General features: G+C 40.2%; 55 protein-coding genes and 2 other RNA genes (1 of these 57 running past the window's edge). 31 read left to right on the plus strand and 26 right to left on the minus strand.

Annotation, left to right across the window (positions count from 1 at the left end; genetic code table 11):
• Positions 1–1,851, minus strand: a 1,851-nt coding sequence (locus DWA30_RS07005; protein ID WP_114491825.1) for a hypothetical protein, incomplete at its 3' end; no start/stop codon positions are given.
• A 178-nt stretch (positions 1,852–2,029) separates the two neighbouring features.
• On the opposite strand from DWA30_RS07005, the gene DWA30_RS07010 reads away from it, so the two are divergent.
• On the plus strand, positions 2,030–2,578 hold the full coding sequence (locus tag DWA30_RS07010) for a DUF8465 domain-containing protein (protein WP_114491826.1): 549 nt from the start codon (positions 2,030–2,032) through the stop codon (positions 2,576–2,578).
• On the opposite strand, the gene DWA30_RS07015 is transcribed toward DWA30_RS07010, so the two are convergent.
• On the minus strand, positions 2,575–3,444 hold the full coding sequence (locus tag DWA30_RS07015; RefSeq protein WP_114491827.1) for a hypothetical protein: 870 nt from the start codon (positions 3,442–3,444) through the stop codon (positions 2,575–2,577). The two genes, DWA30_RS07010 and DWA30_RS07015, sit on opposite strands and share 4 nt — an antisense overlap.
• A 94-nt stretch (positions 3,445–3,538) precedes the next feature.
• Between DWA30_RS07015 and DWA30_RS07020 the strand changes: the two genes are divergently transcribed.
• Positions 3,539–4,687: a cysteine desulfurase family protein gene (locus tag DWA30_RS07020; RefSeq protein ID WP_114491828.1), complete on the plus strand. Its 1,149-nt coding sequence runs from the start codon at positions 3,539–3,541 to the stop codon at positions 4,685–4,687.
• Between the two features lie 8 nt (positions 4,688–4,695).
• Here DWA30_RS07020 and DWA30_RS07025 read toward each other — a convergent pair whose 3' ends face one another.
• Both DWA30_RS07025 and DWA30_RS07030 read right to left on the minus strand, forming a co-directional pair.
• Positions 4,696–7,158 carry a TonB-dependent receptor gene (locus DWA30_RS07025; protein WP_114491829.1) on the minus strand — a complete coding sequence of 821 codons (2,463 nt, stop codon included), beginning with the start codon at positions 7,156–7,158 and terminating at the stop codon, positions 4,696–4,698.
• Positions 7,159–7,172: 14 nt separating this feature from the next.
• On the minus strand, positions 7,173–8,855 hold the full coding sequence (locus DWA30_RS07030) for a M23 family metallopeptidase (protein WP_114491830.1): 1,683 nt from the start codon (positions 8,853–8,855) through the stop codon (positions 7,173–7,175).
• A gap of 151 nt (positions 8,856–9,006) precedes the next feature.
• Here DWA30_RS07030 and DWA30_RS07035 point away from each other — a divergent pair, with 151 nt between their 5' ends.
• The 4 genes from DWA30_RS07035 (at position 9,007) to rny (ending at position 11,376) form a co-directional block, all read left to right on the plus strand.
• Complete coding sequence (locus tag DWA30_RS07035; RefSeq protein ID WP_114491831.1) at positions 9,007–9,297, plus strand: coiled-coil domain-containing protein; 291 nt, start codon at positions 9,007–9,009, stop codon at positions 9,295–9,297.
• Between the two features lie 6 nt (positions 9,298–9,303).
• On the plus strand, positions 9,304–9,594 hold the full coding sequence (locus tag DWA30_RS07040) for a cell division protein ZapA (protein WP_114491832.1): 291 nt from the start codon (positions 9,304–9,306) through the stop codon (positions 9,592–9,594).
• Between the two features lie 54 nt (positions 9,595–9,648).
• Positions 9,649–9,756, plus strand: a non-coding RNA gene (gene ssrS / locus DWA30_RS07045) — 6S RNA.
• Positions 9,757–9,810: 54 nt separating this feature from the next.
• The gene (gene rny / locus DWA30_RS07050; RefSeq protein ID WP_114491833.1) at positions 9,811–11,376 is read left to right on the plus strand and encodes a ribonuclease Y; all 1,566 of its coding nucleotides are present in this window, start codon (positions 9,811–9,813) and stop codon (positions 11,374–11,376) included.
• 100 nt (positions 11,377–11,476) lie between these two features.
• Here rny and DWA30_RS07055 read toward each other — a convergent pair whose 3' ends face one another.
• Both DWA30_RS07055 and xerD read right to left on the minus strand, forming a co-directional pair.
• On the minus strand, positions 11,477–12,424 hold the full coding sequence (locus DWA30_RS07055; protein WP_114491834.1) for an aldo/keto reductase: 948 nt from the start codon (positions 12,422–12,424) through the stop codon (positions 11,477–11,479).
• 102 nt (positions 12,425–12,526) lie between these two features.
• Positions 12,527–13,423 (minus strand): site-specific tyrosine recombinase XerD, encoded by an 897-nt coding sequence (gene xerD, locus DWA30_RS07060; protein ID WP_114491835.1) that lies wholly within the window; start codon positions 13,421–13,423, stop codon positions 12,527–12,529.
• Between the two features lie 127 nt (positions 13,424–13,550).
• On the opposite strand from xerD, the gene DWA30_RS07065 reads away from it, so the two are divergent.
• The 3 genes from DWA30_RS07065 (at position 13,551) to aroQ (ending at position 15,362) form a co-directional block, all read left to right on the plus strand.
• A complete protein-coding gene (locus DWA30_RS07065; protein WP_114491836.1) occupies positions 13,551–14,087 on the plus strand; it encodes a porin family protein in 537 nt (178 codons plus the stop codon).
• A 231-nt stretch (positions 14,088–14,318) separates the two neighbouring features.
• On the plus strand, positions 14,319–14,873 hold the full coding sequence (locus tag DWA30_RS07070; RefSeq protein ID WP_114491837.1) for a porin family protein: 555 nt from the start codon (positions 14,319–14,321) through the stop codon (positions 14,871–14,873).
• Positions 14,874–14,942: 69 nt separating this feature from the next.
• Positions 14,943–15,362, plus strand: a complete 420-nt coding sequence (gene aroQ, locus DWA30_RS07075) for a type II 3-dehydroquinate dehydratase (RefSeq protein WP_114491838.1) — start codon at positions 14,943–14,945, stop codon at positions 15,360–15,362.
• 107 nt (positions 15,363–15,469) lie between these two features.
• Here the strand turns inward: aroQ and lpdA are convergent, their stop codons facing one another.
• From lpdA to DWA30_RS07095, 4 genes are all read right to left on the minus strand, one after another.
• Positions 15,470–16,846 carry a dihydrolipoyl dehydrogenase gene (gene lpdA / locus DWA30_RS07080; protein ID WP_114491839.1) on the minus strand — a complete coding sequence of 459 codons (1,377 nt, stop codon included), beginning with the start codon at positions 16,844–16,846 and terminating at the stop codon, positions 15,470–15,472.
• 136 nt (positions 16,847–16,982) lie between these two features.
• Positions 16,983–17,384 (minus strand): peptide-methionine (R)-S-oxide reductase MsrB, encoded by a 402-nt coding sequence (gene msrB / locus DWA30_RS07085; RefSeq protein WP_114491840.1) that lies wholly within the window; start codon positions 17,382–17,384, stop codon positions 16,983–16,985.
• Entirely contained in the window at positions 17,377–17,868 is a 492-nt protein-coding gene (gene msrB / locus DWA30_RS07090; protein ID WP_114491841.1) for a peptide-methionine (R)-S-oxide reductase MsrB, read from the minus strand. The genes msrB (DWA30_RS07085) and msrB (DWA30_RS07090) overlap by 8 nt, the downstream gene beginning before the upstream one ends.
• 22 nt (positions 17,869–17,890) lie before the next feature.
• Positions 17,891–18,385: a collagen-like protein gene (locus tag DWA30_RS07095; protein WP_114491842.1), complete on the minus strand. Its 495-nt coding sequence runs from the start codon at positions 18,383–18,385 to the stop codon at positions 17,891–17,893.
• Positions 18,386–18,599: 214 nt separating this feature from the next.
• On the opposite strand from DWA30_RS07095, the gene DWA30_RS07100 reads away from it, so the two are divergent.
• From DWA30_RS07100 to DWA30_RS07110, 3 genes are all read left to right on the plus strand, one after another.
• Entirely contained in the window at positions 18,600–19,421 is an 822-nt protein-coding gene (locus DWA30_RS07100) for a M48 family metallopeptidase (RefSeq protein WP_114491843.1), read from the plus strand.
• Positions 19,422–19,494: 73 nt separating this feature from the next.
• Positions 19,495–20,814 carry an MFS transporter gene (locus DWA30_RS07105; RefSeq protein WP_114491844.1) on the plus strand — a complete coding sequence of 440 codons (1,320 nt, stop codon included), beginning with the start codon at positions 19,495–19,497 and terminating at the stop codon, positions 20,812–20,814.
• Positions 20,815–20,863: 49 nt separating this feature from the next.
• Complete coding sequence (locus DWA30_RS07110; RefSeq protein WP_136073173.1) at positions 20,864–22,264, plus strand: DUF6252 domain-containing protein; 1,401 nt, start codon at positions 20,864–20,866, stop codon at positions 22,262–22,264.
• A gap of 64 nt (positions 22,265–22,328) precedes the next feature.
• Here DWA30_RS07110 and DWA30_RS07115 read toward each other — a convergent pair whose 3' ends face one another.
• The 4 genes from DWA30_RS07115 to DWA30_RS07130 are packed head-to-tail and all read right to left on the minus strand — an operon-like array spanning position 22,329 to position 25,261.
• Entirely contained in the window at positions 22,329–23,060 is a 732-nt protein-coding gene (locus DWA30_RS07115) for a head GIN domain-containing protein (RefSeq protein ID WP_114491846.1), read from the minus strand.
• Between the two features lie 15 nt (positions 23,061–23,075).
• Entirely contained in the window at positions 23,076–24,161 is a 1,086-nt protein-coding gene (locus DWA30_RS07120) for a hypothetical protein (protein WP_114491847.1), read from the minus strand.
• Positions 24,145–24,690, minus strand: a complete 546-nt coding sequence (locus DWA30_RS07125; protein ID WP_114491848.1) for a hypothetical protein — start codon at positions 24,688–24,690, stop codon at positions 24,145–24,147. Before DWA30_RS07125 ends, DWA30_RS07120 begins: the two co-directional genes overlap by 17 nt.
• 19 nt (positions 24,691–24,709) lie before the next feature.
• Positions 24,710–25,261, minus strand: coding sequence for an RNA polymerase sigma factor (locus DWA30_RS07130; protein WP_114491849.1), 552 nt, complete (start codon positions 25,259–25,261; stop codon positions 24,710–24,712).
• A gap of 272 nt (positions 25,262–25,533) precedes the next feature.
• Here DWA30_RS07130 and lon point away from each other — a divergent pair, with 272 nt between their 5' ends.
• From lon to DWA30_RS07190, 12 genes are all read left to right on the plus strand, one after another.
• Complete coding sequence (gene lon / locus DWA30_RS07135; protein ID WP_114491850.1) at positions 25,534–27,984, plus strand: endopeptidase La; 2,451 nt, start codon at positions 25,534–25,536, stop codon at positions 27,982–27,984.
• Between the two features lie 127 nt (positions 27,985–28,111).
• The gene (porQ, locus tag DWA30_RS07140; RefSeq protein ID WP_114491851.1) at positions 28,112–29,131 is read left to right on the plus strand and encodes a type IX secretion system protein PorQ; all 1,020 of its coding nucleotides are present in this window, start codon (positions 28,112–28,114) and stop codon (positions 29,129–29,131) included.
• Positions 29,131–29,826, plus strand: coding sequence for a (d)CMP kinase (gene cmk / locus DWA30_RS07145; RefSeq protein WP_114491852.1), 696 nt, complete (start codon positions 29,131–29,133; stop codon positions 29,824–29,826). The genes porQ and cmk overlap by 1 nt, the downstream gene beginning before the upstream one ends.
• 325 nt (positions 29,827–30,151) lie before the next feature.
• Positions 30,152–32,104: a 30S ribosomal protein S1 gene (rpsA, locus tag DWA30_RS07150; RefSeq protein ID WP_245933876.1), complete on the plus strand. Its 1,953-nt coding sequence runs from the start codon at positions 30,152–30,154 to the stop codon at positions 32,102–32,104.
• A gap of 522 nt (positions 32,105–32,626) precedes the next feature.
• Positions 32,627–33,166 (plus strand): bifunctional pyr operon transcriptional regulator/uracil phosphoribosyltransferase PyrR, encoded by a 540-nt coding sequence (pyrR, locus tag DWA30_RS07155; RefSeq protein ID WP_114491853.1) that lies wholly within the window; start codon positions 32,627–32,629, stop codon positions 33,164–33,166.
• Between the two features lie 67 nt (positions 33,167–33,233).
• Entirely contained in the window at positions 33,234–34,172 is a 939-nt protein-coding gene (locus DWA30_RS07160) for an aspartate carbamoyltransferase catalytic subunit (RefSeq protein WP_114491854.1), read from the plus strand.
• Positions 34,162–34,497, plus strand: coding sequence for a ribonuclease Z (locus DWA30_RS07165; protein ID WP_114491855.1), 336 nt, complete (start codon positions 34,162–34,164; stop codon positions 34,495–34,497). Before DWA30_RS07160 ends, DWA30_RS07165 begins: the two co-directional genes overlap by 11 nt.
• Before the next feature lie 69 nt (positions 34,498–34,566).
• A complete protein-coding gene (locus tag DWA30_RS07170) occupies positions 34,567–35,472 on the plus strand; it encodes a ribonuclease Z (RefSeq protein ID WP_114491856.1) in 906 nt (301 codons plus the stop codon).
• A gap of 79 nt (positions 35,473–35,551) precedes the next feature.
• Positions 35,552–36,196: a pyridoxamine 5'-phosphate oxidase gene (gene pdxH / locus DWA30_RS07175; RefSeq protein WP_114491887.1), complete on the plus strand. Its 645-nt coding sequence runs from the start codon at positions 35,552–35,554 to the stop codon at positions 36,194–36,196.
• 3 nt (positions 36,197–36,199) lie between these two features.
• On the plus strand, positions 36,200–36,688 hold the full coding sequence (locus tag DWA30_RS07180) for a SixA phosphatase family protein (protein WP_114491857.1): 489 nt from the start codon (positions 36,200–36,202) through the stop codon (positions 36,686–36,688).
• On the plus strand, positions 36,685–38,781 hold the full coding sequence (gene ppk1, locus DWA30_RS07185) for a polyphosphate kinase 1 (RefSeq protein ID WP_114491858.1): 2,097 nt from the start codon (positions 36,685–36,687) through the stop codon (positions 38,779–38,781). The genes DWA30_RS07180 and ppk1 overlap by 4 nt, the downstream gene beginning before the upstream one ends.
• A 1-nt stretch (position 38,782) precedes the next feature.
• A complete protein-coding gene (locus DWA30_RS07190) occupies positions 38,783–39,694 on the plus strand; it encodes a Ppx/GppA phosphatase family protein (protein WP_114491859.1) in 912 nt (303 codons plus the stop codon).
• A 17-nt stretch (positions 39,695–39,711) separates the two neighbouring features.
• Here the strand turns inward: DWA30_RS07190 and DWA30_RS07195 are convergent, their stop codons facing one another.
• The gene (locus DWA30_RS07195) at positions 39,712–40,293 is read right to left on the minus strand and encodes a MiaE family protein (RefSeq protein WP_114491888.1); all 582 of its coding nucleotides are present in this window, start codon (positions 40,291–40,293) and stop codon (positions 39,712–39,714) included.
• Positions 40,294–40,304: 11 nt separating this feature from the next.
• On the minus strand, positions 40,305–42,110 hold the full coding sequence (locus tag DWA30_RS07200) for a DNA polymerase III subunit gamma/tau (RefSeq protein ID WP_114491860.1): 1,806 nt from the start codon (positions 42,108–42,110) through the stop codon (positions 40,305–40,307).
• Positions 42,111–42,231: 121 nt separating this feature from the next.
• Between DWA30_RS07200 and rnpB the strand changes: the two genes are divergently transcribed.
• Positions 42,232–42,546: RNase P RNA component class A (gene rnpB / locus DWA30_RS07205), an RNA gene on the plus strand.
• A 394-nt stretch (positions 42,547–42,940) separates the two neighbouring features.
• Here the strand turns inward: rnpB and DWA30_RS07210 are convergent.
• The 3 genes from DWA30_RS07210 to DWA30_RS07220 are packed head-to-tail and all read right to left on the minus strand — an operon-like array spanning position 42,941 to position 44,914.
• Positions 42,941–43,474 (minus strand): RsmD family RNA methyltransferase, encoded by a 534-nt coding sequence (locus DWA30_RS07210; RefSeq protein WP_114491861.1) that lies wholly within the window; start codon positions 43,472–43,474, stop codon positions 42,941–42,943.
• Positions 43,474–44,298 carry a DUF3822 family protein gene (locus DWA30_RS07215; RefSeq protein WP_168421752.1) on the minus strand — a complete coding sequence of 275 codons (825 nt, stop codon included), beginning with the start codon at positions 44,296–44,298 and terminating at the stop codon, positions 43,474–43,476. The genes DWA30_RS07210 and DWA30_RS07215 overlap by 1 nt, the downstream gene beginning before the upstream one ends.
• A complete protein-coding gene (locus tag DWA30_RS07220; RefSeq protein WP_245933877.1) occupies positions 44,273–44,914 on the minus strand; it encodes a hypothetical protein in 642 nt (213 codons plus the stop codon). The genes DWA30_RS07215 and DWA30_RS07220 overlap by 26 nt, the downstream gene beginning before the upstream one ends.
• 226 nt (positions 44,915–45,140) lie before the next feature.
• Between DWA30_RS07220 and DWA30_RS07225 the strand changes: the two genes are divergently transcribed.
• From DWA30_RS07225 to DWA30_RS07250, 6 genes are all read left to right on the plus strand, one after another.
• Positions 45,141–46,568: an ATP-dependent DNA helicase gene (locus tag DWA30_RS07225; RefSeq protein ID WP_114491863.1), complete on the plus strand. Its 1,428-nt coding sequence runs from the start codon at positions 45,141–45,143 to the stop codon at positions 46,566–46,568.
• 11 nt (positions 46,569–46,579) lie between these two features.
• Positions 46,580–47,149: a DUF4126 domain-containing protein gene (locus DWA30_RS07230; protein WP_114491890.1), complete on the plus strand. Its 570-nt coding sequence runs from the start codon at positions 46,580–46,582 to the stop codon at positions 47,147–47,149.
• A 58-nt stretch (positions 47,150–47,207) separates the two neighbouring features.
• Positions 47,208–49,022 carry a 3-deoxy-manno-octulosonate cytidylyltransferase gene (gene kdsB, locus DWA30_RS13640; RefSeq protein WP_114491864.1) on the plus strand — a complete coding sequence of 605 codons (1,815 nt, stop codon included), beginning with the start codon at positions 47,208–47,210 and terminating at the stop codon, positions 49,020–49,022.
• Positions 49,023–49,036: 14 nt separating this feature from the next.
• Entirely contained in the window at positions 49,037–49,573 is a 537-nt protein-coding gene (locus tag DWA30_RS07240; RefSeq protein ID WP_114491865.1) for a 1-acyl-sn-glycerol-3-phosphate acyltransferase, read from the plus strand.
• 147 nt (positions 49,574–49,720) lie between these two features.
• Positions 49,721–50,755: a hypothetical protein gene (locus tag DWA30_RS07245; protein ID WP_114491866.1), complete on the plus strand. Its 1,035-nt coding sequence runs from the start codon at positions 49,721–49,723 to the stop codon at positions 50,753–50,755.
• Positions 50,756–51,000: 245 nt separating this feature from the next.
• Entirely contained in the window at positions 51,001–52,035 is a 1,035-nt protein-coding gene (locus DWA30_RS07250) for a hypothetical protein (protein WP_114491891.1), read from the plus strand.
• 63 nt (positions 52,036–52,098) lie between these two features.
• On the opposite strand, the gene DWA30_RS07255 is transcribed toward DWA30_RS07250, so the two are convergent.
• The 7 genes in view from DWA30_RS07255 to DWA30_RS07285 are tightly spaced (at most 49 nt apart) and all read right to left on the minus strand, a layout consistent with a single transcriptional unit that may run on beyond the window.
• Positions 52,099–52,821 carry a YebC/PmpR family DNA-binding transcriptional regulator gene (locus DWA30_RS07255; RefSeq protein ID WP_114491867.1) on the minus strand — a complete coding sequence of 241 codons (723 nt, stop codon included), beginning with the start codon at positions 52,819–52,821 and terminating at the stop codon, positions 52,099–52,101.
• Between the two features lie 49 nt (positions 52,822–52,870).
• Complete coding sequence (locus DWA30_RS07260; protein WP_114491868.1) at positions 52,871–53,152, minus strand: 4a-hydroxytetrahydrobiopterin dehydratase; 282 nt, start codon at positions 53,150–53,152, stop codon at positions 52,871–52,873.
• Between the two features lie 45 nt (positions 53,153–53,197).
• Positions 53,198–54,058 carry a sugar nucleotide-binding protein gene (locus DWA30_RS07265; protein ID WP_114491869.1) on the minus strand — a complete coding sequence of 287 codons (861 nt, stop codon included), beginning with the start codon at positions 54,056–54,058 and terminating at the stop codon, positions 53,198–53,200.
• A gap of 26 nt (positions 54,059–54,084) precedes the next feature.
• Positions 54,085–54,999 carry a glutaminase gene (locus tag DWA30_RS07270; RefSeq protein WP_114491870.1) on the minus strand — a complete coding sequence of 305 codons (915 nt, stop codon included), beginning with the start codon at positions 54,997–54,999 and terminating at the stop codon, positions 54,085–54,087.
• A 2-nt stretch (positions 55,000–55,001) separates the two neighbouring features.
• On the minus strand, positions 55,002–56,084 hold the full coding sequence (gene gcvT, locus DWA30_RS07275; RefSeq protein ID WP_114491871.1) for a glycine cleavage system aminomethyltransferase GcvT: 1,083 nt from the start codon (positions 56,082–56,084) through the stop codon (positions 55,002–55,004).
• Between the two features lie 45 nt (positions 56,085–56,129).
• A complete protein-coding gene (gene thrC, locus DWA30_RS07280) occupies positions 56,130–57,431 on the minus strand; it encodes a threonine synthase (protein ID WP_114491872.1) in 1,302 nt (433 codons plus the stop codon).
• A protein-coding gene (locus tag DWA30_RS07285; RefSeq protein ID WP_114491873.1) for a homoserine kinase crosses the window boundary here: on the minus strand, positions 57,428–57,671 show its end. Its footprint extends 683 nt past the window's final position; the window shows 244 of its 927 coding nt (coding positions 684–927); the start codon falls outside the window, past its right edge; its stop codon occupies positions 57,428–57,430. The genes thrC and DWA30_RS07285 overlap by 4 nt, the downstream gene beginning before the upstream one ends.

Here is a 57,671-nt window from a genome sequence, read left to right on the forward strand (position 1 = left end):
TCCGTCACTTAAGGTCGCAGTAGGGAATGTAAATCGTGTGCTATTTCCTAAGTTATTTTCACTAATAACTAATTTTCCGCTCATGTCGAAAACGTTAGCCGAAGATAGTTCGTAACCTTCCGGATTACCAACTTCTAGCTGTCCAACACGATTGTTCTGGAAAAAGTCTAATGAAGCTTTTGTTTCTTCAACAGTTTCTTCTCCTAATAATTCTGGAGTTCTGTCTAATGGTGCTCTAAATACAATATAAAAACGATCGTCGTAGTCTCCTGGAGACAGAACAAACTCTGCAGCTTCACCACCGGTAATCTTTGAGTAAGTGTTCATTTCGCTATCGAATAGGTAAGCATCCTCGGTCGGCATATTAATCTCTTCTACTGCTTCAACTCTAATTTTTTGCGTAGAATTTACTTTTAGTCCGTAAGGAATTTGCTTTTCGAAAGCATATGGCAATGATTGAATCACGAAGGCCTTATATTCATCTTCAACAGGAATAGGCCAATAGGCATCTCCTAAGGCTACACCCATTGGATGATAAGCATCATATCCCCAATCAAAATAATCAGTCGCTTGATCGCTAAATACCAATAACATATCGCGAACGTGCGATTCTCCAATAGAAGAATAAATACGTATTTGAGGTAAAATACCTTCATTTGGATTAGGATCCGGGTTTGGATCTGCATCTACAATAACAGCACCCGAACTAGGATTGGTTGTGTTTGATGCACTTCGGAATTGTGAATTGTTCGCAACACCTTCTTTTACGTAAACGCGATGTTTGTTCTTAAAAGTAATGGTCCCTGTAGCATTTGTTTTAATCACGAATCCTTGGCCAATAGGCGCATATCTTCTTTCTACACTTTCACCCATATTCCCGGACGAATTTCCTTGGCTTCCGTCCCCATAATAATTAAAGAACGTGGCCTGCGTATAGGCTCCAGGATTCGCGGAATTTGGATTACTTCCCAATGGCACCCATGTTCCATAACCTCCTTGATTGTCGATATATAGGTGAGAGTTAATACTTCGATCTTCGTCCCAATATCTAATTTCAGTAATTTCTTGGTTCGTTGTATTTATAGTACCATCTGGGTCACTAGCTCCGGTATCGTAAAAAACTCGGTTTAAGTCTAATGCCGAGGGATATGGATTTCCCGATAGTACAGAAGAGCCTGCGACTACAGATACGTCGATATTTCCGTTGTTTGGGCGTCCTCTAAAATCATACCGTTGATTGTTAGGATCTACATACATATTTGTGTGAGTAGTCACGTTTGTACCTTTCATTGTAAATCCAAACCCTGCAGGGACAACATCTGCCGTGTTAATTCTTACCCACGAGGAACCTGAGGGTAACATATATAACCATCTTCGAGAAATCTCTAATGGAATTGCTGATCCAGAACCAGATCCATAACTGTTTACAAACGGATTCGTATTGGTTACCACAGAACGGGTGTTGGTAATAGAATCGAAAACACGTGTAAACCCAAAATTTTGATTTCCGCTGGCACCAAGTGTTGGGTTTCCAATAGGTGATGCCCAATAGTTATAATCGTAAGAGTCTGAATGACTATCTTGATATACAGAAATATATCCATCACCGCTGTTTGGAGTGGAAGAGGTTCCCTGTACTAATTGTGATTCGTTTCTTAAATAAATACTGGCTTCAGTATCGGGGTCGAAAGCGTTTTCGTTAAGATCAATTCCTTGTTCTACAAAAACGACTTGGTCGTTAACATAAATGTATGAATCTGTACTAGTGGTAGTGTTGGGGGCAACATACAACTGTGCAAATGCAAGTGTTGTAGTAAGCAGCAAAGCTGAACTGAGTAGTAGGTTTTTCATATTTTTGTTTTTAAATTTGAAGTGCTATTTGGGGTAACACTCCAATGTTCACGGGGTAAAATTAAAAATATTTTTCAATTAAGGCTTATTTTTCATCTTAAAACATAATATTTTAAGCCTTAGATTGTTACGCAATATATAGTAGAAAGTTATAATTTGCAAGAAAATTCTTATTAAAATGAAAGTAGGGGATCAGGTATCGGTGCTAGATGAGGCAATTTCGGGGGTGATAAAATCGATGGAATCTGAGACGGTTTACATAGAGACCAATGATGGTTTCGATATGGAATTTGAGGCAGACGAACTTGTAGTTATAGATAACGTACTTGCAAAATCAGATTTTTTACCTGCCGATATTAACGAAGTACTTTCAGAAAAAGAGACAAAAAAGCGAAAAAAAGCACCACATATCAAACCCAAAGAACGAAGTCGGCCTCCTATGGTGATCGATCTACATATACAACAGTTAGTGCCTAAAACAAAAGGACTTAGCAATCACGAAATGTTAACCATTCAGGTAGATACAGCTAAACGACAACTAGATTTTGCCATTAAGAAAAAAATGCAACGCGTTGTTTTTGTTCACGGTGTGGGAGAAGGAGTCCTTCGTGCGGAACTGGAATATCTCTTCCGTCGCTATGATAATGTGAAATATTACGATGCCGATTATAAAAAGTACGGCCGAGGAGCCACCGAAGTCTATATTTTTCAGAATAAAACGCCTTAGTTAGGGAAATTTGGCGTTACTGGGATTTCATCAGACAGTACATCTATAATTTCGCCGAGATCGAGACTTTCTTGTGTAATTGTTTCCCCTTCGCCTTCTAATACCAAATCGGTTATAAATACTTGTACATCACTGTTTATCGTATATCGATGTTCACGGAACATGGCGATTATGGTTTCTTCGGTTATACTATCATCTAAATAATCCGGCAACCCTTGCGTACCGTTCACATCATTCGTAGGATCAAGGTCCATGTTTGCATCTTCATTTCTCGTTAGCACCCCGTCGTTATCATCATCAATATCTAAATAATCAGGTGTGCCATCACCATCTGAGTCTTGTGGCTCATCCGGGTTCGGTCCTAATTCTATTGCTGTTGGTACATTATCGCCATCATCGTCGAAATCATAATAATTTGGTAACCCATCATTATCGCTGTCTAATTCTTGATTTTCGGCTTCTTCCAAATTGTCATTATCGTCTAGAACGGCTGTGGTAATAAGTGTGGCAGTTCCCGATGAACTAAGATAATTAACGGTCACTTCCGGACTGGTGGGGGGAATGCTGCTACAAAAATAATTGGCAGTGATCGATTCTGAATATTTTCGATAATTTACACGGTTTGTCGAATTGCTTATTTGATACGTTGTAGTTCCAGTTGCTAAAAACAAGGTTTGCGAAGTGTTGATCGCTAGAGAAATACTTTCAGCAGCCAATGTATTGATCTTAAAGAACACGTAGATGTCATCACCTTGACAATTTTCTAATGAGGCGTCTTCAAAATCAAATGAGGTTACAATTATATCTCCATCATCGCAGGAAATTAACAACAAACCAATAAGTAAACTACAAACAATATTTTTCATAAGGAGTATAGAAAATTCAGCTTGCTTACAAAATAACGCAATTCTTTACAACTGAAACGTTTTAAAATTTATTTTAATACGTATTTTTGCGACTATGAGAAAAGTATATTTTGATAGCGCAGCGACTACCGAATTACGCAGTGAAGTAATTCGATGTATATCTGAAGTATTAAAAACAGAATACGGAAACCCTTCATCTACACATTCTTACGGACGATCATCTAAATCTTTACTTGAAAATGCTAGAAAAGAGATCGCTAGTTATCTAAACGTGTCTGCTTCTGAAATAATTTTCACTTCCGGCGGAACAGAGGCGGATAATCTCATCTTAAATAGTTGTGTGCGTGACCTAGGCGTAAAGCGAATTATTACGAGTAAGATAGAGCATCATGCGGTGCTTTATACCGTCAATTCGTTAAAGGAAAAATTTGGAATCACGGTCGATTATGTTGCGTTGGACGAATGTGGCCACGTAGATCATGATGATCTTAAACGATTATTAGAGCAAGGTGACGAAAAGACCTTAGTAAGTCTTATGCACGTAAACAATGAAATTGGAAACATACTCGATATTAAATCGGTAGCCAAGCTGTGCAAGGAGCACAATGCCTTGTTTCATAGCGATACAGTACAGTCTGTTGGGCATTTCGAAGTGGATTTTGCTGAAATTCCTATTGATTTTGCCGCAGTAGCAGCGCATAAATTTCACGGACCAAAAGGCGCCGGCTTTGCTTTTATTCGGAAGAATACTGGTTTGAAGCCATTGATCTTTGGTGGGGAACAAGAGCGCGGGCTGCGTGCCGGAACCGAAGCTGTTTATGCCATTGCAGGTATGTCTGAAGCTCTTAAACTAGCCTACACCAACCTCGAAAAAGAAAGAGCTCATGTAATGGAGTTGAAAAATTATTTTAAGAAACGTCTTCTGGCCGAAATTCCCGGAGTGAAATTCAATGGTGGATGTGACGATAACGATAGAAGTACGTACACCTTATTAAATGTATGTTTACCTATTTCTGCGGAAAAGTCTATGTTGCTGTTGTTTCAATTAGACCTAAAAGGTATTGCCTGCTCTAAAGGGAGCGCATGCCAAAGTGGTAGCTCGAACGGATCGCACGTTCTTAACGCAATTCTTTCCGAAGAAGACCTTAAGAAACCTTCACTTAGATTCTCCTTTTCAAGTTTTAACACCACAGACGAAGTAGATTACGTCATCGATGTGTTAAAGGAATTCATAGACGAATAGACCTGTTTTTAAAACTTCATTGTTGCTCGAACGTTGAAAACTCGAGGCGTAAGGAAGTTTGGGATCGAATATTGTGTTTTTGTGTATACGTCTCTTACAAATGTATTGGTAATAGAATTCTGCACATCGAATATATTAAAGATTTCGGCGCCCAAAGTAAGCTCCTTGAACGGTTTTAGCCATCCGCTGTCTCGTAATTTATCCTCATTTACAATTACATACGACACCCCGACATCAGCGCGCTTATAATCGCGAAGTCGTGTTTGAAAATCGTATGGATCGGCGTAACTAGGCGAACCACCTGGCAATCCGGTGTTGTAAGTTAGGTTCAAATACATTTTTAGGTCGGGAAAGATCTTAACATAATCCTGAAATAGCACCGAAAACTTTAAGCGCTGATCGGTAGGTCTAAATATATACCCACGATCATTTATATTTTCCTCTGTCTTTAGATAACCAAAGCTCACCCAGCTTTCTGTTCCAGGAACAAACTCACCGGTTAATCGGAGATCTAGACCATAAGCATAGGCAACGGCATTGTTACGTGCACGGTAACGAATACGAACGTTCTCTATGGTATAAGGGTTTACATCGGTTAAATTCTTGTAGTATATTTCAGAATTTAAGGTAAAAGGTCTATCCCAAAGATCGAAGCTATAATCATTTCCTAAAACGATATGGACGGCCTGTTGTGCTTTAACACCCGGACGCACGGTTCCGGTAGAGTCTCGTAATTCTCGATAAAACGGTGGTTGGTGATACACTCCTCCGGATAGTTTGAACAACATATCCATATCCCAATCAGGCTTTAAAGCGATTTGTCCTCTCGGGCTAAAGACGGTTTGTGTGGTATTTTTAATGTTTTCTCCACTTACAGTCCAGTTATGGGCTCTTACGCCGGCATTAAGCCAGATCTCATTCGTTCCCCAGGACGTTCGGCGGCTCCATTGCGCATAGCCGGAAAAGCGATTGATCTGTACATCGTTAAATGCACGAATGTCGGTAAATGGCACGATTTCAGCATCAAATGGTTCGTAAGGCTGATTGTTTACAAAATCTTGAATTGGAGGCCGAATCGAAAAACCGGCCGAATCTATAATTTCATATTCTTGTACTCGGTCTCGAATATCCTCCATGGTATATTTGATTCCATATTCGAAACTATTGTCGTTTATTTCTATATTTCCTTTATGCTCAAGATTTACGATCAATGCGTCTAGGTCATTTCTGGCATGTGTTAATTGTGAACCAATTCCTTCGCTAAATTCAACTTCACCAAGGTCCTCGCCACCAATATCGGTATTTACCTCTCCCAAACGGTACTGGGCTAAAATATCGTAATATTCCTGTTCGGTCGTTTGGTAGACCGATCCAATAAGTTTTGCCGTATAGTTGTCTGAAATTACATAGGTTCCTTTTAGTGCGCCAAAATACGTGTCGTATCGATCTTCTTCCTGCCCTTCATAGAATACCAACAAAGCGATCGGGTTGGCAATCGTTCCAAAGTTAGTTTGGCGTGTCAAGGGTTCGTAGCTATAGTTGTTTACAGATAAGTTTCCGAGGAAACCCAACTCAAATTTATTATTGAACTTGTAGGTTAAATACGTTTGCGCATCGGCGAAAGTAGGTCGATAGTTGGTTTCAGTTTGTTTTGCATCTACAAACAAACTGTTATCCCTATAACGTAATCCAACAATACCAGTAAGTCGTCCGTTCTTGGAAATCCCTTCTACGGAAGCACTGGCCCCTAACAAACTAAGATCGAGTGAAGCTCCAAAGTTGGTAGGCCGTCTATAGGTAATATCTAATACGGAAGAAAGCTTATCTCCATACTTTGCTTGAAATCCACCGGCAGAAAAATCTACATTAGCCGTTAGATCGCTATTTACAAAACTCAAACCTTCTTGTTGACCGCTTCTAATAAGGAAAGGTCGATATACTTCAACTTCATTTACATACACCAGGTTTTCATCAAAATTTCCTCCACGTACTGTGTACTGCGTACTCAACTCGTTGGTTCCACTAACCCCTGGCAATGTTTTTAACAGGTTTTCTACACCGGCATTGGCACCTGGAATTTTCCGAATGGTCTCCGGACTTATACTTATAATAGTTTGTGCGCTGCGATTGTCTCGACCTGTAAGTACAACCGTTTCTATTTGTTCTACATCGGTTTTTAATACAGGGTTGAACTCGAAATCTTCGTTGGTCTCTAAATTAAAAGTTACTTTCACACTTTTCTGTCCTACATGCGAAAAAGTTACGGTTACCTCTTGATTTGCAGGTATTTCCAATAAGTAAAATCCATTGAGGTTGGTTAGTGTTCCGCCGCCATCAATAATCACATTAGCACCACCTAAAGATATATTGTTCTCGTCTAACACTATGCCACGCAGGGTTGCTTGTTGCGCAAATAGGAGGGTAGTAGATAATAAGAATAGCAGGAAAATCGGTAAAGATGAAGTTTTCAAAAGCCTAAGTTGAGTTATTTTCTGAAAAATGTTGCTTCAAATGTAGTACTATTTCCCACATTATCAACAACGATTACTTTCAAATTATTTTCAGTTTCGGTAACAACATTGTCATCAAAATCATAAGTTAGAACGTCGGTTTTATAATTATATTCCGTCAATATGAACTTTCCGTTTATGGTAGCTCGGTAGGTACTCACGCCACTTAGGTCATCTTCTATCTTTATTTTGAGGGTCTTATTGCTACTAATCCATTTGCCATCGTCGAAGTTTACGGGTGAGATCGTGGGACCGGTCGTGTCTGAAACCAGAACGTAAGAGCCCATAGTTCTTGTTCTGGCCGATAATTTATTTCCTTTTTTATAAGTAGTATTGTAATAAGGGTCGCCACGGTAATTCAATCGGCCAATATACAATTTGCTCATATCTGAAGCTGAATAATTGGAGGCGTCAACACTTATTGTGACATTGCGATGCAAAGGAACCACATCATCATGAAAGTGAAGTGTATCACCCCGAACTTCAATATCTAAATAGGTGTCTTCATATAAGCTATTGGCAGGTATATATAGACTAAACTTTCCTTTGGTGATAGAAGTCGCCTGATTTGCATAAATGTAGTCATCGGTGCGATTCACGGTTTTTGGTTTTACATCCGGTAGATCGGCTCCTTCTATAGGAATTACGATCTGGACCTCATTGCCTTTATAATCGGTAATTGAAATATTGTAATTTGAGGTAAAACCATCTTTTACAGTGACGTATCCGTTGTCGGTTTCTTCTTTAATAATACTTAGTGGGTTATTCGTTTCTCTAAATAATTTCTGTACGCGTGTACGATTGTTTTGGTAATAGCCATAATCGATATAGCGGTTTAAATATCTAGTTTCGTCAAAAGAGAACTTCTCGAAACGAACGTTAAACACATTAGCTCCATTGTAAGTGCTGCTAATAGTATAAACACCATTTTTATTAGAGGCCCCGTCTAATTGGTCGTTGGTGGAAACACCAAATCCAATTTTGCCGAGCGCAGTGATCTTTTCGGCCTTATACGATCCGTCTTGTTGTAATATAAGCCGTAATTTAATTGGGTCTTGCTGTTGGTTAATATGCGCATTTTCACCAATGGGGTAGGCCATTACAGCATTGACAAGGGGTTTTTTGTGGTCGGGTACTTCTATTCCGAAGAGCATCGGATTCATTGGACGAGAAGCGGCATCACGAATTTCATAATGTAGATGTGGTCCACCGCTGCTACCGCTGTTACCGGTATATCCAATAATGTCTCCTTTTTTAACCGGCAACCGATCTGCACTAGGATACAGCTCTATCTCGAACGATTCTTTTTTATATTGTTGCTCTTTTATATAAGCTTGAATATCACCTGCATATTGTTGTAAATGGGCATATACGGTGCTGTATCCATTAGGATGTTTAATATACAATGCCTTTCCGTAACCGTAATGTGCCACCTTGATTCTACTTACATACCCATCGGCAGGGGCATAAATAGGAATGCCTTCCCGTTGTTGTGTCTTAATATCAAGACCGCTGTGAAAGTGATTACTTCTCAATTCTCCAAAACTTCCGGAGAGTATGAGCGGGATTTCTAATGGATTTTCAAAATAATCGGTAGGAATGTGTTGTCCATGGGCTGTTACCACCAATAACAATAGCCCGAGCCATAGCTTTTTCATGTGCCTAAAATAATAATATACGTTAAATAAAATGGGAGTGAGGTGAAATTATTGTGACGATACTTCAATATTACAAAAAATAATAGAAAACAGTTGCCTTATTTGGATTGGTATGTTAACTTTGTGTAACAAGTATTGAAAGAAACCCTTAATGAGCAAACTTTCGGAAATTGTTGATACGCTTGAAAATAGAATTAGTACCTTGCTTCAACAACACGTGATTTTGAAGCAAGAAAACGCAAAACTCGAGGCCGAATTAACAGTTTTACAATCGCAACAGCGCCAGGCGCAGGATGAAATTGACGAATGGCGTGACACCTGCAACTCATTAAAGTTAGCTAATTCAATGCTTGGCAGTGACCAATACAAACGAGATACAAAGCTCAAGATAAATGCTTTAGTTCGGGAAATTGACCAATGTATTACCCAACTTTCCGAATAAAAAAATATGTCGAACCAATTAAAAATAAAATTATCTATAGCAGACAGGGTGTACCCATTAACCATTGATCCCGCTCAAGAAGAGGGATTGCGGTTGGCCGCTAAAAAGATAGAGGAAATGATTAAAAGGTTTGAAAAAAGTTATGCCGTTCGCGATAAGCAGGATGTATTAGCCATGAGTGCCCTACAATTTGCGGCGCAGGTAGAACAAAAACAACTAAATACGACACAGGATACAGAACATACAGAGAATAGGCTGCAAGCCTTAAATCAGTTGTTAGAAGATCATATGTCATAACGTTCTTTAAAATACAAATAGGTTACTGCCTACATTAATATTATTTTTTGGTAAACTCAACACGAATTCTTTAAAAAGGGTGAGTTGAAGTTGTAAAAGCGAGCCGTCTTTGAGCGGATACTTGACCAGCTTGTTAGCCCTAAACTTGTTTTTAAGGAGTTTATTCAAAATGCATCTATTAATGTAGGCTTTTTTTATATATAAACACAACCCAAAATGGATAACATAGTTACATTTATAATTATTGGAATTGTAGGTCTGGCAGTAGGTTTTTTAATCGCCAAGCTCATAGAAAAGAACAATGCGTCCCAGCTTGTTAAGAATGCAAAGAAAAGTGCCGCTTCCATTATTAAAGAAGCAAAATCAGACGGTGAAAGCATAAAGAAAGAAAAAATACTGCAAGCCAAAGAAAAATTTATTGAGCTTAAGACCGAACATGAGAAGGTCATATTAAATCGAGAGAAGAAGATGAGTGAGGCCGAAAAGCGTACTCGCGATAAAGAATCTAAAGTATCAAGTGAACTTAGTAAAACAAAAAAGCTCAACAACGAGATAGAAGCAAAAAAGAACGATTTTAACGAACGTCTTTCCTTCTTAGAGAAGAAACAAAACGAAGTCGACAAATTGCATCGAAGTCAGATAGAACAGCTGGAAGTCATTTCAAGTCTCTCGGCCGAAGACGCCAAAACGCAATTAATGGAGAGCCTGAAAGAAGAGGCCAAAACCGATGCGATGGCGTATATTCAATCTACCGTCGAAGAAGCTAAAATGACAGCACAACAAGAGGCGAAAAAGATCATTATTAATACCATACAGCGTATTGGTACCGAAGAAGCCATAGAAAATTGTGTGTCTGTTTTTAATTTAGAAAGCGATGATGTAAAAGGTAGGATCATTGGACGAGAAGGTCGAAACATTCGTGCCATCGAAGCTGCAACTGGCGTAGAGATCATAGTTGATGATACCCCTGAAGCCATTATTCTTTCTTGTTTCGATAGTGTACGTAGAGAAGTTGCTCGCCTTTCTTTACACAAATTGGTTACCGATGGCCGTATACATCCCGCTCGAATTGAAGAAGTGGTTCGTAAGACAAGCAAACAGATAGAAGAAGAGATCATCGAGGTTGGTAAACGAACTGTGATCGATCTAGGAATTCACGGATTGAACCCTGAATTGATAAAAGCGGTCGGTAGAATGAAATACAGATCGTCTTATGGACAAAACTTACTACATCACTCGCGCGAAGTGGCAAAATTATGTGGTGTAATGGCATCCGAGCTAGGATTAAACCCAAAACTCGCAAAACGTGCCGGATTGTTACATGATATCGGGAAAGTCCCTGAAACCGAAACTGAAGTACCACACGCAATTCTCGGTATGCAGTGGGCCGAAAAATATGGAGAGAAACCTGAAGTGTGTAACGCTATTGGGGCACATCATGATGAGATCGAAATGACCAACTTATTATCACCAATCGTACAGGTTTGTGATGCGATAAGCGGTGCCAGACCGGGTGCGAGACGACAAGTGTTAGATTCGTATATCCAACGTTTAAAGGACCTTGAAGATATTGCTTTTGGATTTAATGGCGTAAACAAAGCCTATGCTATCCAAGCAGGAAGAGAATTACGTGTAATGGTCGAGAGCGATAAAGTAAGTGATGATAAAGCAGCGCAGTTATCTTTTGAGATCTCCCAAAAGATCCAAACCGATATGACCTATCCGGGCCAAGTTAAGGTAACCGTAATTCGAGAAACGAGAGCAGTTAACGTGGCTAAATAAGAAGCAATAGCAATAACTAAAAGAAAAGCGAAGTATCTTTTAAGACACTTCGCTTTTTTTGTTTACAGATTGTTATTAGTATCGTTGACCTTATGACAGTTTATTCATCATAGATATTCTCGTAGCCCTTTTCGGGTGCTTCAAAGAATTTTCCGGTAATAAATCTATAATTGCGATCCAGTTTCGAAATGGTTTTCATATCGTCTGCATCCAACGTGACATTTGCAGCTTTAAAGTTAGATTTGATATGTTCTTTTGTGGTTGACTTCGGAATAACTGCCGTTCCACGGTGAGCTTGCCAGCTTACGAGAACTTGAGGTGCCGTCGCATTGTGTTTTTTAGCAATATCTTTTATTTCTGAAAGTTCCATTAAATTGGGTTCATCTTCACCTTTCATTTCTTTCGATCTATCGCCGGAGCCTAACGGAGAATATCCGGTCACATGTATGTTGTGTTCTTTACAAAACTCTAAAAGATCGTCCTGCTGAAGCAGTGGATGTAATTCTACCTGATTCATTTCCGGTTTGATCTTAGCCTTTTCAAGCAATGTCTTTAATTTCTTCTTACTAAAATTAGAAACACCAATATGACGCGTATAACCGCTTTCTTTGGCAGTCTCCATTTGTTTCCAAGTTTCTATAAGTGGTACTTCGTCTAACGAGTAATAATCGGATGGAGAAGAAGGGAAGTCTGTATTTGGCTTAAAAGCAACCGGCCAATGAACCAAGTACAGGTCTAAATAATCTAACTGAAGTTTCTTCAAGGAATCTTGTAATGCAGGTATTACATAACCTTCTTTATGTGCATCATTCCATAATTTGGAGGTGACGAATACATCTTCTCGTAATATTTTGCCTTCTGCAAAAACTTCGGCAAGCGCTTCACCAATTTCAGATTCGTTTCCATAAACTGCAGCTGTGTCAATATGTCTAACACCACTGTGTAACGCATCTTTCACCGCCTGTTTTACTTCGTTACCTTTTGCTTTCCAAGTTCCTAGACCAATAGCATGCATGCTATCGCCGTTATCAAATTCTAATGTTTTCATAGTCTATTCTTTTTATAATTTTTCTCTTATTAAAATACAAAAGCTTTGCTGTCAATTCAAGAATAGTGTACACTTTAGCGTTTTTTTAACCTGGGACGGATGTTATTTTCTAGGATGATACGTGTTCATTACTTGAGTGAGGTGCGTTTTATCTATATGCGTATAGATTTCTGTGGTTGTAATACTCTCGTGACCCAGCATTTGCTGAATAGCTCTTAAGTTTGCCCCATTTTCTAATAAATGAGTAGCGAACGAATGGCGAAAGGTGTGAGGACTCACTGTTTTTCGAATACCTGCTTTTTCTGTTAAGTTTTTAACGATTGTAAAGATCATGGCACGACTTAATCCCTTGCCACGCCTATTTAAAAACAAGGTGTCTTTAGCCGAGGAATGAATTTCTTGATGTACTCTAATCTCTTTGCGGTATACGTTGATATACTTGATTGTTAAGTTGCCAATAGGGATTAATCGTTGTTTGTTTCCTTTTCCGGTCACTTTTATAAAGCCTTCTTCAAAGTAGAGATCCGATAATTTCAATTCAATAAGTTCAGAAACTCGTAGTCCGCAACCATATAGGGTTTCCAAGATAGCCCTATTGCGTTCGCCTTGTGGTGTACTCAAGTCGATAGCACCAATGATAGCGTCTATCTCACTCACCGAAAGCGTGTCTGGTAGTTTTCTCCCCATCTTAGGGCTTTCCATAAGCTGCATCGGATTGGTTGTTCGGTATTCTTCAAATAAGAGATAAGCAAAAAAGCCCTTTAACCCCGAAATTAGTCTACTTTGAGAACTGGGGTTTAGTTCTTTTGCCATGGCATAGATGAATTGTTGCAGGATTTCTTCGGAAATAGAAATAGGGGAATCCGCCATTTCTTGATCATCTAACCATTGCATCAACTTCTGAATATCAAAACTGTAATTTTTAATGGTATTTTCTGAAAGTCCGCGTTCTATCCGAAGGTAATCGGTATACGATTTTAAGGCTATATCCCATTTCATGGTTTAAATGTACTAAAACCGAATAAAGGACCTAATCAACCTTTAAAATATATTTTCACAGTATTTTCACATACTGTATCTTTCATTTCAAGTATCTTTAATTCTTTAACTTAAAAATATAACCTTTATGAAAAAGCTAATTTTAGTTGCGATCGTAGTCTTATTTTCCACAACAACTTTCGCCCAGAGTCTCGATCTGGGGTTAAAAGCAGGGGTTAACTTTGCTAATATAAACGATGTTTCGGGTGACCTCGATGGTCGTACCGGTTTCGTGGTAGGTGCCTTTGTAGGAGGGAAGTTCAATGATAAGATAGGAATGCAAGCAGATTTATTATACTCTCAACAAGGGGCCGATTTCGACATAGACAAGATCGATCTTAACTATGTAAACGTGCCGGTAGTAATTAAATATTTTTTGGTGAAAGGATTACACATACACGCCGGACCTCAATTTGGTTTTGTAGTAGATGACAATTTTGACGATATCTTTGGAGATATTGCAGAGGCTGAATCTTTTGACCTCTCCGGAGTGGCCGGAGTAGGTTATGACCTACCGTTAGGATTGCGAATCGATGCACGATATAATTTCGGTCTTTCCGATATAACAGACGATGGAGGAAAGAACAGCGTGGTTACCTTGTCGCTTGGATATTCATTTCTCTAAGACATAGGGCTATAAAGAATTGCGCGTAAAGCGCAAAGTAATAGAAAAGGCGAGAATGATCATTTCTCGCTTTTTCTTTTATAATAATTCTAAATAGAACAACATGATAGAGCTATAAAATACTGATAAATAGACTGTTAATAACTATGTTCATAATTGTGTGCACCTACCCCTAAGGAGGAAGCCGATTTATTTAGTAGCTTTACACTATTAACTAATAAAAACACAATTATGAAAAAATTATTTTTATGTGCTGCCATTGCAGTATTTGGAATCACCGCTATGAATGCCCAGGGTATAAGCTTTGGAGCTAAGGCAGGTGCTAACTTTGCATCTTTAAATGGTGACGGTGCCGATGACCTTGATGGTCGTACCAGTTTCCATGTTGGTGCAGTCGCTAACATTGGAATTACTGAACTTTTTGCAGTACAGCCTGAATTGATCTACTCTTCTCAAGGAGCTTCTTTTGATGATGTAGATATCAACTTAGACTACATTAACATTCCAATCATGGCAGACTTCACTATCGCAGACGGTTTAAGCCTGCAAGGAGGGCCTCAAGTAGGAATAAACGTAAGTGGAAAAGTTAAGGATGATGACGATGAGGCAGATATCGACGACGTTGAAACACTTGATCTTGGAGTTGGAGCCGGTGCACAATACCGTTTACCAGACTTAGGCTTGTTCTTTCAAGCACGTTACGTAATTGGTTTCACCGATTTCGTTGAAGATGCAGACGCTACTAACTCTGTTGTCAGCTTATCTGTTGGATGGTTCTTTAACTAAGAATAAATTTAAATACATTAAGACGGAAGCTTAACAGCTTCCGTTTTTTTATTTGATTATCTTTAAACTATTAAACTGATAATTATAAATGGGCCCAACCTAAACCTGTTGGGAAAGCGAGAAAATGACATCTATGGCGATGAAACCTTTCAAGATTTCTTTTCAAAGCTTCAATTCAAATTTAAAACAATAGAACTTTCTCACTTCCAATCTAATATTGAAGGTGAATTAATAGACAAACTGCAGGAAGTTGGGTATGAGTTCGACGGAATTATACTAAATGCCGCCGCCTATACCCATACCTCTGTTGGTATTGGCGATGCGGTAAAAGCAATCAACACCCCGGTAGTAGAAGTTCATATTTCCAATACGTTCTCCCGAGAAGAGTTTAGGCATCAATCCTTTATTGCGCCCAACGCAAAAGGGATCATTCTTGGCTTTGGATTACAAAGCTACGAATTGGCTGTCCAAAGTTTTATAAACGATTAATCGTAAGCCATACGATCTTTTATGCCGTTTACATCTTGGAAATAATTCATAAAAAAAAGTGGATCTGATAAATCAAATCCACTTTTCAACTTTTTAAGCAGTCGTTCTTACAGATGAATTACTTCACCGTAGGCATCGGCTGTAGCTTCCATCACGGCCTCACTCATGGTAGGGTGTGGATGTACAGCTTTTAATACTTCATGTCCTGTGGTCTCTAATTTTCGACCAAGAACAGCTTCAGCAATCATATCGGTTACTCCGGCGCCAATCATATGGCAGCCAAGCCACTCACCATACTTAGCATCATAAATTACTTTTACAAATCCGTCTTTGGTTCCTGCGGCACTCGCTTTACCGCTGGCTGAAAATGGAAATTTACCAACTTTCAATTCGTATCCGGCTTCTTTTGCCTGCTTTTCGGTCATCCCTACACTGGCAATTTCCGGTGTGGCGTAAGTACAGCCCGGTATGTTGCCATAATCTAATGCCTCTACGTGTTCTCCCGCGATCTTCTCTACGCAAATTATACCTTCGGCAGATGCTACATGTGCTAAAGCAGGACCCGGAACCACATCACCAATGGCATAATAACCGGGGATATTGGTTTGGTACCAATCGTTTACGATGATCTTGTCCTTATCGACAACGATTCCGACATCTTCTATGCCTATATTTTCTAAATTTGAGGTAATACCAACCGCAGAAAGCACGATATCTGCTTCTAGTGTTTCTTCTCCTTTTTTCGTTTTAACTGTCGCTTTAACGCCTTTTCCTGAAGTATCGAGTTTTTCTACGGAAGCGTTTGTCATCACTTTGATCCCTGCCTTTTTAAAGGAGCGTTCAAATTGCTTTGACACTTCTTCATCTTCTAGCGGTACTAAGGTTGGAAGGTATTCTACGATGGTCACTTCGGTACCCATACTGTTATAGAAATGAGCAAATTCTACGCCTATGGCACCACTTCCTACCACGATCATGCTTTTTGGTTGCTTATCGAGCGACATAGCTTCTCTATATCCAATCACTTTTTTACCGTCCTGCTTCAAATTAGGTAATTCTCTAGAACGCGCTCCGGTGGCAATAATTATATGATCGGCACTGTATTCTTTACCGTCTACTTCCACCTTCTTACCGGGTTTGAGCTTTCCGAAGCCATCAATAACATCGATCTTATTTTTCTTCATTAGGAATTGAACTCCTTTACTCATTCCATCTGCAACACCACGACTGCGCTCTATAACCTTTCCGAAGTCTTTATCAGCTTCCTTAACGGAAAGACCATAATCTTCGGCATGCTTTAAATAATCGAATACTTGAGCACTTTTAAGTAAGGCTTTTGTTGGGATACAACCCCAATTAAGACAGACACCACCTAGATTTTCCTTTTCTATAACTGCAGTTTTAAATCCTAATTGTGACGCTCTAATCGCGGTAACATACCCGCCCGGGCCACTTCCTAACACTATAATATCGTATTTACTCATATTCTTGTTTTAAGTCACTAATTTGTGGACACGAAATTACAAAATGTCTGCGTAATGAAATAGAAAAGGCGTAAAAAACAAAATTCCGACATTCAGATTTGTTGAATGCCGGAATTTAATTTGATGGTATCCCTATTTATTCGTTGTCAAAATCGACCGATAGTGAATTCACACAATAGCGTCGGCCGGTATTCGTAGGACCGTCGTTAAACACATGTCCTAAATGACTTCCACAATTTGAACACAAAATTTCGGTTCGAATCATGCCGTGTGTCGTATCCCGAACATATTCTATGGCACCTTCTATCGCGTCGTCAAAAGATGGCCAACCACAACTGCTTTCAAATTTACTGTCACTCTCAAATAGTGGGGTATTACACGCACCACATTTGTATGTTCCATCCTCAAAATGAAGGTTGTATTTACCGGTATGCGGCCGTTCCGTACCTTTCATTCGCAGTATACGATAGCGTTCATCACCCAATTCCTCACGCCACTCGGCTTCTGTTTTTTCTATGGGATATTTCTTTTTACTCATTATTATTCGGGATAAAATCTAATGCGGCGCCATTAACACAGTGACGTTTGCCGGTGGTTTCCGGCGGACCATCATCAAAGACATGTCCTAGGTGACCCCCACAGGTGGCACAATGTTCTTCGACCCGCGTGTAGCCAATTTTATTATCGGTAGAGTACGCCACATTACCTTCTATAGCACGATCAAAACTGGGCCAGCCGGTACCGCTATCAAATTTGTGTTCTCCTTCAAATAGGGGAGTTTCACAAGCTGCACACACATAGGTGCCCGGTTCGTACTTTTTGTTTAGCTCACTTGAAAAGGGAGGTTCGGTACCTGCTTCTCTAAGAATATGAAATTCCTCTTCGGAAAGTTCTGCCCTCCATTCGGCTTCGGTCTTTTGAACTTTAAATGCGGTATCTTCCTTATCATCAGTGTTGTCCTGTGCGGGCGATTTACAACTGAATAAGGCCAATGCAAGCCCAAATAATATTAACTTTTTCATCTTTTTTTAGTTGGTTAAAAATTTATAAATGCAAATTGAATGTTTCGATCGCTTCGTCCATTGTTAGATTTGCATCTGCAAATTCTGAAGGAACTACGACAATTCTAAAGACTTGGTCGTCGGTAAACTCAGTTCCTAACGCGACGGGATCGTAATCACCGTCGATAAGTACTTCAACATCAAAGAATGTGTGATTAAATACATATTGAATGATGTCACCATTTTGTAAAAAGAAGTTTTGAGGAAGTTGAGACCAGGCATCTGCTCCTGAACCATCGGGTGCTTGCACCGTTTTTTCAAGGCGGTATACCAAAATAGCATCCGATTCAAATACTTCAATATTACCAGGTATGGTGATCAATGTTTCGTATAAATTCGCGTTCGGATTAAAACTGAAGTCGGTCGTAACTTCAAAGGTTTGTCCTAGATAAAAGTTTTCTTCAATGATGGTCTCATCGGTACAGGACGTAAATAAAAGCGTAGTTGCTACTGCGAAAAAAAGAAAGAATTGTTTCATGATGTTATGTTTTTTCAGAATACAATCAAAAGCTATTCCATTATTTTCTAAGGATGCTATTTGTGTTTAAAATAACTAATGATTTATTGCAATCGTTTTAATTTTTGAATAGTTTAACTAAAATTGATACTTCCCGAGGTCTTTTATATTTTTTTTATAACTCTATACTGTTTTATATCCTTATTTTAGAGGAGCAAAATATAAACACATAACCATGAGATTTAAAAAGACCCTTTCCATTATAGCAATGCTAGTATTTGCAATTGCCTGTACAACCACAAATCCGTTCACCGGAAAGCAAACGTTGGCTCTTGTTCCCAATTCGCAAATTCTACCAATGGCATTTCAGCAATACAATCAATTTCTGTCTGAGAATAAAGTTGTTAGAGGAACTTCGGATGCACGTATGATTCAAAACGTAGGTCAGAAGATCGCAGCGGCCTCCGAACGTTATTTAACTGCTAATGGATACCCGGGTTATTTAAACGACTATCGTTGGGAATATAACCTTATAGAAGACCCGGCGGTAAATGCATGGGCTATGCCGGGAGGTAAGATTGTTTTCTATACCGGAATTATGCCAGTCACACAAAATGAAGCAGGTGTTGCCGCGGTCATGGGACATGAGGTTGCTCACGCGCTAGCAAATCACGGACAACAACGAATGAGCGCTGCCCAACTACAATCATTAGGCGCCGTAGCCGGAAATCTAGCCTTAGGAAACGATCCTAAAAATCAGCAAATTTTTAATACAGCGTATGGAATAGGAACTCAAGTTGGTGTATTACTGCCTTTTAGTAGAAAACACGAAACAGAAGCCGATCGCATTGGGTTAACACTTATGGCAATTGCAGGGTACGACCCCATAGTTGCTGCCAATCTATGGCAACGCATGAAACAGCAGGGAGGCGGATCACCACCAGAGTTTTTAAGTACACACCCATCAAGTGATACCCGAATTCGCAACATTCAAGCTTGGGCGCCCGAAGCGAAAGCAGAGGCACGTAAGTTTGGTGTAACAAATTTTAAGAAATAAGTAAAAGACAAGATATTTGTTTACTTTAGAATCCCGCTTTTGGCGGGATTTTTTAATAACCAATTTAAAAAACATGGTCAACCTTCCTAAAGGCAGTAAGAAATTACTGCATGCTTGGGCTTTTTACGACTGGGCGAATTCGGTGTATAGTCTCGTTATTGCATCTGCAATATTCCCTATTTTCTACGGAGCACTAACACTTACCAAAGAGAATGGAAAGATAATAGACGATACGGTTACTTTTCTGGGGATCGATTTTAACAACGACACCTTAATTAGCTATGTGACAGCTGCCGCTTTTTTGGTGGTTTCGATATTGAGTCCGTTGCTAAGCGGAATCGCGGATTACGTTGGAAACAAAAAAGTGTTTATGAAGTTCTTCTGTTACTTGGGAGCACTTTCGTGTATTGGTTTGTTTTGGTTTTCGATGGACCATTTGTGGTTTGGGCTCTTGTGCTACTTTTTAGCATTAATAGGATTTTGGGCCAGTCTTGTGTTTTACAATTCTTACCTACCAGATATTGCCTTTCCCGAACAACAAGACCGCATAAGTGCCAAGGGATATTCTCTAGGCTATATTGGTAGTGTGATATTACTGCTGGTGTGTCTGGCAATGATCCTTATGCATGAAACTTTCGGTTTTGAAGACGAAGGGCTCCCCACGCGATTGTCTTTTGTCCTTACCGGCCTGTGGTGGATCGGGTTTAGTCAATATACCTATTATTACCTTCCGAAGGGAAATAAAAAAGCAACATTTACGAGAAACTTATTGTTCAATGGTTTTAAAGAACTACGAACGATATGGCGAAGCTTAAAGGATAACATCCAATTAAAACGATATCTTCTCGCGTTCTTTGTCTACAGCATGGCTGTACAAACCATAATGTTGGTAGCCACGTATTTTGGAATCGAGGAATTAGAGTGGGGGGATACCGATGCTACCACCGGACTCATAGTAAGTATATTGCTTATTCAATTGGTTGCAGTGGTAGGAGCTATGCTAACGTCTCGTTCTTCTGCTCGCTTCGGAAATATTCCTACACTCATTGTACTAAACTTGATCTGGATCGGAATCTGCGTATACGCTTATACCATCACGACACCCGTACAATTTTATGCGACCGCCTCGGTAGTAGGTTTGGTCATGGGAGGAATACAGTCATTATCAAGATCTACCTATTCAAAACTTATTCCCGAGAACGCTATAGACACAGCTTCCTACTTTAGTTTTTATGATGTTTCTGAAAAAATCGGGATCGTAATTGGGATGTTTAGTTACGGTTATGTCGCTCAATTGACCGGAAGCATACGTTATGCTATTTTATTTTTTATTCTATTCTTTATCGTGGGCGTCATTTTGTTAGTAAGGGTCCCTCGAAATTCTATCAAATAGACAATTTTTACTTATGTTTGCGTTTAATACCAAAGAAAACTTACTACTTATGAAACAATTGCGACGTTTAAGCTGGGTCCTACTAGCATTTTTGGCCGTCATTACGACTTCATGCGATAACGAACCATTAGAAGGAGAATTTCAAACCGAACCGGATAACAATGCCGGTGAAGGACAATTTGTCGCCACCATAGAAGGAGAGTCATTTACCGCTAGTGCAGTTGAGGCGGTATTGTATGCAGACAATGTGTTCGCTATCGAAGCTGTGAACGAATCGAATGAATTTATTTCGATCGTTGTGGAAAATGCCGGTGAAGGAATGTTCGATCTATTAACAAATGGAAATAACTTAAATGGTGCTGCGTACGTAAATGCGAACGAATCACCTTTTCCGTATGTCACTATAGGCGATTTTGGCGGTAGTGGATCGCTCGCCATATCAAGCTTAGACACAGAAGCGCTAGAAGTTTCAGGTACTTTCAACTTTGTTGGAGGACGTATCGCCTTTGATCTTGAAGGTAATCCCGTATTGGATGAGAATGGTGATCCGGTGATCGATCTAATTAATATTACCGCAGGTGCTTTTAACAGTATTGCATTTACTATTTCTGAAGAAAATGGTGGTGACGGTGGAACCGTAGGAAGTGATGGAGATTTCTTCGCCAATGTAGATGGCGTAGAATTTGTCGATACTTCGGTACAAGTAACAAAGAACACGGTAGGAGGTATCTCCATGCTAAATATTATGGCAGTAAGCGATATAGGAGGAAGTATACGAATCGACATTCCGGAATATCAAGGGATTGGAACTTTCCCGTTACAACCAATTTCAGATGGTACCGAACTCATAGGAGTTTATAAGTCGGGACCTGGTGCCGATAATTTTAATTCAGATCCGGGTAGTATTACCATTACCAAGCTTGATCTAGAGTCAGGTTTGATCGAAGGCACATTCCAGTTTACGGCAGTCGATCCATTCGATCCTGCAGCAACTCCATTCGAGATCACAGATGGTACTTTTTCTGTTTCATTTGAAGGAAACGCAGAAGCCAGTGGTGTGACCAATACGTTTAATGCCGATGTTGACGGAGTGACTTTAGACCCACAATTTATGAGTACCGATATATTGCCATTAGATGAATCTACCGTGCGTATAACCGGTCTTAATACCTCCACAGTTGGATCCTTGACTATTTTCTTCCCATCTGAGATCGAAGTAGGTATTTATGAATTCACCGAGACACAGGTTGAAGGTGCTCCTACAGCGACTTACTCGCCGGATGGCAGCGGAACAGTTTTTAGTTCGGTATCGGGTACACTAACGGTCACATTTTCAAATCCGGAAACCGGTGCTATTGACGGTACTTTTGAGTTTTCTGCTGAAGACAACTCCGGCCAGAATAATACAGTTTACGAAATAACCAACGGAACCTTTTCCATAGTGTTATAACATTGAATAGAATAATAAAAAAGCGGCCTAGAGCCGCTTTTTTTATTTAATTAAATATATGTGTTTACATTGATTTAATGCTTCCTGACCCATATACCTTGGTATCACTCTTTGTCGGATTTCCGGCATAGCGAACATCTCCCGAGCCGCTAATACGTGCTTGGATACTTTGTTTTGTGGTGAATTTGGCAGAACCAGAACCCGTAATGTTTACTTCAGTATGTTGTGCTACGAGATTAGTACCTTCGAAGTCTCCGGAGCCGCTAATTTTAATACTTAGATCGTTAGTACTACCACTAAGCATCAAATCTCCAGATCCTGTTACTTTTACCTGTAAACTATTGCTTTCTATTGGCAAGGTCAGATCTCCGGATCCTGTCACCCGAGTCTCAAAAGTGTCGCTCTTTACAGTATCTTTAGATACAAGGTCACCAGAACCTACTAAGGCGACTGCGGAAAGGTCCTCAAATGGAATTGTAACAAGAATGTCATTATTGGAGGTAATACTAATGCCTTTCTTTAGCTTTACGGTAAGTTCATTCCCGTCGGTTTCGATCACGATGTATTCATGGAGGTTATCGTCTGCTATTACGGTTATGGATCCTTCCGCACCTCGTTCTAGTACAAAGTCCATCGGGCCAACAGCTTTAACAATGTCATAAGTACCGGTTGCCACAGTTTTTGTAGTTACGGTTCCATTTCCTTTTACTTTTTTGTTCTTCCATTGTGCTAGGGTGGTTGGAGCCACAAACAATACAATAAGCGCTGTACAAATAAATGTTTTACGAATTTTCATAATCAAAATTTTTGGTTACAATTTAGTCAGACTTACACTGCCATAACTCGAATTGATGTTTAGATTGTTCCCGGAGTTACGAATGTTGTGATAGCCTTGATAATTTTTACTGGTGTATCCTTTATCACTGTTGGTTACCGTTACATCGTTTTCTCCTTTAAAGTTGGCAAAAGACAGTTTGATTATAAAATCGAAACTGTACCCTGCCTCATAACCCAATTTTACAGCCGTATAGTCGCTTTTTATTGTCACGTCATTGGCAGTGCTCGCCACCTTATTTATAACAATAGAGCCATAATCGGTGTTCAAGTTTAGAGAACCGGTAACTGTTCCTATACGGTTGGGGATATAATCACCTCTTCCCACTAAATTTCCAACCTTATCGATTGCTATTTTTCCGTAGTCATTATTATAATTTAGGTTGTTAACTTCACCAATTTTTGAATCGGTATAATCGGCAGCAAGTTCTAGATCATCGATCTTCTCTAGGCTAAATCCACTATAATCGGCCTTAATCGTACCACTTTTCATATAAGCGATGGTGGAATTTTGTGTATAGTCGAAGGATAGTAAATTATTATCAGCCAACAATTCACCGATAATGAGTTGACCATAATCACAATTAATCTTCGCATTTCCTTCTAGTCTATTAAGGTTGATTGCTCCATAATCGTTGTCAAGATCGACCGTATTGGTCACCGGGAGCTTAATGCGATAGTGAATACTCATGGAAACCGAATTCTTCTTACTGTTCCAAATCTTCCATGAATTCTTAGTGTCGTCGAAAATAGTTTTGGCGGTTACCAGCGAAGCGTTCGCTGTAAACTCAACAGTTATTTCATCAAGTTTTTGTTGCACTTTTTCTTCGTCGTCACCATTGGTAGTTATGGTGACTTCAATAACGGTTCGGTTTTCGTTCCATGTAACGATATCTATGTTTCCATACGAATTGTCGACCCGTAAACCGGCATTGGCATTTACCTTGTATTCTTTATTGATTTTTTTCTCCTTGGTGTATTTGCCCTTCGGTTCACCATTATGGGCCAAAACAATTCCCGGCACAAAAAATAGGAGTAGCAGTGTTTTAGATAGTAATTTCATCTCGATTTGTTTTAAGTGATTTAATTTCTTCCATAGTTTGAATTACGTGTTGTAATAGTTCGATCCGGCTCTGGAAGTTAGAGATCATGGCATAGACAACGCGTTTGTCATTACCACTTTCTACCAGATCTAATTTTAGAGCATCATACTCTGTTTCAAGAATTGCAAGCTGTTCTAGTGCATCTTCAACCAATACTTTGGTGTCTTCTGCTTCCAAACTTTTTAAGGTTGCCAATTCTTCATTAATGGTTGTTACAAAAAACGATTGGGTCTTTTCCATCTCGGGTGAAACACTTGCTAGGTCACCTTGTGCTGCTTCCGAAGTAAAGAAAGTAAACCCAAAGAACAACAATACGGCTATCGATGCAGCAATTGAAAGTGGTTTCTTCCAAGCTATTTTTATGCTGCGAGCCTCTTGCGTTTGCTGTAACTTTTGCATAAAGCGATGTTCATGTCCGGAAGGTGTTTCATGTATATCGAAACAACCTTCTTGCTCTTTAAAGAATATGTCTAATTCGTCTTTCATCATTTTATTTTCTAAGCATCTTTTACGATGCGATCGCTAATTTCTTTCGTAAACTCTCTTTTGCTCTGGAGATCATCGTGCGACAGTTCCCATAACTAATTTGTAGGATCTCACAGATCTCTTCGTAATCAAATCCTTCAATATAATGCAGGGTTAAGATCTGCCGATAACTTTCTTGTAATTCATCCATTCGACTTAGCACAGCACTTGTGCGTAGATCGGAACACTCTGATAGGTCAACACCACTTATCTCCTCGGGCGATTCCTCTAGCAAAGTTTCATCGATGGCAACATAGCGCTGTGATTTCTTATAGATCGAAATGCTATTGTTCACTACAATTCGTTTTAGCCAAGCACCGAATGTTGCATCGCCTTTAAAGCTGTCGAGTTTGCTAAAAGCCGCGATAAATGATTCCTGCATAACGTCTTCAGCCTCGGCCGTATCTTTAACAATGCGATATGCCACATTGTACATAGCCTTTTGATACCGGTTGTATACCTCCAGTTGCGCCAGTCTATTTCCTTTTTTGCAAAGAACGAGTAATGGTTCGATTGTATGTTGGCCTAGTTCCAAACAGCTGTTGTTTAGTATAAAGATAGGGGAAGTCTCGAATTGTTACACCTAAGACAAAATTTCTTTTGTATTGCTTCGGAAAGGGCTGTCATGGTAGTCCACAGTATCATCTTAATTATAAAGGAAGGCTGGCATAACAATTGAATGAATAGCGTGGATATACGACTGAAGCTTCCGTAAATCGTTGGCTTTCAGAAAATATTATAAAAAAATTAATAATCATAATGCATTGTGCACCGTACCTTTGGTGACACAATGGCGTAAACTTATATATGGCACGATCAAAAATAACTTCAATAGACAGTTTGTCACTGCAGGAATTAAAGGAAGAAGCAGAATTAATTCCTTTAATGTCTGCCGAAGATGAGGATGAAATGGAACGCGAGGAACTTCCCGAAGTTCTACCTATTCTTCCACTTCGCAATACCGTCCTTTTCCCGGGTGTTGTAATCCCGATTACAGCCGGACGTGACAAATCGATCAAACTGATTAATGAAACTAACAAAGGAAATAAGACCATAGGCGTCGTTTCCCAAAAAGAAGAGGCCGAAGAAGAGCCTAATAGCAAAGACATCAATACCATTGGAACGGTTGCTAAGATCTTACGGGTTTTAAAAATGCCCGATGGGAACACAACCGTCATCATTCAAGGGAAAAAACGATTTGAAGTTGCAGAAGTGATCACCAACGATCCTTATATGACTGCAACAGTACGGGGCGTTTCCGAAGCGAGACCCGCCAAAGAGAATCAAGAGTTCAATACCATCATCGATTCGATAAAAGAACTGGCCTTAGAGATCATTAAGGACAGCCCCAATATTCCTTCGGAAGCAGCTTTTGCCATAAAGAACATTGAAAGTAATTCGTTTTTGGTGAATTTCGTTTCTTCCAACCTAAATATTTCTGTAGAAGAAAAACAGAAGCTTTTAGAGATCAACGACCTTAAGGACCGCGCTCTGGAAACATTGCGCTTTATGAATATTGAACGACAAAAATTGTCGCTGCGTAATGACATCCAATCTAAGGTTCAAAGCGATATTAACCAACAACAGCGTGAGTATTTTTTAAATCAGCAGTTAAAGACCATTCAAGAGGAATTGGGTGGTTCTTCTTCCGAAGAAGAGATCGAAGAAATGCGTGTTCGTTCTAAGAAGAAAAAGTGGAACGAGACAGTAGATAAGCACTTTAACAAAGAGTTATCTAAACTACAACGTATGAATCCGCAGGTCGCCGAGTACAGCATTCAGCGTAATTACTTAGATCTGGTGTTAGAATTACCTTGGGGTGAATACAGCAAAGATAAGTTCGATCTAAAACGGGCAAGAAAAATATTAGATCGCGATCACTACGGCTTGGACGATGTAAAAAAACGCATCATCGAATATTTGGCCGTGTTAAAATTGCGAAACGATATGAAATCGCCAATTTTGTGTCTATACGGACCTCCGGGAGTGGGGAAGACCTCGCTGGGAAAATCGGTAGCCGAAGCACTTGGACGCGAATATGTGCGCATGTCGTTAGGTGGATTGCGCGATGAAGCCGAAATTCGGGGACATCGAAAAACCTATATTGGCGCCATGCCCGGACGAATTATTAAGAATTTAAAGAAAGCCGGAACGAGCAATCCTGTGTTCGTGTTGGACGAGATCGATAAACTATCGGTGGGAAGTCAAGGCGACCCGTCTTCAGCAATGTTAGAGGTGCTGGATCCGGAACAGAATAGCGCTTTTTATGATAACTTCTTAGAATTAGGGTATGACCTTTCTAAGGTAATGTTCATAGCTACATCTAATAGTTTAAGTACCATCCAGCCTGCTCTAAAAGATCGAATGGAGATCATACGTGTTTCCGGATATACCATTGAAGAGAAGGTAGAGATCGCGAAACGCCATTTACTTCCGAAGCAATTAAAAGAACATGGACTCACCAAGGACGATCTAAAGATCGCCAAACCACAATTAGAGAAGATCGTAGAAGGCTATACGCGAGAAAGTGGTGTTCGTAGCTTAGAAAAACAGATCGCAAAAATGGTGCGATATGCTGCGATGAAGATCGCAATGGAGGAGGAGTACACTAAAAAGGTGACCAACGACATTATTATTGAAGCCTTGGGTGCTCCAAAAATGGAACGCAACAAATATGAGAATAACGACGTAGCCGGAGTGGTAACCGGGCTCGCTTGGACACGTGTAGGCGGTGATATCTTATTTATCGAGTCTACTTTATCTAAGGGAAAAGGAAATCTTACGATGACCGGTAACTTGGGTAAGGTCATGAAGGAATCGGCCACCATCGCATTAGAATACATAAAATCGAATGCCGATAAGTTAGGCATCGACGGCGATGTATTCGAAAAGTACAACATTCACATTCACGTTCCTGAAGGAGCGACACCTAAGGATGGACCTAGTGCAGGAATCACCATGCTAACCTCCTTGGTTTCTCTGTTCACCCAACGCAAGGTCAAGAAAAGCATTGCTATGACAGGGGAGATCACGCTGCGAGGGAAAGTACTTCCTGTAGGTGGGATCAAGGAAAAGATATTGGCGGCAAAAAGAGCTCGTATTAAAGAGATCTTGTTATGTGAAGACAACAAACGGGATATCGATGAGATCAAACCGGAATACCTACAAGGACTTAAGTTTCACTATGTAAAGGAGATGAGCGATGTGTTAGAATTGGCCTTGACCAAAGAAAAGGTGAAAAATCCGAAACAGTTATAGAACACCAATAAAACCCCTTGCCTTATTTGGTAAGGGGTTACATCATTTATTGAAATCCTTTTTACTCTTCTGAAAATAAATTATACTTGCAGTCGTTTTAACTTTCAGGAAACGGTATGTATCGCCAATGAACCAAAAGTTTTTACTTTTAATAGCCTCACTTATAGCAACTTCTGCATTTGCGCAAATAGGAGGACGTTCAACTTACCAGTTTTTGAATTTAGTAAACAACCCGCGTCAAGCAGCCTTAGGTGGTAAGATCGTTACAAACTACGACTACGATCCCATTCAAGGTCTATTTAATCCGGCAAGTATCAATCCCGCGATGGATAACCAATTATCGGTTAATTATTCCAATTATTTAGGTGATGTAAACTACGGCACCGTTGCCTACGCTTATTTGTGGGACCGACGCACTCAGGTACTACATACAGGAGTTACTTATATTAACTACGGAAAGTTCGACGGTTACGACGAACAAGGAAACGCTACCAACACTTTTAGTGGGGGCGAAGTGGCTCTCTCATTAGGACATGCTCGAAACATAGCATTTACCAATTTTCACTTGGGAGCTAATGTGAAGTTCATATCTTCTAAACTAGAACAATACTCGTCATTTGGCGTAGCTTTAGACCTAGGGGTAATGTATGTGTATGAGGCTTGGGACCTACATGTCACAGCGGTAGGAAGAAATATAGGTACCCAGATCACACCTTATAACGAGATCTACGAACCCCTGCCTTTTGAACTTATTCTTGGAGTTTCTCAAACCTTAGAAAATATTCCTATTCGGTGGCATTTTACCTTAGAGAACATGCAACGATGGAAGTTGGCCTTCGCCAATCCCAATCGTGACGAGAATGATCTCGAAGGCAATACCACTAGTGAAAAGATCAACTTCTTCGATCATGCGTTTAGACATATGATCGTGGGGATCGAATTATTCCCGGAAAGCGGATTCAACATTAGGTTGGGGTATAATTTACGTAGAGCCGAAGAATTGCGTATCTTAGAGCAACGAGCTTTTGCCGGACTTAGCGCCGGATTTTCAATAAAGCTTAATAAATTACGACTTAGCTATTCGTACGCCCGATTTAGTTCGGCGGCGTCTTCAAGTTATTTCGGACTCAACATAGACCTTCAGTAATGCATAAAATTACCATAGCTATAGACGGCTATTCATCTACCGGAAAAAGTACGATTGCCAAACAATTGGCAGACTGGTTGGATTATGTCTATGTTGATACCGGAGCTATGTATCGGGCCGTAACCCTATATGCGATGGAAAACAGGTTTATTTCCGAAGCACATTTCGACAAACAAGCATTGATACAAGCGTTGCCAAACGTCTCCTTATCGTTCAAAAAGAACAGTGAGACGGGAAAAGCTGAGATCCATTTGAATGGCCGTAATGTAGAACCACTTATTCGCAGCTTGAAAGTTTCAGAATATGTGAGTCCGATAGCGACTGTTCCCGAAGTAAGAAAGAAATTGGTTGAGCAACAACAAGCTATGGGCGAGGGGCAAGGCGTGGTAATGGACGGCAGAGATATTGGTACCGTAGTCTTTCCGAAGGCAGCCTTAAAGATCTTTTTAAATGCATCTGCCGACGAACGCGCGAAACGTCGCTATCGAGAATTGGTCGAGCGCGGAGAACTAGTCGCTTATACCGATGTCTTGGCCAATGTCATGGAACGCGACCACATTGACAGCACACGCAAAGATTCGCCATTAAAAAAAGCCGAAGACGCCATCGAGATCGATAATAGCGAAATGAACCTGGAAGACCAATTTCATGTGATCCTACAGTTGGCAAAAGATCGTATCGCCGGTCGTGTTTAAATTGTACGCTAACAACTAGATTTCCACTAATATGCTTCACGTTTAACTTATTATTTCTAAGCTATTTACACAAACCTTAGAGCTAAAATGTATAGATTTTCGCCGCCTTTGGCTTAAATATGGCATATCGATTCCAAAACACTTTGAAAATCAAAAGATAACTTGTACTTTTGCAACCCTTTTAGCGACAAGTAAGAATAAAAGGTATTTAAATAAAAATCAAATAAACCCTTCTGTGGGATGGTCGCACAAATTCTTACAAGAACACAGAATACAAATCCTTGGTCTTTGAAGCAGGTAACTGACGAAGATCAATTTTTAAAGAATGGCTGATAAAGCAAACAAAGAAAAAGCAGTAGAAAAAGCTGCTGAAGAAAAAGCAGACAAATCGGTAGCGGTTAAAGACGCTAAAAAACCAACTCGTAAGAAGAAAACGGTTAAAGCCGAAGACATCGCAGAAGTAGCCGAAGAAAAAGTAGGCGCGACAACCGAAGAAGCTGCACCGAAAGAAGTTTCTTTAAAGGAAAAAGATCCTAAGAAATTTCTTGAAGAATTCAACTGGCACAACTATCAAGAAGGGATCGATCCTATCGACGATGGAAAACTGGAAGAATTCGAAAAATTAGTAGCAGAGAACTTCGTTGATACCCTAGATGATGAGGTGGTAGAAGGAGAAGTAGTACACATGACCGATCGTGATGCGATTATCGACATCAACGCAAAGTCAGAAGGTGTGATCTCTTTAAACGAGTTCCGTTACAACCCAGACTTAAAAGTAGGGGACAAAGTGGAAGTATTGATCGATGTGCGTGAAGACAGCACAGGACAGTTGATCCTTTCACACCGTAAAGCAAGAACTATCATGGCTTGGGATCGTGTGAACAAAGCACACGACGAAGGTACTATCGTGAACGGATACGTAAAATGTCGTACCAAAGGTGGTATGATCGTAGATGTATTTGGAATCGAAGCCTTCTTACCGGGATCACAAATAGATGTGAAGCCAATTCGCGACTACGATGCATACGTTGGTAAAACAATGGAATTCAAAGTAGTGAAGATCAACCACGAATTCAAGAACGTAGTTGTGTCGCACAAAGCGCTTATTGAAGCAGACATCGAAGAACAGAAAAAAGAGATCATTGGTCAGTTAGAAAAAGGACAAGTATTAGAAGGTGTTGTGAAGAACATCACTTCGTACGGAGTCTTTGTTGACCTTGGTGGTGTAGACGGATTAGTACACATTACCGATCTTTCTTGGTCACGAATCAACCATCCAAATGAGATCGTTGAACTTGATCAAAAATTAAACGTGGTAATCCTTGATTTCGATGAGGACAAAACACGTATCCAACTAGGACTTAAACAATTGAACCCTCACCCATGGGATGCCCTTGGTGATGAGTTGAAAGTAGGCGATAAAGTAAAAGGAAAAGTAGTTGTAATCGCAGATTACGGTGCATTTATCGAAGTTGCCGAAGGTGTTGAAGGTCTTATCCACGTGAGCGAAATGTCATGGTCTACGCATTTGCGTAGCGCTCAAGACTTCGTAAACGTTGGCGATGAGGTAGAAGCACAAATTCTAACCATGGATCGCGAAGAGCGCAAAATGTCGCTTGGTATTAAGCAATTAACGCCGGACCCATGGACCGATATCACTAAGAAATATCCTGTAGGTTCTCGTCACGAAGGAATCGTACGTAACTTCACCAACTTCGGTGTGTTCGTAGAACTTGAAGAGGGGATCGACGGATTGATCTACATCAGTGACCTGTCTTGGACTAAGAAGATCAAGCACCCTAGCGAATTCACCAACATTGGCGATACACTAGAAGTGGTTGTACTAGAATTGGATGTGGAAGGACGTAAGCTTAGCTTAGGTCACAAGCAGACCGAAGAGAATCCTTGGGACAAGTACGAAGGTGAGTTTGCAGTGGGTACTAAACACACAGCAACCATCGACGAGATCGTAGACAAAGGCGCAACGATAGACTTTAACGAGGACATCACAGCGTTCGTACCTACACGTCACTTAGAGAAAGAAGACGGCTCTTTGTTGAAAAAAGGCGAAGAAGCAGAATTCCAGATCATCGAATTCAATAAAGAATTCAAGAAAGTGGTTGCTTCTCACATGAGTATTCACAAAGAAGAAGAAGCTAAGATCGTTAAGCAAGCAGCTAAAAAGCAAGCAGCAGCGGCAGAAGAGTCTAAAACCACCTTAGGTGATGCAAACTCTAAGCTTCAAGAACTGAAAGACAAAATGGACGGTAAAAAGTAATCGCTTCATTTTCAATAAAGGCAAAGCCTCTCGAATTTCGGGAGGCTTTTTTTATAGGGCCTTTTTGGGCGTTCCCCCGCCTAAAGCGGGGTCAGGCCTTCGGCGGTACACGATACCCTGCCTCAGTCCTTAACGCAGACCAATGAGATGCTTCACTTCGCTGCGCTTCGTTCTGCATGACATTCCCCTTGTCATTTCGAGCATCCCCTTGTCATACCGAGCAACGCGAGGAATCTCTCAATATAAATGCTTCACTGCGTTCTGCATGACATTCACTTTGTCATTCCAAGCATCCCCTTGTCATTCCGAGCATCCCCTTGTCATTCCGAGTGCAACGAGGAATCCCTCAAAAAGATGCTTCACTGCATTCTGCATGACATTCCCCTTGTCATTCCGAGCATCCCTTTGTCATTCCGAGTGTAACGAGGAATCTCTCTTCCAACCAAAGCAATTGTCGATCCATTGTCAATTACTCATAAATTTATCTTACTTTTGTACTCTGAATCGCATTCAGAATCTTCTATGAGCCAAAAAGTGTTATTAAACGCAACCGAAGTAGACATCGCACTTCACCGTTTGGCTTGTCAATTAATTGAAAATCACGATACTTTTAGTAATACCGTCTTAGTGGGAATCCAACCCAGAGGGGTCTTTTTAGCCGAACGACTTAAATCGGTGCTGGAAAGCGAATACAAGATAAAAGACATTCAATTAGGATATTTAGACATTACTTTCTATCGCGATGACTTCCGAAGAAGTGAAAAACCACTGGAAGCAAACAAAACGAACATCAACTTTATCGTAGAAGACAAAAAGGTGGTATTTATCGACGATGTGCTCTACACCGGACGAAGTATTCGCAGTGCACTCACAGCCATACAATCGTTTGGAAGACCTTTGGAGATCGAATTACTAACCCTTATCGATAGACGATTTAGCCGTCATTTACCCATACAACCCGACTACCGTGGTCGTCAAGTAGATGCTATAAATAATGAAAAAGTAAAAGTGTGCTGGACAGAACAGGATGGAGAAGATGCTGTATATTTAGTGAGTACTTAAGAGAGTTGAGGTACAACCTTTAGCATATAAAAGCTATAATGAAGAAGATAAAAATCAATTGTAGATAATGAGCGAATTAAGTGTAAATCACTTACTGGGAATCAAATACATTACCGAAGACGACATTCAGCTTATCTTCGAAACAGCCGATCATTTTAAAGAGGTCATAAATCGACCCATAAAAAAGGTGCCTTCCTTACGTGATATTACCATCGCCAATCTATTTTTTGAGAACAGTACCAGAACCCGCCTTTCCTTCGAATTAGCAGAAAAGAGGCTATCGGCAGATGTCATCAACTTTTCAGCCGCTTCGTCTTCAGTAAAAAAAGGTGAAACACTAATCGATACCGTCAACAATATCCTTTCCATGAAAGTGGATATGGTGGTGATGCGGCATCCAAATCCGGGGGCAGGAGTGTTTCTTTCTAAACATGTAAATGCAAGTATTGTAAATGCAGGGGACGGCGCTCACGAGCATCCAACTCAAGCGTTGCTGGATTGTTATTCAATTCGAGAACGTCTGGGAGATGTAGCCGGTAAAAAGGTAGTGATCGTTGGTGATATCTTACATTCTCGAGTCGCATTGTCCAACATTTTTGCACTTCAAAAACTTGGAGCAACAGTTAAGGTATGTGGGCCTAAGACACTTATACCCAAATATATAGAAAGTTTAGATGTTTTGTTCGAGCCTAACTTGCGAAACGCACTCGAATGGTGTGATGTAGCAAATATGTTACGCGTTCAGAACGAACGAATGGAAATAAGTTATTTTCCTACCACACGCGAATACACCCAACAATTTGGAGTGAATAAAGCGTTGCTAGATGCTCTCAACAAAGAAATTATTGTAATGCACCCGGGGCCAATAAACCGCGGTGTAGAAATTACAAGTGATGTAGCCGATAGCAAACAAGCTATTATTTTAGATCAAGTACAAAACGGAGTCGCAGTGCGTATGGCTGTGCTGTACCTACTGGCTTCAAAAATACAACACAATGAAGATTGAAAACCATGAGGATTATGTCGTTCTAGCCGATGAAAAAGATGATGCGGCCGATTTCGCCTCGTTTCTAGAATACCAAATACCTAACAAGTTCAAAGGGCAGAACGTTGTTCTTAACTTATTAGATTACGACCAATTAGAGCTCCCTCAATTACTATTGTTTCTAAAAGTGTCTAATATTCATCGGAAGACCAAACACTCGTTCGTTATTGTGAACGATGCGATCAACCCCGATGATATCCCGTACGAAATGATCGTGGTGCCTACCTTACAAGAAGCGGAAGACATCATTCAAATGGAAGCCATTGAAAGGGATTTAGGCTTTTAAAACCTGTAGGGTTGTTCATAGAATAACTATCTTTAGTATTGAAATCTATTACAAGTCATTGCATTCGCTATGAAACTCACCATTCTTGGTTGTCATTCTGCTACCCCGCGATATACTGCGCATCCTACAGCCCAAGTGTTGGAAATGAAAGGACATTTGTTCCTCATAGACTGCGGTGAAGGCACCCAAGTACAATTAAGACGTTATAAAGTAAAGTTTGCTCGCATCAAACATATTTTTATTTCTCACCTACACGGGGATCATTTCTTCGGGCTCGTGGGGCTTATTTCTACATTCAGGTTGCTAGGAAGAGAAGCGCCCTTGCATGTGTACGGGCCAAAAGGAATTAAAAAGGCTATTACGCTTCAATTAAAACTGGGTAAGAGCTGGACCAATTATGACCTCTACTTTCACGAGTTGGAAAGCAAAGAACCACAACTTATATTCGAAGACGAAAACGTTACTGTTACTACCATACCCTTAGATCATAGAGTCTATACCAACGGATTTCTTTTTAAAGAAAAATTAGGAGAGCGCACCCTTAATTTCGATGCCGCTCAAAAAGCAGGGATCGACAAAAGCTACTTCAACAAATTAAAACAAGGTTTCGATGTGGAAAATGAAAAGGGTGAACTGGTAGAAAATTCGACTGTGACCTTAGATCCGCCCCAGCCCAAATCCTATGCTTATTGTAGTGACACTGCCTATTATCCCCAGATCGTACCTCAGATCTCTAAAGCAACCGTACTATATCACGAAGCTACATTTTTAGATTCGCACGCACATCTGGCCGAAAAAACAATGCACAGTACTTCAAAGGAAGCGGGTGCCATCGCTAAAAAAGCCAAAGTAGGGACACTTATCTTAGGGCATTATTCGGGGCGTTACGACAACACAAGCCTGTTTCAAGTAGAGGCGCAAGAATTATTCGAGAATACAGAGCTTGCAGCCGACGGAAAAACCTTCGTATTTTAATTTAAATTTAATAATCATTTAAGCTTAGGGCCTTTAAAAGCTTCGGTAAAACTCGTAAATTGCATAGCAAATTATGCAAATGGCGAAAAATCTTCACGCGTATCGAAAATCGTATGAGAAAGGAGAACTTTCCGAAGAAACAATAATGGCAAGTCCCATGGAGCAATTCCAGCTTTGGTTTATTGAAGCCGAAAAATCGGGTTTGATCGATGAAGTGAATGCCATGACCTTGTCGACCATAGGAGCCGACGGATATCCTCGTGGACGTGTGGTGCTATTGAAAGAATTTAATGCGGAAGGCTTTATTTTTTACACCAACTACAAAAGCGAGAAGGGTGTTTCACTAGCCCACGATAATCACTGCTGTATTTCGTTCTTTTGGCCGCCGTTGGAGCGGCAGGTGATCATTAAAGGCAAGGCAGAAAAAGTTTCCGAAGAAAAATCGATCGAATACTTTAAAAGTCGACCGCGAAAGAGTCAGTTAGGTGCATTCGTGTCCAACCAAAGTGCAACCGTTGCAAGTAGAGAAGTTCTGGAAGAACAATTACAAGAATTGGAAAAGACCTACGAAGGACGTGATATTCCTAAACCGGAGACTTGGGGCGGCTATTTAATCACACCAACCGAATTTGAATTCTGGCAAGGTAGACGAAGCCGTTTACACGATCGCATTCAATATCGCCAGCATGATAGCAAATGGATTATTAACAGACTACAACCTTAGCGTATGAAAACATTATATATGGTTCGACACGCCAAGTCTTCTTGGAAACACGACGTGATCGATCACCAGCGCCCTTTAAAAGGACGTGGAAAAAGAGATGGTAAATTAGTATCGAATACCCTTAAAAACCAAGTGCCACCACCGGAAAAGATCATTTCCAGTGATGCGACCAGAGCTTTGACCACTGCAAATTACTTTAAGGATGCATTCGAGATTGCTGACACCGACTTTACCACCGATCATAATTTATACGACTTTAGTGGGCAAAATGCCATGCATATTATAAAGAACCTGGATGATTCGCTTGGTCGCGTAATGATCGTAGGGCACAACCATGCATTTACCTCTATTGCAAATATGTTGGGAAACAAGTATATTGACAATGTGCCTACCTGTGGATTTGTAATGATCGAATTCAAGGAGAATTCATGGAGCGAGATTACAACCGGTAAAACTGTAAAAACGCTTTTCCCCAGAGATCTAAAAGAATGACCGAAAAAACTTCAAATAAATTTGTAACCCAAAACAGGTATCGAAATCGTGAATTAAGTTGGCTTCAGTTTAATGCACGTGTACTACAAGAAGCAGAAGACCCTTCTGTTCCTCTTTTGGAACGATTGCGCTTTCTCGGGATTTTCTCTAACAACCTAGACGAGTTCTTTAAGGTCCGTTATGCTACCGTTAAACGTATTGTAGAGGCCGGCAAGGGCGGAAGAAGCTTTTTAGGAGGTATTTCAGCAAAAGACCTTTTAGAAGAGATCACACAAACTGTGATCAAACAACAGGCTGCCAGTTTGAAAATTTTGAGTTCTATAGAAAAGGAACTCGAAAAAGAGAATATTTTTATGATCGATGAAACGCAAGTTTCAGAATCACAACACAAATTTATCGCCGATTATTTTCTTCGGAAGGTAAGTCCGGCCCTAGTTACCATCATGATCGGTGAACTAGAACAATTTCCCTCGCTTAAGGACAGCGGAGCCTATTTGGCGGTGCGCATGGTAATGTCTAAGGAAGATGACACCTTCGAGACCAAAAATAATTACGCCTTGATCGAGATACCGAAAACGATCGATCGTTTTGTTGTGTTGCCAAGTGAAGGAGAAAAACAGTTTATCATCATTCTAGATGACCTAATTCGGTATTGTTTGCACAATATTTTTAGCATCTTTAAATACGAGAAGATCTCTGCCCACATGATCAAGATCACACGTGATGCAGAATTGGATATTGATAGTGATCTTAGTAAGAGCTTTATAGATAAGATATCGAAAAGCGTAAAGAATAGAAGTACGGGAGATCCGGTACGTTTTGTGTACGACAAACGAATTGATAAGAAGACCTTACAATTCCTGATGGATAAGATGGGGGTAGACACTACCGATAGTGTGATACCGGGAGGTCGTTACCACAACCGCCGCGACTATATGGATTTTCCAAGTTTAGGAAGAGAAGACTTGTTGTACGAACGTATCGAGCCTTTACCAATTCCAGGATTAAGTCTTGAAGGGAGTCTCTTCGGAAAGATCGCCGAAAAGGATTATCTGTTGTACACACCCTACCAAAAATTCTCTTATGTTGTAAAATTCTTGAGAGAAGCAGCCTTGGATCCGAATGTAAAATCGATAAAGATCACGATTTATCGCTTGGCACAAGTATCGCACATAGCGAGCTCACTTATAAATGCAGCGAAGAACGGAAAAGAAGTAACCGTGCAAATAGAACTGCAAGCCCGATTTGATGAAGAAGCAAATATTCGCTACGCAGAACAAATGCAAAGTGAAGGCGTTAACCTAATCTTTGGTGTATCCGGATTGAAGGTACACTGTAAAGCCTGTTTGATCGAGCGTCTCGAGAACCAAAAAGTAAAGCGATATGCTTTTATTAGTACCGGTAACTTTAACGAGTCGACCGCACGTATCTATACCGATTATACCTTGTTCACTTCCAATCAAAAGATATGTAAGGAGATCAATAAAGTATTCGATTTCTTTGAGGTAAACTACAAGATTAAAAAATACCGTCATTTAATTGTATCTCCACATTATACACGTAATGCGATCTACAATTTGATCGACAACGAAATAGAGAATCACAAAAACGGTCTATCAAGCGGAATCAGACTCAAATTAAACAGTCTTTCCGATTTTAAGATGATCGACAAATTATACGAAGCGAGTAGGGCAGGAGTTAATATAAAATTGATTATTCGCGGGATTTGTTGTCTAATTCCGGGGGTGAAAGGAATGAGCGAAAATATACAAGCCATTAGCGTTGTAGATAAGTTTTTAGAGCATCCCAGAATGTTTATTTTTGAGAACGGAGGCGATCGACGTATCTATATTTCTTCTGCCGATTTTATGGGTCGTAACCTCGATAATCGTGTAGAAATTAGTTGTCCTATCTATGATGAGGACATAAAAGAAGAGCTCAACGACACTTTCGAGATCTGTTGGAAAGACAATGTGAAGGCAAGAGTGGTATCAGCCAAACAGAATAACGCCTATCGTCAACCCAACGGTGATCCGAAGGTTCGATCGCAATTTGCCACTTACGAATATTATAAAGAAAAAATAAGTAATTAGTTTGTTGAACATAGAAAAATACGCTGCTGTAGATATTGGCTCTAATGCCATACGATTGTTGGTTGCCTCGGTGATAGAAGAACCGGGTAAGGACACCCTCTTCAAGAAGACATCTTTGGTGCGCGTTCCAATTCGTTTGGGTGCAGAGGTATTTATAGATGGCGCTATTTCCGAAGCAAGCATTATACGCATGATCGACGCTATGAAAGCATTCAAATTACTTATAAAGACGCATCAAGTTGTGCGATTTCGAGCATGTGCAACCTCGGCTATGCGCGAATCCTCTAATGGAACGGAAGTCGCTAAACGAATTAAAGAGGAAACCGGACTTAGCATTAACATCATAGATGGTAATGATGAAGCCGCTATAATCGCCTCAACAGACCTTACCTCACTTATTCAAAACGATAAGGTCTTCTTGTACGTAGATGTAGGAGGCGGGAGCACCGAATTCACCTTATATGCGCAAGGAAAGACTGTCGCCTCAAAATCGTTTAAGTTGGGCACAGTGCGTCTAATCAACGATATGGTAGAAGATACCATGTGGGAGCAAGTAGAAACTTGGATAAAGAAAGTCACGAAGCCCTATAGTAAAATCAATATGATAGGGTCGGGCGGTAACATTAACCATATTTATAAATCCAGTGGAAAGAAAGTAGGGAAACCGCTTAGTTATTTCTACTTAGCTAATTTCTACGAACTCATTAAATCACACAGCTACGAAGAACGTATTACCGAAATGCAGATGAATCCGGACCGTGCCGATGTCATCATTCCTGCTACCAGGATCTATCTTTCGGCCATGAAATGGAGCGGATCGAAAAACGTGTATGTGCCAAAGATCGGACTCTCTGACGGAATTATAAAAAGCCTGTATAATGAAAAGCTAGCCAAGGCCATACAGGTAAATTAGCCTGCCAGAGAATAGATTTATCCGTGAATAGTTTCGTTAGTGCCAAGATCTTTCATCACTTCGGCTTCGTAGGCAAGGAGTTCGTTCCATTTAGCATCTACTTCGGCGCGTTCGCCATATTTTCTTGCAAAACCTAAGAACATAGTGTAATGATTGGCTTCACTTACCATTAATTTTCGATAGAATTCGGCCAATTCCTTGTCTTTTAATTGCTCGCTCAACAAGCGAAAGCGTTCACAGCTTCTTGCTTCTATAAGTGCGGCATATAACAATCGATGAACTAATTGTGTCGTTCGACTGCCTCCCTTCGGAAAGAATTTGGTGATAGCGATCACATACTCGTCCTTACGGTCGCGGCCCATGGACCATCCTCGCTCAAGTATCTTGTCGTGTACCATCTTAAAGTGACTTATCTCTTCTTTTACCAAGGCGACCATTTCTTTTACGAGTTCGTCGTATTCGGGGAAAGAAACAATAAGCGAAATGGCCGTAGATGCAGCCTTTTGCTCACAATAGGCATGATCGGTCAATATTTCCTCGATATTCTTTTCTACTATGTTTACCCATCTGGGATCAGTGGGAAGCTGTAATCCTAACATCATTGTTGCTTTTAGATATCCAAATCGAATTCTTTGCGTAAATTATCCAATAAAGGATTTTTCTCTTTGAGCTTTTCGTACTTCTCACGAGGTGTATATGCATAGCGTTTTACAGCTGTTTCATTAACCTCGATCGAAAGATCGATATCGTAGTTTTGAAGTTTTTCGCGTAAATAACCTAGCAATTCATATTTAGCGCGTTCTACTTCTAACTTGATGGTGCTATTTGGGAATTCTAAGTGAATTAGCGAACCGTCCAGTTTAGGCACGCCCATAGTAAGGTGCGAAAGCAGATTGTACTTACCATCATTCTCTACCTTAGCGGTGTATTCATTCCAGGCACTAATCATGGCTTCTTCGGAAAAGTCTTCGGAAGGCAAATTCTCTTGGTTCGGTTGTTTGGCTACTTGTTCTTTTTTAAGTTGCTGTTTCTTCTGAATGCTCTTTAACGATAAGGCCGATACCTTTTTCGCATTTCGCTCTGCTATTAATTGCGGGCGTTCGATCACACGATCCTTTTGACCTGCATCTTTGTTCTCTTCTTCAATTGCTTCGGAAGCTGGAACAGGTTCAGTTTCAATCTCGTTATTAGTTGGAGTAGTAGGTGATGACGTTCGTGCGTTGGTCGCTTCTTCGGTACTTTCCGAAGTACTAGAACTTTCAGAACCAATAGCTTGTTCCGGACTGCTTTCAGCAACTACAGCCTCTCTCGTGAATTGGGAGGGAGGTATTACGTACCGTTTACTCTTTTTTTTTTCGCCCTTGGCAGTAAGTGAAGCCAATTGCAGTAAACAGAGTTCTACGAGTAAACGCTGGTTCCGACTTGTTTTATATTTTAGATCACATTCATTGGCGATCGTGATGGCTTCTAATAAAAACGCCGTATCAGATTTTTGTGATTGCTCAAAATACATGGTCTTTACTTGCTCACCTACTTCTAACAAGTCTATGGTCTCCTGATTCTTGCATACCAGTAAATCTCTAAAATGAGAGGCAAGTCCCATGATAAAATGATGGCCATCAAATCCTTTTGATAAGATCTCGTTATAAGCCACTAATACTTGCGGAATATTGTTGGCGAGCAGTAGCTCTGTGACCTTAAAATAGTAGGTATAATCGAGAACGTTCAAATTCTCTGTGACCGCTTCTCTCGTTAGCGTTTTGCCCGAGAAACTAACAACGCGATCAAAGATAGACAGTGCGTCTCGCAACGCGCCATCGGCCTTTTGAGCGATTATATGCAAAGCGTCGTCTTCGGCATCTATACCCTCACTGGCGGCTACCTCGGCCAAATGACCTTTAATATCCTGTACGGTAATACGTCTAAAATCAAAGATCTGGCAGCGCGACAGGATAGTAGGGATGATCTTGTGTTTTTCGGTAGTTGCCAAAATAAAGATCGCGTGCTTCGGTGGTTCCTCTAAGGTTTTTAAGAATGCATTAAAAGCAGCCGATGATAGCATATGTACCTCGTCGATGATATACACCTTATATTGACCTACTTGTGGCGGTATACGCACTTGATCGATCAAATTACGAATATCGTCTACCGAATTGTTGGAAGCAGCATCTAACTCGAAGATATTAAAAGCGAAATCCTCATCTTCCTTTTCGGTTCCATCTTGGTTAATCTTTTTGGCCAAAATTCGAGCGCAGGTTGTTTTCCCAACACCACGAGGACCGGTAAACAAGAGCGCTTGTGCCAAATGATCGTTCTCAATGGCGTTGTCTAAGGTATTGGTAATAGCCTGTTGGCCTACAACGTCTTTGAATTGAGTAGGTCTGTACTTTCGTGCCGATACAATGAAGTGCTCCATAGAATTGAAACAAATATAAAGATGTCCTATTTGTTATTAAAAAAACGCAGACTGAAATTTATGTTATTTATTAACATTGTTTCGGATTGCTAAAATCTCAATGTAATGCAGTACTTTTGCAACCGCAGGCCGTCTTATCGCGTTTTGTAAATGCAAAACGAGGAAAGTCCGGACACCATAGGGAAGCATAGCGGCTAACAGCCGTCATCCGTCTTATACGGAGCGGACAAGTGCAACAGAAAGAATGTACAGGTAATGCTGTAGTGAAATCAGGTAAACTCTATGCGGTGAAATGCCACGTAAACTTGTGTTCGAGGGTTCCCGCCCGATGCAAGAGGGTAGGCAGATAGAGCGTATTGGTAACAATGCGTCCAGATAAATGATAAGAAACTGTGTTACACAGTTACAGAATCCGGCTTATAGGCCTGCTTTTTCTTTATAATCTTCAATTTGTTCAATAATCCATTGTTGACACTCCTCCTTGGTATAAAACGCTTCGGCAGGACGCTTGTAGAAAGAACGCTCGAACAACGCATTATTAAACGATCGTTCGGTGTGGCACCACATAGCGACTGCTACTAATCTCGGACTCAAATTTGTTTGTAGAAAACAGGTCGGATTTACAGTATAGTCATATTTTCTATTCGAAATATAACCAAATAGGCGTTCAGGATAATGTTCCTTAAAGACCTTATCATAGACTTTTAAATGGTCTCTGTCGAAAACCACTCCTTCTTTGATCGAAGCAATTGCGTACAATTCATGCAATTCGAGATGAACAAAGTCCAATTCGATTGTTTTAGGAAAGTTGGTAGACATGCGTGAGGTTTCTATTCAAAAAAGCTAAAAACAGAACTGCCATATTTTCGAGCTTCTTGAAAACGAGGTATTAGCGAAAGATCTGTTTGCTTAGCATGTTCAATAATAAGAATTCCGTCCGGGGCTAACAAATTATTTTGAAAGATATTTCCTGTTAATTCTGTGAGTCGCTCAGTATCAAATTCATATGGCGGATCAGCAAAGATAATGTCACTGGCCGCATGCGATGTACCAACATATTTGAATACATCTGCTTTAACGGTCTCTATAGGAAACTGAAACTCTTCTGCGACCTTATTAATATATTTTACACATTCATAATGCGCATCTACAGCGCGAATAGTGGGAACACCGCGAGAAGCAAACTCAAAACTTATATTTCCGGTACCGGCAAATAGGTCTAAGACACTCAGTTGAGTTAGCTCGTACTGATTTCGTAAAATATTGAACAGCGCTTCTTTGGCAAAATCGGTGGTGGGGCGAACCGGCAATGATTTAGGTGCTGTTAGACGTCTGCCTTTATGAGTTCCTGAAATAATGCGCATTAGGGTGTGTTCTTAACTAAAAAATGGTTGTGAGGTTGGTCTTCTTCGGAAACAGTATCAATAGCGGTAGTGATCGATGCAAAACGAACATTGCGAATGTATTTATATACGATCGAATAAATGTCATCTTTTTCTGAAACAGCTCCGCATAGTACAACGTCTACCGTATCTGGGTTTAATTTTAGTTGTTCCAAGGTAAATAATACGTAGTAGATAAAATCTTCGGGAGTTTTAAACGGATAGGTATTACAAAGCTGCAATGCATCCGATTTCATTACAACACAGTCTAATTGATCCTGCTGCACATGTAAATACACCTTTGTTGTTTCGCTGTGTTTCTCGGCATCCAAAAAAGTTTTTAGCAAAATACTCACACTGTGGTAATAGGAAAAGCTTCCGAAGCGATCAAAAAAATAATTATTAATATTTACAAAGGGCACATAAACGACCTCGATGCCGTAGGTTGTGAGTGAATCGGTAGTAATAAAATCGTTTGCCAACAACTTGGTGTTGAACTTTAAATACTCACTGGACTTTGACTCGTCGTAGAGGGTGCTTGGCACCAAAGTGTAGGTATTGGTAGCGTAGATAACAACAACTTCCTCAAACGTATCTGATTGTAATTCGGGCCGGGTTAGCGCCGTATCGATCTCGTGCAATAACTCTTCCGGAGTATAATTGCGGTCAAAATTCTTTTCAGAAAAAAATAACGACGTTTTTGAATCACGATCTGTTACTAAAAAAGAAAGTCCGGTCAATGAAACTTGAACGGACAGTCTTTTATGTAAGCTTGTTGAATTATTGTTGTAGTCCCGGTGTGTCATATATTTTTGGCCAATTTCCAGAGGTATTGATCTCGTCCATAGACCCAACTTTAATGAATGGACCATTCACCCCATCTACAGAAACTACCTGCTTCTCTTGAACGATTAGGTCTTTGTCCATTCCTTGAAGCACTACGTCCTTAGAAACTTTAGCTTCGAATACAGAATATTCAGTATCGTTTTTCACGATCGTACCCGCTTGCAGATCGAATTTCTGATCGGTATCCGGTACGTTCATCATGGTTTTATAACGGTCGGTTCCTCCGTAAAGTGAATCCTTAACCGCTCTAAACCCTAAGGTGTCTACGACTACGGTTTCAATAAAATATCCTTCATCAATACCATAGGCTCTGTTCTTTTCTACATCGGCATAGCTACTGTCTCTTCGTGCCGTAATTGCGAATTTAGCCGTATCTACGAATCGAACTAAACTATCGAAGCTACCGGTGAACTTACCATTTAACGATTGGTAGGCCAACTCTGCAGCCTGAATATCTTTTAATTTTTCAATCACTTTAGCGTAACGCGCTTCCTTCTTTTTATTAAACTCTACCGGCCCAATGAGTGAATCGTATAATTGGTAGCCTAAGAAGATTATTACAATCCACAATAGCAAAGAAACTACAGGGTTTAATTTTCGGGGAACGAATTTTTTAATTAAAAATACGGCAAGAATAACTAAAGCAATAGCTAGTACTATGTAAACGATTGTAATCATAATTATTTAATGAAGGTTACATTAGATTATTAGGTCTATCGCAAATCTACAATTTTTTTTTGTTCGTAAAAGTATATTCCGAAAAAATCATAGCTATATTTAAACCCTGAATTTGTATAATTTCATGGACGTTTCTCATTTTTACAGCCTTTTAAAAACCGACTTTTCACATACAACTACTGCAAAACAGGATATTGCGTTGCAAATGCTGGCAAAGTTCGTGCTTAGTAAAGAAAAAGATGAGGTGTTCTTGTTAAAAGGTTTTGCCGGTACAGGAAAAACGACCATAATTGGTACTTTGGTTAAGAACCTTTGGAAAGCGAAACAATCTTCAGTCTTATTGGCGCCTACCGGACGTGCTGCAAAAGTGATTAGTAATTATTCGAAACAAGAGGCATTTACCATTCATAAAAAGATCTATTATCCCAAAAGTGAGAAAGGAGGCGGTGTTTCTTTCACCTTGCAAAACAACAAACACCGCAATACCATATTCATTGTTGATGAAGCCTCTATGATCCCAGATATTAACCAGGATTCAAAATTATTTGAAAATGGTTCTTTACTCGATGATCTTATGCAATACGTGTATTCGGGCTATAACTGTAAATTATTGCTTATAGGCGATACCGCGCAGCTACCACCGGTGAAATTGGATGTAAGTCCGGCATTAGACCAGAGAACCTTAGAGAACCATTATAACAAAGTAATACATACCGTTGAATTAGACGAGGTAGTACGACAGCAGAAAGACAGTGGGATCTTATCCAATGCCACCAAACTAAGGGAACATCTGGAAGATGGATTCTACGAGGATTTTAAACTACAGGAAGCACCTTTTTCCGAAGTAATTAGACCTTTAGATGGACAAGAACTCATGGATGCTATAAATGACAGTTACCATGAGTTGGGAAACGAGGATTCGGTGATCATTGTTCGATCTAACAAACGAGCAAATTTATACAATCAAAACATTCGTAAACGCATTCTATTTCAGGAAGAAGAGCTGTCGGCCGGCGATCATTTAATGGTTGTAAAGAACAATTATTTTTGGGTAAAGGCTGAAAGCGAAGCTGGGTTTATTGCCAATGGTGATATTGTGGAAGTATTAGATATCTTTGCTTTTAAAGAATTATACGGTTTTCGTTTTGCTGAAGTCAATGTTCAAATGGTAGATTATCCAAAAATGAAACCATTTGAAACGGTTTTGTTGCTCGACACACTTACTTCGGAAACATCTTCACTTTCGTACGAGCAATCAAATTCGCTGTATCAAGAAGTTCAAAAGGATTATGCAAACATTAAATCGAATTACAAACGCTTCCTTTCTGTCAAGAACAACAAATACTTTAACGCCTTACAAGTTAAGTTCTCTTATGCGATTACATGTCATAAATCGCAAGGAGGGCAGTGGCACACCGTATTTGTTGAACAGCCTTACTTACCCAACGGCATAGACAAAGAATATCTACGTTGGTTATACACAGCAATTACACGAGCTAGAGAAAAATTATATTTGATCGGATTTAAAGACGGCTTTTTTGTAGATTCGTAAGTATGGATTACATGAGTTTTGGAATAGGGATCTTTTTGGGCGTAGGTCTTGCTGCAGCCGTTGGATTTCGCGTGTTCTTACCATTGCTTATCCTTAGTCTTGGTAGTTATTTCGACTACATCCCTATAAACGAGAGTTGGGAGTGGATAGGGAGTTTAACGGCCGTAATAACCTTGGCCATAGCTACGTTGGTCGAAGTATTTGGTTATTATATTCCCTGGGTAGATAACATATTAGATACCATAGCGATACCTTTGGCGACCCTTGCGGGAACACTGGTCATGGTTGCAGTAGTTAGTGACCTGGACCCGGTAATTTCTTGGGCGCTGGCCATTATTGCCGGTGGAGGAACCGCAGCAGCGATTAAAGGAAGTTCGGCTGCCGTACGACTCGGATCTTCTACCACAACTGCAGGTCTTGGAAATCCGGTAATCGCCACTGTTGAGACCGGAGCAGCTACGTTAATGTCTTTAGTTTCAGTACTTATACCTGTGGTAGCATTTATACTAGTATTGTTCATTTTCTTCGGAATCATCAGATTTTATAAAAAGCTTCGGAAAAAACAACGTCCAAGCGTATAATCTTCTTATTTTTGAGCATCATTTCAGTAAAAACAATACTATTTTGAGAATAATAGCAATGATTCCGGCGCGATATGGCGCTTCAAGATTTCCGGGAAAGTTAATGCAAGACCTGGGAGGGAAACCCGTGATCGTTCGTACTTACGAAGCCGCTAAGGACACTGATCTGTTTGAAGAGGTTTACGTAGTAACCGATAGTGAAGTAATTTACAATGAGATCGAATTACACGGCGGGAAGGCTATAATGAGCACTAAAGAGCACGATTCGGGAAGTGATCGAATTGCGGAAGCGGTCCAGGATATGGATGTGGACATTGTTGTAAATGTGCAGGGAGACGAGCCCTTTACCAGTAAAGAAGGGTTGGCGCAGGTACTTTACTTGTTTAAAGGGAAGGACGCTGAAAAGATCGACCTTGCTTCGCTAATGACCGAAATAAATGATTGGAAAGAAATAAGTGATCCAAATTGCGTCAAGGTGATAGTCGATAAAGATAACTACGCTCAATACTTTTCGCGCTCCCCAATACCGTATCCTCGCGATAAGAATGCTTCGGTACAATATTACAAGCACAAAGGAATCTATGCCTTTAGAAAGCAGGCATTGCTCGATTTCTATAAATTACCTATGCGCTCACTAGAGGCTGCGGAGAAAATAGAATGCATTCGATATTTAGAATATGGAAAAAATATAAAAATGGCGATTTCGAACACACAAGGGATTGAGATCGATACTCCCGAAGATCTTGTACGAGCTAATAAAGCATTTAAAGAAGAAAAGAAAGATACTGTCAATAATAAATACAGAAACTTTCCAATGGTGCCTAAGGTGGTATTTGGAAAAGGAAGTTTCGATCAATTGTCTACTATTCTTGCACCGCAACGTAAAGACAAAGCTCCTTTTATCTTCTTGGTAGATGATGTGTTTAAAGACAATACCGAGTTTATTGACCGAATTACACTGCGATTTAATGATAAATTGGTGTTCGTCTCTGCCGATGAAGAGCCTAAAACCATACAAGTGGATGAGATCGTAAATGAAATTAAAAATGAATTCACTTATAGCCCGTCAGGGATAATTGGAATAGGAGGAGGGACCATACTCGATCTGGCCAAAGCAGTTTCTATTATGTTGACGAATAAAGGAAGTGCTGCCGACTATCAAGGTTGGGATTTGGTACGGTCGAAAGCTGTGTATCACGTTGGAATTCCTACAATATCCGGAACCGGTGCCGAAGTTTCAAGAACGACAGTTCTAACAGGTCCAATCAAAAAATTAGGAATTAATAGCGATTTCACACCTTTCGATCAAGTGGTGTTAGACCCAGATTTAACCATAGGAGTTCCAAAAAATCAGTGGTTCTATACAGGAATGGATTGTTTTATTCATTGTGTGGAGTCGTTGAACGGTACATTCTTGAATGCATTTAGTGAGAGTTATGGAGAAAAAGCCTATGATCTTTGTAAGGAGATCTTTTTAGATGATGCGCTCACAGAGGACGAAGCGAGGGGAAAGTTGATGATGGCATCGTGGCACGGGGGAATGAGTATTGCGTATTCTCAAGTGGGTGTAGCCCATGCAATGAGTTACGGGTTATCGTATGTTTTAGGGACCAAACACGGAATTGGGAATTGTATCGTATTTGATCACTTAGAAGATTTTTATCCGAAGGATGTAGCTCTTTTCAAAGAAATGGTGAAGAAGCATAATATTGAGATCCCAAAAGGCTTGTGCAAGGACCTTTCCGAAGAACAATTCAATACTATGATCGATATAGCCCTCAGTCTCGTACCATTATGGGAAAATGCCTTAGGTGAGAATTGGGAATCTATCATGACACGGGAACGACTGCGTGCGATGTATGAAAAAATGTAAGTCAATATTCAATAATGGGTATCACCAAATTTATATTCAACAAGATACTCGGCTGGAAGATTTCGGGGCGTTTTGATCCTGACGTAAAGAAAGCTGTGGTGATCGTAGTACCCCATACAAGTTGGCATGACTTCTACATAGGTGTATTCTCTAGACGGATATTGAAGACCGATATTAATTTCGTTGCAAAAAAAGAACTGTTTGCATGGCCATTCGGTTGGTATTTCAAGTGGATGGGGGGAGCAGCACTCGATCGCACTCCCGGTCAAAATAAAGTAGAGGCCATTGCTGAAATATTTGCCAAAAAAGATGAATTTAGACTAGCACTGGCACCCGAGGGAACACGAAAAAAGGTAGATACATGGAAAACAGGCTATTATTATATCGCTCAAAACGCAAATGTTCCTATAATTCCGGTATCCTTTGATTATAGTACCAAAACTGTAACAATAGGTAATCCATTTTACCCTACTGGAGCCATCGAAGCAGATACAGTGAAATTACGCGCGTTTTTTCAAGGGGTAGTGGGTAAGGTCTCAAATTTTTCATAGGTATTTTACCTGTAAGATTTAATAGATACCCAAAAGTGTTAGAGTCCTTGTAAACCCTTGTTAAACTAGCGTTCATTAAGGTTTTATTATTTTTCAATTTGCTTTCTTCTTGCTATCTATGTAGCTTAAACTATAACACCTAATTTTATGAAATTATATAATTCAATACTACTTTTGTTTGTAGCTGTTTTTGTACTAGCTTCATGTGAAACAGACGATAATGGGAATGGCACCGATGACCAAAGTCAAAATATCATCTTAGCCAATCTATTTGTAACAAGTAATACGAATCCTGAGATCACTGCATTTGATTTTGCAGCCAGCGGGGCGATCGCAAGCCGATCATTACTTACCGCCTCTGCAGACACTGAAGGTGTTTTCTACGATTCAGATATGGATGAACTAACTGCAGTATCAAGAACGCAATTAGCCCTAAATAACTATATGAACATCGAAGACGCGTTAGATGGAGAAACCCTTAATCTAGCATTTTCTAGCAACGTTGTCTTGGAAAGTCCGCGTGACCTTGCCGTAAATGGAGATATTTATGTGGTGTCTGATAATGCCGATGTCGATGGTGATACGAATACAGACGATGGACGATTTTATATCTTTGAAAAAGATGGAAATAGCTTTACTCTGCGAAACACGGTAACAGTAGAGTTTGCTGTTTGGGGAATCGAATTCATTGGAAACGATCTTTTTGCGGTTGTGGATAAGACTTCCGACCTTGCCGTATTTACTAATTTTGCTGTGACCAACACTACCGATGCTACTGTGGCTCCGTCAAAAAGAGTTACAATTGGCGGTATAACAAGAACACATGGAATCGCATTCGATGAAGGCGCCTTGATCTTAACCGATATTGGTGACGCAGGATCTGATACCGATGGTGGTTTTCAAGTAATTAGTAATTTTCAAGCAGCTTTTGATGCTTTGAATGATGGTGATACCTTAGCGGCAAATCAGCAAATTAGAGTATCGGGTAACTTTACCACACTAGGAAATCCGGTATCTGCAGAATATGACCGTTCTACACAAACTATCTTCATTGCCGAACGTGCTAATGGTGGTGGTAAATTATTGATCTTCGACGATATTGAAGCAGGTGGAAACCTTGCACCAAACCTATCGATCGAGATCGATGGAGCGTCCTCTTTATATTACGAAAGTTACGATTAATTAGAAGCATAAATAGAAAACACAAAGCCCCGATTTGGGGCTTTTTTTATTGAAAATCCTCAGAAAATATCACCATTTATTTTCACAAAGTATTGGCTTAATGTTGTGTTAAGGGTTAGCGCCGTCACGTTTTGTAAAGCGCTGATAACGAAGCTATGTCAGTTAAAATTGGGTTAAGGTTTTCTCTTATTCTTGTAACCCTTCAATTTTCTTGTTACCTAAGCGCTAAACAAAAACCTAATAGTATGAAAAAGTTTAAATTTTTAACAGTATTGTGTGCAATTGCACTTTTCTCCGTCGCTTGTAGTGACGATGATAATGACACCGATGGCGGACCTACCGCTAATTTCGAATCACAAGTATATGCTTCTAACAACTCCAATGGAAACATTGAGCGTTACGATAGAAGTGAATCTGGTGAAGTTACTTCAGCAACCTTGGTCACACTATCATTAGATGCTGAGGGTATTTACTATGATGCAGCCACCGATCAAGTAACGCAAGCATCAAGAACGCTATTTCAGTTAAACACGTATAGCGATATCGCTTTGGCAAACGATGGAGCTAATGTAGAACTGGAGCTTTCTAGTAGCGCCGATCTGGAAAGTCCACGTGACATTGCTGTGAGTGCAAATGGTGATTTATATGTAGTGTCAGACAACGCAGATGTCGATGGTAACACATCAACCGACGACGGAAGATTATATGTTTACACTCGAAACGGAAACAGTTTTGCATTGCGAAATACCATAACAGTAGATTTTGCGGTTTGGGGCATCGAGTTTGTAGGTAACGATCTTTTCGTAGTAGTAGATAAAACATCAGATATTGCTGTGTTTACAAATTTCGAAGCAACGTACACTGCAGATGCTACCGAAACACCTAATAAGCGAATTACCATAGAAGGTATTACTCGTACGCATGGAATCGCTTTCGATGGTGGTACAATGATCTTGACCGATATTGGGGATGCCAGCTCAGATACCGATGGAGGTTTTCATATCATTACTAACTTCCAATCGAAGTTTGATGCAGTGAACGACGGTGGCACCATGGCCGTACAAGACAATCAAGTACGTGTGGCAGGTTCAGCAACATTTCTAGGGAACCCTGTATCGGCAGACTATGACGCCGAGGCAAATGAAGTATTTATAGCCGAAAGAGCTAACGGTGGAGGAAGAATCTTGTCTTTTACCAATGTCGAGACCGGTGGAAATATTGGTCCGAATATGAATGCTACCCTTTCGGGAGCCTCTTCGGTTTATTTTTACAAACAGTAGTTGTTTGATCTATAAAAGGAAAATGCCCCAGATGGGGCATTTTTTTATGAAGATATGTTACTTCTATGCTTCGGAAACTTCCTCCATTGTATGATACACATTCTGCACATCATCGTCCTCTTCAATTTTTTCTAGTAACTTTTCGACATCTGCTGCTTGTTCTTCTGTAAGTTGTTTGGTTACTTGTGGAATGCGCTCAAAATCTGAAGATAAGATCTCAATATTGTTACTTTCTAAATACGACTGTATCGCTCCAAAACTTTCAAATGGAGCATAGATCATAACACCATCTTCATCTTCAAAGATCTCTTCCACTCCAAAATCAATGAGTTCAAGTTCCAATTCTTCTAGATCGAGATCTTCACCACTCACTCTAAAGTTGCACGTATGATCGAACATAAATACAACCGACCCTGAAGTACCTAAATTACCGTCGCACTTGTTAAAATACGATCTAATGTTAGCCACAGTTCGGGTATTATTGTCAGTTGCAGTTTCAATTAAGACTGCAATACCATGTGGGGCATAGCCTTCAAATAATACTTCTTTATAATCCCCTTGATTCTTATCACTCGCACGTTTAATGGCGCGTTCAATGTTATCTTTGGGCATATTTACGGCTTTGGCGTTTTGTATTACCACCCGTAATCTGGAATTCGTATCGGGATCGGGACCGCCTTCTTTTACGGCCATCACTATATCTTTTCCAATACGTGTAAACGCTTTAGACATCGCCGCCCAGCGTTTCATTTTGCGTGCTTTTCTAAATTCAAAAGCTCTTCCCATAGGTATTCAATTTAGCTACAAAAATAAAAAAATATGGTTCTCGGCAAACTTAACTTACCAAACTATCCACGATCTCTGCCAATTTAAAATCCTTGTCGGTCACTCCACCGGCATCATGTGTAGATAAAGAGATATGTAAGGTGTTATAGACATTCGACCAGTCCGGGTGATGTTCCATCGCTTCCGCTTCAAAAGCGATGCGTGTCATAATTGAAAAGGCATCTTTAAAGTTTTGAAACTCTAACGAAGTATGGATTGCATTTTCGTAATATTCCCAGCCTTCAAATTCTTTTAGCTTCTCATGTATCTCATTTTCAGATAAAGCGTTCATAAGGTATTTTTTTTGGTTGTCCTGTTAAGGTCAACATGGTTCGTATTAATTTTTAAAGGTACTTATTTCTTCCTTTAATGTGCAATCTTCTATCACCTCTGCTACAGAAATTCGATAGGGTTGTGGCAATTTGTTTTGCTTCGGAAGAATTGCCAAATAATTATCATCGTTACTGCGATAGGCGTTTTTAAAAATAGGCGTATGGTCTCCTAGCTTTGCCGTGATTTCCTTAAAAAAATCTTCATGATGTACCATATCGTCACTACTTAAATGAAAGATCCCCGATAAGTCTTGATTGATGATATAATGTAATTGCTGGGCGATCTTGTCGACCGTAGTCACAGAGATAATTAAATTTGGGTATACTTCAAACGAGGCCTTATGTTTTATCGCTTGCTGTAATTGAATAATGCGTGGTGAGGTAACTCCTAGCACCATAGGCAATCGTAGGATCGCATATTTTTCCGAAGGGATTTCAACAAACATCTTTTCAACAGAAAGCTTGAATTTGCCATATTCACTTTCAGCAATGGGTAGGTCCTTCTCGAAAGAAGGGAATCGAAACCGCCCGTCGAATACATTCACCGAAGACAAAAAAAGTAGTTTACACATCTCATTTGTCATAACATACGCCAACGCCGTTTCATGTGCCTTTAACTGTGCTTGAAAATCACCGCGAAGTGCCGAAATAATATAGTTGGGACGTACATCTTCTAAGATCGAATATAGGTCATCATTGGTCACATCATACTGGTAGAACACTTGATTGTCCTTAAAATCGGTATTCTGACAGTAGGTACCGTAAACGTCGAAATAGGAGAGGAGCTCTTTGTAAAGCACATTGCCGATAAATCCGCTAGCACCAAGAATTAGGATGGTATTTTTATTCGATTCTTTTTTTCGCATAAATTCGATTCAGTACACTGAAGCGTTTAAAATATAGATAATTTTGTTTTGGTGGTAAATTTTTCCAAGGCCATCATCCCCAAATAACTATTACCTTTATCATTAAGCCCAGGGGACCAGCATGTGATCGTGAACTCGTTAGGCAGTAGTGCTACAATTCCACCACCAACACCACTTTTTCCGGGAAGACCAACTTCAAAAGCAAACTCACCGGCTTCGTCATAGAATCCACATGTAAGCATAATCCCGTTAATACGCTTCACTTGGTTTAACGTAAGATGTGCGGTATTTCGCATACACTTACCGCGATTTGCAAATAAAAAGAACGCATTGGTTAATTGTTGACAGTCCATTTCAATAGAACACTGGTGGAAGTAAAAATCTAATACCTCGTCTACATCGTTCTCTAGATTGTCGAACGACTTCAATAAATTCGCAGCAGCATAGTTATTATACCCAGTCTCTTTTTCTGAAGCTGCCACATCGAGATTAAAATCTATGGTCTGATCGTTCGTAAGGTTTCGTACATACGCTAAGAAATCTGCCTTCGGATTTTCTAATTCTGAAACCAAAATATCTGCGATCACGATTGCACCACTATTGATCAACGGATTTCTGGGTATTCCGTTTTCCAGTTCCAATAACGAAAGGTGGTTGAACGGGTTTCCGGAGGGTTCTACATCTACGCGATCCCATATCTTATTTCCTACCAGCGAAAATGCTTTTGCCAACGAGAGCACTTTCGATATACTCTGAATGGAAAATGGAGTATCCCAATCGCCTACGTAAAAATCGTCACCCTGAATATTGTTTAAATAAATCCCGAAGTTATCGCTGTCTACATTTGCCAATTCAGGAATATAGGAGGCTACAGCACCTTTATCGGTGGTGTTTTGTAATTCTGCATAAATCTCGTCTAAGACGGCTTGAAAATCTACCATACTTAACCTTTATAAAATGGTAATTTCACTACGGTAGCAGCTACGATATTCTTTCTAATTTTTATATGGATCTCACTTCCGGGTTTACTGAGTTCAGTCGGTACATATCCCAAGCCAATTCCTTTGTTAAGGGAAGGTGACATGGTACCACTAGTAACAAGGCCTATCTGCTTGCCTTCGGTGTCGACGATCTCATACCCTTGTCTTGGAATGCCTCGCTCATTTAATTCAAAACCAATAAGTCTTCTGGAAACGCCTTCTTCTTTTTGTTTTTTTAAATTTTCAGCATTGATAAAATCTTTGGTGAATTTGGTGATCCAACCCAGTCCGGCTTCAATAGGAGAGGTGTTGTCGTTAATATCGTTGCCGTATAGACAATAACCCATTTCAAGACGAAGTGTATCTCTTGCCGCCAAGCCAATAGGCTTAATCCCGTATTCTTTACCGGCTTCCATCACTTTTTCCCACACTTGTTTCACTTCGCTATTCTTACAATAGATCTCGAAACCACCACTTCCGGTATATCCTGTGGCACTTATTATTACATAAGGGATTCCCGCAAAATCTGATACCTTAAAGGTGTAGAATTTTATATCACTCAGATCTTCGGAAGTTAACGATTGCATTGCTTCTACGGCATTAGGACCTTGTATGGCCAATAGCGAGTATTCTTCTGAAAGATTTCTAATCTCAGCTTTCATCGTATTGTGAAGGTTGATCCAATTCCAATCCTTCTCGATATTGGAGGCATTTACTACCAACAACCACTTTTCAGCTTCTAAGCGATACACGATTAAATCGTCTACGATACCACCTTCGTCGTTCGGCAAACAACTGTATTGCGCTTGTCCGTCTTCTAGTTTCGAAGCATCATTACTACATACCTTCTGAATTAAGGATAAGGCATTCGGTCCTGTAATTAGAAATTCTCCCATATGGGAAACGTCAAAGACACCAACCGATTTTCGAACGGTTTCGTGCTCGGCGTTCACGCCTTCATAGGAAACAGGCATATTATATCCCGCAAAAGGGACCATCTTGGCGCCCAATGCTTCGTGTGTCTCTGAGAGTGCAGTATTCTTCATAATTTATACGATTCGATTAATGAATGCAAATGTATAAATTACCTACTAGGAATGCAGCATAAACGCTTTGAATTCGCTGTAATTTTTAATAGCGACCGACTTCTTTTTCTTCTGAATTAATTCTTCGATAGCGTTTGGGATTGTAACTTTTTTATCTATAACTGCTTCAACCGTATCTAAAAACTTAATTGGGTGCGCAGTTTCTAAGAAGATTCCTTGCGCATTGGGATGCGCGCTTAGGTATTTCTGAAGCCCTAAATAGCCCACCGCACCATGCGGATCGGCGAGATAATTAAACCTTTCGTACAGTTCTTCAATGGCCGCACGGGTCTCTGTATCTGAAAATGAATAGGAGGTAAGCATTTGGGATAGCTTTCCGAAGTCATTTTCAAAGAGCTTCTGTATACGTACAAAATTACTCGGATCGCCAACATCCATCGCATTGCTAATAGTCGCTATCGATTGTTGGGGTGCATAAGACCCCGTCTTCAAATAATCCGGGACCACGGCGTTGCTATTCACCGAAGCGACAAAATGAGTTACCGGCATCCCTAATTTATAAGCCACCATTCCAGCACAGATGTTTCCGAAGTTACCACTGGGAACCGAGAACACAGGAGGATTGCTTCGTTCTTTAAGCTGTTGCAAAGCAAACAGATAATAAAAAGATTGTGGCAGCCAACGCGCTACATTAATAGAGTTAGCAGAAGTGAGCGTTCTCTTTGTCGTGATCTCCGGATCGACAAACGCATTTTTTACCATATTCTGGCAGTTGTCAAAAGTACCGTCTACCTCTAGAGCAGTAATGTTTTTCCCAAGCGTCGTTAGCTGTTTTTCTTGAATTTCACTAACCTTACCGCTGGGGTACAAAATTACCACGGTAACACCTTCTACACCCAAAAATCCGTTGGCAACGGCACCACCGGTATCACCACTGGTAGCTACCAATACTGTAATTTCTTTCTTCTTCGAATCAAGTGCTGCAAAATAACCCAGACATCGCGCCATAAAACGTGCTCCAACATCTTTAAAAGCTAAAGTTGGCCCGTGGTACAACTCTAAACTGGATATGCGATCTGTTAACGGAATTAATGGAAATTCGAAGTCGAGTGTCTCATTAATGATATTTTCTAATGTTTCCTGCGGAATACTTGAGCCCACGAAAGGCTGAATTAATTGAAATGCAATTTCATTTTTGCTAAGCGTAGTGAGTTCGTTAAAGAATCCAGTAGGTAGGGGATTGATAGATTCCGGAAAATAAAGTCCCTTGTCGGGGGCGATACCATTAATCACAGCTTCCTTAAAACTAACAGGAGGCGCATTGCCTTCTAAACTATAGTAATTCATACCGATATTATTTTTGCCCCTTCGGCGTTAATGGGTGATGCAAAACTGTCGATTTCAACATTTTGTCTACTATATAGTTCGACCAATTGGGTTCGTAGTTTCTCTGCCGTGTTTTTACCTTCGGAAAGTGCAAACATCGATGGCCCGGACCCACTTATACCAAATCCTAAAGCACCTTGTTCTAGAGCCGTCGTTTTTGCTGCATCAAAGTACGGCAATAATTGCTTTCTATGCGGTTCT

This window comes from Candidatus Ulvibacter alkanivorans, assembly GCF_003333325.1.
GTDB lineage: Bacteria > Bacteroidota > Bacteroidia > Flavobacteriales > Flavobacteriaceae > Ulvibacter_A > Ulvibacter_A alkanivorans.

Coding starts and splice junctions, on each gene's coding strand:
- DWA30_RS07010 (WP_114491826.1), top strand. CDS start 2,030: ATGAAAGTAGGGGATCAGGTATCGGTGCTAGATGAGGCAATTTCGGGG.
- DWA30_RS07015 (WP_114491827.1), bottom strand. CDS start 3,444: ATGAAAAATATTGTTTGTAGTTTACTTATTGGTTTGTTGTTAATTTCC.
- DWA30_RS07020 (WP_114491828.1), top strand. CDS start 3,539: ATGAGAAAAGTATATTTTGATAGCGCAGCGACTACCGAATTACGCAGT.
- DWA30_RS07030 (WP_114491830.1), bottom strand. CDS start 8,855: ATGAAAAAGCTATGGCTCGGGCTATTGTTATTGGTGGTAACAGCCCAT.
- DWA30_RS07035 (WP_114491831.1), top strand. CDS start 9,007: ATGAGCAAACTTTCGGAAATTGTTGATACGCTTGAAAATAGAATTAGT.
- DWA30_RS07040 (WP_114491832.1), top strand. CDS start 9,304: ATGTCGAACCAATTAAAAATAAAATTATCTATAGCAGACAGGGTGTAC.
- rny (WP_114491833.1), top strand. CDS start 9,811: ATGGATAACATAGTTACATTTATAATTATTGGAATTGTAGGTCTGGCA.
- DWA30_RS07055 (WP_114491834.1), bottom strand. CDS start 12,424: ATGAAAACATTAGAATTTGATAACGGCGATAGCATGCATGCTATTGGT.
- xerD (WP_114491835.1), bottom strand. CDS start 13,423: ATGAAATGGGATATAGCCTTAAAATCGTATACCGATTACCTTCGGATA.
- DWA30_RS07065 (WP_114491836.1), top strand. CDS start 13,551: ATGAAAAAGCTAATTTTAGTTGCGATCGTAGTCTTATTTTCCACAACA.
- DWA30_RS07070 (WP_114491837.1), top strand. CDS start 14,319: ATGAAAAAATTATTTTTATGTGCTGCCATTGCAGTATTTGGAATCACC.
- lpdA (WP_114491839.1), bottom strand. CDS start 16,846: ATGAGTAAATACGATATTATAGTGTTAGGAAGTGGCCCGGGCGGGTAT.
- msrB (WP_114491840.1), bottom strand. CDS start 17,384: ATGAGTAAAAAGAAATATCCCATAGAAAAAACAGAAGCCGAGTGGCGT.
- msrB (WP_114491841.1), bottom strand. CDS start 17,868: ATGAAAAAGTTAATATTATTTGGGCTTGCATTGGCCTTATTCAGTTGT.
- DWA30_RS07095 (WP_114491842.1), bottom strand. CDS start 18,385: ATGAAACAATTCTTTCTTTTTTTCGCAGTAGCAACTACGCTTTTATTT.
- DWA30_RS07100 (WP_114491843.1), top strand. CDS start 18,600: ATGAGATTTAAAAAGACCCTTTCCATTATAGCAATGCTAGTATTTGCA.
- DWA30_RS07105 (WP_114491844.1), top strand. CDS start 19,495: ATGGTCAACCTTCCTAAAGGCAGTAAGAAATTACTGCATGCTTGGGCT.
- DWA30_RS07110 (WP_136073173.1), top strand. CDS start 20,864: ATGAAACAATTGCGACGTTTAAGCTGGGTCCTACTAGCATTTTTGGCC.
- DWA30_RS07115 (WP_114491846.1), bottom strand. CDS start 23,060: ATGAAAATTCGTAAAACATTTATTTGTACAGCGCTTATTGTATTGTTT.
- DWA30_RS07120 (WP_114491847.1), bottom strand. CDS start 24,161: ATGAAATTACTATCTAAAACACTGCTACTCCTATTTTTTGTGCCGGGA.
- DWA30_RS07125 (WP_114491848.1), bottom strand. CDS start 24,690: ATGATGAAAGACGAATTAGACATATTCTTTAAAGAGCAAGAAGGTTGT.
- lon (WP_114491850.1), top strand. CDS start 25,534: ATGGCACGATCAAAAATAACTTCAATAGACAGTTTGTCACTGCAGGAA.
- porQ (WP_114491851.1), top strand. CDS start 28,112: ATGAACCAAAAGTTTTTACTTTTAATAGCCTCACTTATAGCAACTTCT.
- cmk (WP_114491852.1), top strand. CDS start 29,131: ATGCATAAAATTACCATAGCTATAGACGGCTATTCATCTACCGGAAAA.
- rpsA (WP_245933876.1), top strand. CDS start 30,152: ATGGCTGATAAAGCAAACAAAGAAAAAGCAGTAGAAAAAGCTGCTGAA.
- pyrR (WP_114491853.1), top strand. CDS start 32,627: ATGAGCCAAAAAGTGTTATTAAACGCAACCGAAGTAGACATCGCACTT.
- DWA30_RS07160 (WP_114491854.1), top strand. CDS start 33,234: ATGAGCGAATTAAGTGTAAATCACTTACTGGGAATCAAATACATTACC.
- DWA30_RS07165 (WP_114491855.1), top strand. CDS start 34,162: ATGAAGATTGAAAACCATGAGGATTATGTCGTTCTAGCCGATGAAAAA.
- DWA30_RS07170 (WP_114491856.1), top strand. CDS start 34,567: ATGAAACTCACCATTCTTGGTTGTCATTCTGCTACCCCGCGATATACT.
- pdxH (WP_114491887.1), top strand. CDS start 35,552: ATGGCGAAAAATCTTCACGCGTATCGAAAATCGTATGAGAAAGGAGAA.
- DWA30_RS07180 (WP_114491857.1), top strand. CDS start 36,200: ATGAAAACATTATATATGGTTCGACACGCCAAGTCTTCTTGGAAACAC.
- ppk1 (WP_114491858.1), top strand. CDS start 36,685: ATGACCGAAAAAACTTCAAATAAATTTGTAACCCAAAACAGGTATCGA.
- DWA30_RS07195 (WP_114491888.1), bottom strand. CDS start 40,293: ATGTTAGGATTACAGCTTCCCACTGATCCCAGATGGGTAAACATAGTA.
- DWA30_RS07200 (WP_114491860.1), bottom strand. CDS start 42,110: ATGGAGCACTTCATTGTATCGGCACGAAAGTACAGACCTACTCAATTC.
- DWA30_RS07210 (WP_114491861.1), bottom strand. CDS start 43,474: ATGCGCATTATTTCAGGAACTCATAAAGGCAGACGTCTAACAGCACCT.
- DWA30_RS07215 (WP_168421752.1), bottom strand. CDS start 44,298: ATGACACACCGGGACTACAACAATAATTCAACAAGCTTACATAAAAGA.
- DWA30_RS07225 (WP_114491863.1), top strand. CDS start 45,141: ATGGACGTTTCTCATTTTTACAGCCTTTTAAAAACCGACTTTTCACAT.
- DWA30_RS07230 (WP_114491890.1), top strand. CDS start 46,580: ATGAGTTTTGGAATAGGGATCTTTTTGGGCGTAGGTCTTGCTGCAGCC.
- kdsB (WP_114491864.1), top strand. CDS start 47,208: ATGATTCCGGCGCGATATGGCGCTTCAAGATTTCCGGGAAAGTTAATG.
- DWA30_RS07240 (WP_114491865.1), top strand. CDS start 49,037: ATGGGTATCACCAAATTTATATTCAACAAGATACTCGGCTGGAAGATT.
- DWA30_RS07245 (WP_114491866.1), top strand. CDS start 49,721: ATGAAATTATATAATTCAATACTACTTTTGTTTGTAGCTGTTTTTGTA.
- DWA30_RS07250 (WP_114491891.1), top strand. CDS start 51,001: ATGAAAAAGTTTAAATTTTTAACAGTATTGTGTGCAATTGCACTTTTC.
- DWA30_RS07255 (WP_114491867.1), bottom strand. CDS start 52,821: ATGGGAAGAGCTTTTGAATTTAGAAAAGCACGCAAAATGAAACGCTGG.
- DWA30_RS07260 (WP_114491868.1), bottom strand. CDS start 53,152: ATGAACGCTTTATCTGAAAATGAGATACATGAGAAGCTAAAAGAATTT.
- DWA30_RS07265 (WP_114491869.1), bottom strand. CDS start 54,058: ATGCGAAAAAAAGAATCGAATAAAAATACCATCCTAATTCTTGGTGCT.
- DWA30_RS07270 (WP_114491870.1), bottom strand. CDS start 54,999: ATGGTAGATTTTCAAGCCGTCTTAGACGAGATTTATGCAGAATTACAA.
- gcvT (WP_114491871.1), bottom strand. CDS start 56,084: ATGAAGAATACTGCACTCTCAGAGACACACGAAGCATTGGGCGCCAAG.
- thrC (WP_114491872.1), bottom strand. CDS start 57,431: ATGAATTACTATAGTTTAGAAGGCAATGCGCCTCCTGTTAGTTTTAAG.